This is a genomic window from Herminiimonas contaminans, from assembly GCF_015645465.1.
In the GTDB taxonomy this organism is placed as follows: Bacteria; Pseudomonadota; Gammaproteobacteria; order Burkholderiales; family Burkholderiaceae_D; genus Oxalicibacterium; species Oxalicibacterium contaminans.
In genome coordinates, this window is sequence record NZ_JADOEL010000016.1 from 1 (window position 1) to 56,740 (window position 56,740).

Sequence of the window (56,740 nt, forward strand, 5' to 3'; positions counted from 1 at the left end):
CTCGTTCTGTGACCTGTTTGACTGCTTCAATCTTGAATTCTTCTGTATATCGCTTTGCACTCATAACACCTCCGTTAACCTATAAATTTATAGGCTCAGATGTGTCTAGTAAAGCCGGGGCGATTCACACAATTGCAGACGGGCTCATTATCGCCGCAACATTGCTAAGCCCAGTTATTGCTGTGCAGGTAACACGTTTTCTCGATGATCGAAATGAAGTTCGAGGACGTAAACTGAGCATTTTCAAAACGCTTATGGCGACTAGGGCATACAACGTGTCTTGGGCTCATGTCGAAGCACTGAATCGTATTGATCTTGAATTTGAAAAACAAAAAAGAAAAGAAAAAGAGGTCATTGATGCTTGGAAGGCGTATCACGACTTGCTTAATAACGACCAATTGAGTGCAGATCAGTGGGCGACTCGGCGGGTTGATTTACTGGTGGAATTGCTTCATAAAATGGCAATCGTTCTTAAGTACGATTTTGACAAAACGCATATAAAAAATTCATCATATGCTCCTCGCATACACTCAGATATTGATGCTCAACAAGCTGAGATACGCAAAAAGACAATTGAACTATTAGCGGGGCAGCGTTCATTGCCAATAGAGGTAACGAGTCTTCGAGATAACAAGAATAGTTAGATTTTAGTTTCCATGCTCAAATGTGGACATGCGCTTCCTGAGGCAGCTTCTTTTATTTGTTTCCAGCCTGAGGCTTAACCCATTCAATCAGCCAGCCGCTGGGAGCAATCCAGTCCGGCAGACGCGCATCTTTGCTGGCGATGAGGCTGGCACGCAGTACGATTTTGAGTGTGTACATGTCGATGATTTCGCCCGTCGCCGGATTGCTGAGTGCGCTGACGAAGGTTTGGAATGTCTTTTGGCATTCATCGACTGACCCCATGGTCAGCAAGTCGCCGATACCGCCTTTTTGCTGACCGTTTTCCCACGCGAATAGTGCGTACATAGTGTGCTTTCTGTTTTAGCGCTGTTCACTGAATTGCGTTTGCATGATGATGGCGTCAGCGTCATGCGTTGCGATAGCAGCGAAGAAGTCTTTGAGGCGTGCGATTTCGGTGTAGCCGCTGTCCTGGTAGATCTTGTGCGCTCCTGTCCATTCGGCACTCAGTAGCAGGATGGAGCCGCGCAGTTGCGCCAGTTCCGTGCGCAACATGTGCACGGATTGCTGGAAGAATTTTTTGCCGAGTCCGCTGCCACGGTATTCGCGTGCAACTGTCATCGATGAAATGTAGAGCTGGCTGCCGTTGGACCTATGCGTGTCTTTGATGTCATGGCCCAGTGCGAAAGCTGATTCCTGCAAGCTACCGTCGCTGTCCCATAGTTCCGAGCACAGATAGCCGGTCGCTAGGTCACTGTCATTCACCAGTACCAGGAAGCCGGCAGGGAAGTGCTGCATGCGTTCCAGCATCACACTTTTGTCTTCCTGTATGCGTTGATGGAAACCGTCGTCTTCCAGTTCCATGATGCGGTCTATGTCGTCATGCCGCGCCGCGCGTATGTTCAGCTTATGCATCTGTAGTGTCGCTGGCCTGCAGCATGGTTATCAGGCCTTCCGGCCAGACTTGCTCTGTGGTTTGCTCCAGTTCTGCGCGTGACCACCAGTGATGTGCGGTCATGCACTCGACTTCTGTATCGGTCCAGCCGCTTTTTGATAATTGCGTGTCCGTGACGCGGATACGGAAGTAGCGCTCGTCTTCATTTACGTATTCGCCATTCGGCAGTTGCAGTATCAACTGACGTTGGGCAATCTGCGGTCCGACTTCCGTCACTTGTATTCCGGTCTCTTCCCATAGTTCCCGGATAGCTGCCGCTTCAAAGCTTTCGTCGCCTTCGACGCCACCTCCAGGCGTGGCCCAGTAACTTTGTCCGGCCAACGCGCCTTTCTTGTGTTCGAAGTAGAACAACAGGACGCGATCGTCAGGATCGGTAATCAGCAAGCGAGAGGCGGGGCGTAAACGCACGGTTACACGAGTAGTCAGAAATTAAAAACGGAATGCTGAGGGGAGTGTGCAGTGGCAGATGGCTGTGCGTGCTTGCAGGCGATGCAAGTTCCCCCGGCCGGACGCATATTGTATATGTGTCCGGCTTTGCAGGTATCAGGCTTCGCTGGCCAGTTCAGCGAGGGAGGCGATCAGGTCGCTGAAACGTTGACCCTGGATCATGATGTGCTGGCGCAGCAGTTCGGCTGCGAGTTCACCTTTGCCTTCGATGATGGCGTCGACTACCGCACCATGTTCGTCGAACGAAGCGGTGACGCGATTGCGCACACGCAATTGCAGGCGGCGGTAAGGACGTAGGCGACGTTGCAGCACGCGTGCCTGTTCCTCCAGGAAGGCATTCTTGCTGCCTATATAAATCTGCCGGTGGAATTCTTCATTCTTGTAAAAGTAGGCGTCGGAATCGGCTTCGTCCCTGGCTTCCTTGCAGGCCAGATGGGTCGCTTTCAAAACAGCGTGTTCCGCAGGGCTCATACGACGGGCGGCCAGGCGGGCGCACATGGCTTCCAGCTCCGCCATGACTTCAAACATTTCTATCAGTTGCTGCGGTCCGATCTCGGCCACGATGGCACCACGGCGCGGACGGATCACGATGATGCCCATGGAAGCCAGCTGGATCAGGGCTTCGCGTATAGGCGTGCGGGATACGCCGAATTTCTCGGCGAGCACGGTTTCGTCGAGATGCTGCCCGGGTTTGAGGGTCCCGACGGCAATCATTTCTTCGATTTGCTCACGCAAGGTTTCTGATCGCGTTTGAGTGGTGTCGGTCATGTTTTCTGTGTATCTCACAATCTAATCTTGTAGTTTTGAGTACAATTTTACGCTTGACAATGTATGCATATCGTACGATCTTGTATACAAGAATAAACCATAAAAACATTTAGTTGAAAAATATCTCCATTGTAACTACGGGAGAGACATGGCATCACATCACAGGTCCGTCTTTGTTGGGAGAAACGTAAATGCAAGGTAGTAAGCGCGAGTGGGATCATCGCCAGAAGAACCGCGATGCGCGACTGGCAAGAGCCGCCGGAAAACTGGGCGCCGCGCTCAGTGGCAAGCTGGTACCGGCCGAGCGCATGGTCGAGTTGCTGCATAGCGTGATCGAATCCGGTGACCGCGTCTGCCTCGAAGGCAATAACCAGAAGCAGGCTGATTTCCTCGCAGCTGCTTTGTGCCAGCTGGATCCGGCGCAGGTACATGACCTGCACATGTTGCAGTCGGTGCTGGCCTTACCCGAACATCTGGATCTGTTCGAGAAGGGCATCGCCTCCAAGCTGGACTTCTCTTTCTCCGGACCACAAGGCGCGCAACTCGCGCGTCTGGTAGCCGCCGGGAAAATCAATATCGGCGCGATCCATACTTATCTGGAATTGTTTGGTCGTTACTTCATCGACCTGACGCCGCGTGTGGCTTTGATCGCAGCACAGGCAGCGGATCGTCACGGGAATTTATATACCGGGCCGAATACCGAAGACACACCTGCCATCGTCGAAGCAACTGCGTTCAAGAACGGCATCGTGATTGCACAAGTCAATGAAATCGTTGATGTGTTACCACGCGTGGACGTACCTGCGGACTGGGTGGATTTCGTAGTGCAGGCACCGACACCGCATTACATCGAACCTTTGTTCACACGCGATCCTGCATTGATTTCTGAAGTGCAGGTTCTGATGGCGATGATGGCGATCAAGGGCATCTATGCCGAGTACGGTGTGGAGCGCATCAATCACGGCATCGGTTTCGATACTGCAGCGATCGAACTGATCCTGCCGACCTATGCCGAGTCGTTGGGATTGCGCGGCAAGATAGGGCGCAACTGGGCGTTGAATCCGCATCCGGCGCTGATCCCTGCAATCGAAGCGGGCTTTGTCGAATCAGTGCATTCCTTTGGTTCCGAGCTGGGCATGGAGCGTTATATCGAATCGCGTCCGGATGTGTTCTTTGTCGGACGTGACGGTTCCATGCGCAGCAATCGTGCGATGTGCCAGGTGGCCGGACACTATGCGTGCGATATGTTTATCGGTTCCACCTTGCAGATAGATTTGCAGGGTAATTCATCGACTGCGACGCTGGGACGCATCGCTGGTTTTGGTGGTGCGCCGAATATGGGTTCCGATGCGCGTGGCCGCCGTCATTCCAGCCCCGCGTGGCTGAAGGCTGGGCAGCAAGCGCAGCAAGGCAAGAAGAAAATGCCGCGCGGACAAAAGTTGGTGGTGCAAATGGTCGAGACCTTCCGCGAGCATATGCAACCGGCATTCGTCGAAGAACTCGATGCATGGCAACTGGCCGAACAAGCCAAGCTGGATATCCCGCCGGTCATGATTTACGGCGACGATGTCACGCACATCCTGACCGAAGAAGGCATCGCCAATCTGTTGTTGTGCCGGAGCGAAGAAGAACGCGAACAAGCCATACGTGGCGTCGCTGGCTATACCGCAGTCGGCATGGCGCGTGATCGCAAGATGGTGGAAAACCTGCGCGATCGTGGCGTCATCCTGCGTGCTGAAGATATGGGCATAGACAAGCGCATGGCGACCCGTGATTTGCTCGCGGCCAAGAATATGAAAGACCTGGTACGCGCATCCGGTGGTTTGTACGCGCCACCCAAGCGTTTCAGAAACTGGTAGGACTGGATATGGAAACTTTGAATTTTCGTTTTGAAAAAGGCCGCAAGCGCCTGACATCGCAAGCCAATATGGTGGGCGTTGTCAGCTCCGGCAATCTGGAAGTGTTGATCGAATCAGCGGACCTGAATGGTGGCTGTGAAGTTGAAATCAAAACGGCAGCGGTCGGTTTCGGTGCGATCTGGCAGGCGGTGATTTCCGACTTTGATGCGCGCTGGTCGCTGCAGGATGTACGCATACTGATCAACGATGCGGGCGCAACTCCGGCGGTGGTCAGCCTGCGTCTGGATCAGGCGGTGGAATCGGTAATGGGAGCGTCAGCATGATTAGTTATCTGGAAGCGAATGCACGTCAGCGCATACACACATTGCTGGATGCAGCATCGTTTGAAGAAATCCTGCCGCCCAGCTTGCACATCGTCAGTCCGCATCTGGCGCAGCTGGATACACCGGCCTCATTTGATGACGGCATCGTTATCGGTCGCGGTACTTTGCAGGGACGTAAAGTATTGGCCGCAGCGCAGGAAGGCGGCTTCATGGGCGGCGCAGTGGGCGAGGTGCATGGTGCAAAACTGGTGGGCTTGCTGAAGCGTGCTGTGGCTGAAGGTGTGGATGGCGTGATCCTGTTGCTGGAAACCGGTGGCGTACGTTTGCATGAAGCGAATGCCGGTCTGATTGCTGTCTCTGAAGTCATGCGTGCCGTACTGGATACGCGCGCCGCGAATATTCCGGTGATCGTACTGGTCGGGGGCGCCAACGGTTGTTTCGGCGGCATGGGCATTGTTGCTTGCTGTGCGAATGACATCCTGATGTCGGAAGAGGGCAGGCTGGCGATGTCGGGGCCGGAAGTGATAGAAACCACACACGGTGTTGAAGAGTTTGATTCACGTGATCGTGCTTTGGTATGGCGCACTACCGGCGGCAAGCATAGATATTTGCTGGGTGATTGCAGCGCGGTTTTGCCGGACGATATCGGCGCTTTCCGCCAGGCCGCATTGGATACCTTGCTGCGTTATCAAAAAACGTCGGCAGAATTAACTTTGGAAGACCTTGAAGCTGAACACAGTTTGCTGACTCATCGCTTGCAAGACTTTGGCAATTTCTCTGAGCCTATGGATATCTGGTCGCGCCTGGGGGTGACTGAGCCTGAGATCCTGCCCATGCTGGAAGCACCAGCCTTCATGCAGAAAGTTGCGGGCAAGCGCGCGGGAGAACAGCAATGAAATGGCAGACACTCGCATCACAACTCTTCCCGCAAGGGCATGACATCGTTGAGCGCGATTACTTCTTGCGCGGTACTGCCAAGGTAGGCGAACAGACTGTTGCTGTTATCGGTACGACCGGACATACACCTATCGGTGTTGAGATTGCTTTGGCTCAGGCGAATGCCATTCTCGACACCATGCGCAATTTCCCAGGACGGCCATTGGTGATCTTGGTGGATACCCAGGGCCAGCGCCTGCGTTATCGCGATGAGATGCTGGGCATCAATCGTTATATGGCGCATTTGGGCAAGTGTATAGACGTTGCACGCAGACGTGGCCACAAAGTAATAGGCCTGGTGTATGACCAGGCGCTGTCGGGTGGTTTCATCACCAGCGGCTTGATGGCGGATGCGTGCTATGCGCTGCCGGAAGCAGAGATACGCGTGATGGGACTGGCGGCGATGGCGCGTATTACCAAGGTGCCGCTGGAACGCCTGACCGAGCTGGCAGTAGCCAATCCGGTGTTTGCGCCGGGCGCAGAGAATTACCTGAACATGGGTGGGGTGGAAGCGATCTGGCAAGGTGATCTGGAGTCTTGCCTGGTGCGGGCACTACAGCAGGCCGACAGCATCGATCATCGCAGCGCGCGCGGTCTGGAACGGGGCGGACGCAAGATGTCATTAGCAGTCACCCAGTTCGTGCTGGGAGAGCGCGATGTTTTACCGACATAACCGGATCTGGTTGAGCAGCAAAGGCTGGCAGCACGCATGTGCTGCGGTGGATGCTGTGCATCTGTCCGACTTGCAACACTGGGCAGAAAATGATTGGCCGCTGGTCGTGCGTCGCAGTGACGTCGGGCATGAAGTTGAGACCATAGCCGTGGGTTTGGCACTGCCGCCGGCGGCACACGGCGGCAAGAAGATACGGATACCCTTGTCGGTACATCCGGCTGATATTGCGCGTCATGAAGCTCCCTTGCTGTTTGCAAATGCAGCCAGCGCCTTGCCTGTTGTATGGCTGCCAGCGTTCACAGCCTTGTCGCATGAGTTGATCACTGCGCAACTGGAGTTTCGTTTGTATGGTTCACTCGCTTTGCAGGCAATGACGGGTTTACCTTACCTGACGGCGACATCTGATATCGACGTCCTGTTCTATCCGTCTACCCATGCACAATTGCAGCAAGGTTTGCACCTGCTGACGAAGTACGCGCAAAGTCTGCCACTGGATGGTGAAATCGTTTTCCCGTCCGGACATGCGGTGGCGTGGAAGGAATGGGCAGCAGCGGTCAAGAGCCCCGATAAGGTGAAAGTCATGGTGAAGAGTATGCGTACCGTGAGTTTGCTGGATGTGTCAGCTTTGTTGTCCGGACTGGAAGAGCTATCGTGAAACGTTCAGCTTTACCAAGATCAAGTGTCTACGGCTCTGCCACGCAAATAGTCGAGTCCGTCAGCCCGTCGCTGCGCAATTTTTGCTGGCAGACGGCGATATGCGCGATACGCAGCCTGCATGCAGAACTGGTGCTGTATCCAAAACCGGGTCTGGTTTCGACTATAGACAATGGCAGCCATAGTGATATGGATGCGGACTTATTTATGCGCAGTCTGTTTTCCTTACGACATTACTTCAGGGACATGGCGCATGCGGGTAGTGAGGCAGTGACTTTTGACGGTTTGAAAGACTTGGGCTTGCAAGCGGAGCGTCGTATGCTGGCCGCGACCGGTGGCATCAATACGCATAGAGGTGCGATCTTTTCGCTCGGCATGCTATGTGCGGCAGCAGGATACTGCCATGCGCAGGCTGTCGTGCTGACACCTGAAAATTTGCGGTATGTGATCCGGCAGCAGTGGGGCGTGGCCTTGCATGATCATGCTAGTCCCTCGGTCGCCAAACTCTCCAATGGCATACGGGTGACTCACTTGTATGCAGTCAGTGGTGCACGCAGCGAGGGTGCGCAAGCCTTTCCTGCTGTCTTTGAAATCGGCTTGCCGCAATTGCTGCAATCATTGCGGCGGGGACGTGATGCATCGGATGCGCAAGTCGACGCCTTGTTCGCACTGATGGCGCAAATGACGGATACCAATATTTATCATCGCGGCGGCAGAGCGGGGGCCGCACTGGTTCGCCTGGCTGCACAGGACTTCATGCAATTGGGGGGCACTGGGCATCCGGACTGGCGCAGCACGGCACTGGCCTGTCATCGCTTATTCGTCGACCGGAATCTGTCACCCGGTGGCGCAGCGGATATGCTGGCTGCGAGCTGGCTGGTGTATCAACTCACGGATACGGTTGTATAGCGATAGCCGGGTTTGTATACTGGGTTCCCATGATGAATCGCGTCGCTATTTTGTGTTCCGGCCAGGCAGGCCAGCATGCCGGTATGTTCGATCTCGCGCGCGAAGATGTGCGTGTCGCGCAATTGCTGCAAGCATGGCCGCTGGAAGAGCTATGCTTGCATCCTTTGCAGGAAATCCTGGCGGATGAAAAACTTTTGTTCGCCAACCCGATCGCACAACCGCTGGTTGTCGCCTCCATTCTCGCTACCTGGGAAGCAGTCAAAAACATTATCCCCAAACCTGTCGTCGTCGCTGGCTACAGCATAGGCGAGTTGGCGTCTTGGGCAGTGGCCGGTGCGCTCAGCGCCGAAGAAGCGATCAGGCTGGCCGCCTTGCGTGCGAACTTGCTGCAGGGATGCATCGCTGCAGATCATCCGCAAGTCATGCTGGCAATCTCTCTCTCGCAATCTCTGGTACAAATGTCGGAGATCCAGCCTTTGCTGGACGCACACGGTTTTTACATGGCGATCGAGGTTGCTGACGATGCGGTAATTGCCGGTGGTTTGCTGAAACAGGCTGATGCGCTGGAAGCGGCGATTAGCAATGCAGGCGGCAAGGTCACGCGCCTGCCGATAGAGATCGCATCACATACTCCGTGGATGCAGGCTGCAGTGCAAGCATTTGAGACCGCAATTGCAAGTAGTGGCATCAAGGCTCCGTTGTTTCCGGTGCTGGCAGGCATTTCCGGTGCACGCTTGCTGGATAAAAATGCCGCGGCCGGTAATTTGTCGCGCCAGCTGGCTGAGCCTATACGCTGGCAGGCAGTGATGGATAGCCTGGAAGAAGCCGGAGTGACGATGGCTCTGGAACTGGGGCCGGGCGCTGCGTTGGCGCGTATGCTGAAGACACGTCATCCACATATTCAATGTCGTTCTGTCGCGGAGTTTCGTTCTTTGTCAGGGATCAGGAAATGGGTCGAGCAATATGCTGATGCATGAGTCGGCTTAATCACCCCAGGAATTTTCAAAACATATATCGGCGAGCGCCTTGCGCTTATCCCAGGCTTCGATTTCCAGCATAGGTGCCGGATAAAATTCCGCCGTGTGACCCAGGCACAAAATGGCGATAGGCTGACTGCCTTCCGGCATCTTGCACAATTGGCGCAATGTTTCCGGATCGAACAGCGATACCCAGCCCATGGCGATCCCTTCAGCTCGCGCTGCCAGCCACATATTCTGTATCGCGCAACTGGCAGAAGCCAGGTCCATCTCCGGCATGGTGCGGCGGCCAAAGATGTATTTCTCGCGATGATCGGTCAGGCCGACGACCAGCACTTCGGCGCAGGACAAAATGCCTTCCACTTTCAGGCGCATGAATTCATGTGAACGTTGTTCGAGCGCATCTGCCGTGGCCAGGCGTTCGGTTTCCACATGCTGCTGTATGGCGCGGCGTAATTCTGTGTCCGTGATGCGTATGAAACGCCAGGGTTGCATCAGGCCGACGCTGGGTGCCATGTGCGCCGCCTGGATGAAACGCTCCAGTTGTCCTGCTTCCAGCGGCGTCGGCAGGAAGTGACGCATGTCACGCCGTTCGCGTATCGCTTTGTAGACGGATGCAATCTCTGCATCGGAAAACTTGTTGGGATTCATATCTTCTCTGGAGTGCCGGGTCTGCCCTTAGCTTAACCGGGGATGGCCGCGCGGGGAATAAAAAAAGCCGCTTCATGGAAGCGGCTTTTCTGCGAAACATAAGATCGATTACTTGATCTTGGTTTCTTTGTATTCAACGTGCTTACGAACTTTTGGGTCGAACTTGATGATCGACATTTTTTCCGGAGTTGTACGCTTGTTTTTAGTCGTGGTGTAGAAGTGACCCGTGCCTGCGGTCGATTCCAGCTTGATTTTGTCGCGGCCTGATTTCGCCATGATAATTCCTTTATTCTGCTAGTTAGACTTTTTCGCCACGAGCGCGCATATCAGCCAAAACAGCATCGATGCCGATTTTGTCGATTACACGCAAACCGGCGTTGGACAGACGCAGGGAAACCCAGCGATTCTCGGACTCAACGAAAATACGGCGATTTTGCAAGTTAGGCAAAAAACGACGTTTCGTTTTGTTGTTTGCATGGGAAACATTGTTGCCGACCATCGGCCCCTTCCCAGTGACTTGGCAGACACGTGCCATATTTGTGCTCCTAAAGATTTCCGGAATTGGAAAAAACGAGAGTATAGCCAAAAATTCGCATTTATTCAATGACTTGCGTGAAATAATTGTGTCTTTGTGTATTCTCAATATTTAACAATTTGAGAGTGGGCAAGTAACAAGTCATGTCACCTCTGGGAAATGCGGGTTTACAGAGGGTCAGCGGGTTGTGGCGGGGAGGCTGTTTGGCTGCCTATGATGTTCAGTAGCCAGGTTTATAGCTGTCCATGTTCGGCAAAAGAGTAGATGTTTTTACCACCAATGACGAAATGATCGAGGACCCGTACGTCTATCAGGGCCAGCGCCTGTTTCAGGGCTTGCGTGAGGCTGTGGTCGGCAAGGCTGGGTTCGGGTGAGCCGGATGGATGGTTGTGCGCCAGCAGCACACTGGCGGCGTTATGCGTAAGCGCCTCTTTCACGATTTCGCGCGGATAGACACTGGTGTGGGTGAGGGTGCCACGGAATAATTCTTCGCAGGCGATCAGGCGATTCTTGACGTCGAGGAAGAGAACGACAAAGGCTTCATGTTTCTTGCTGCCCAGGAGGAGCTGCAGATATTTCTTCACGGATTGCGGCGAATTCAATGCAATGCCGATTTGCAATTCTTCACTCAGCGCACGACGGGTGAGTTCCAGTACTGCTTGCAACTGAGCGTACTTGGCCGGACCCAGCCCGTTTAGCTTGCAAAAGTCGGTCATGCTGGCGGAAAACAGTTCATGCAGCGAGCCGAAGTGCCAGAGCATGTCGCGTGCGAGATCGACGGCACTTTTACCGGCTACGCCTAGTCGCAGGAAGATCGCCAAAAGCTCTGCGTCCGATAAGATAGCCGCGCCGTGCCTGATCAGGCGCTCCCTTGGTCGGTCTTGCTCAGGCCAGTCTGTAATTGCCAAAATTGCCTCCATCTGGAAAGGAATATGGGATTTCAATTATCAGAGGGTCGGAATGCGCAAGGTGGCTTAAAATAGCGCTAGTCGCGTAACCCGGATTTTTCCCATGTCTAAGCAATCACAGCCTGTCGTTACGGAAACTGCATACCTGACTTTGCACTACCGCCTTGCTTCCAGCGAGGGGGAGGATATCGTCAGTACCTTTGCAGAAAACCCGGCGACCTTGCAATTGGGGCAGGGACAACTGGCACCGTTCCTCGAAGCCTGCCTGCTGGGTTTGCCGGAAGGCACCCACCAGACATTTGATTTGCCGCCGGAACGTGCTTTTGGCCCGCGCAATCCGGAATTGCTGCAGCGCCTGTCGCGCAACGTGCTGGATAAGAATTCCTTGCCGGGTGACGATTATGTGATCGGCGACTTGGTTGAGTTTGCAGCGCCCAGCGGTGGCAAGTTTGCCGGGGTCTTGCGTGATATCGATGAAGAAACCGCCTTGTTCGATTTCAATCATCCGCTGGCAGGACAAACGCTGCAGTTTGAAGTGAAGATCATAGGCATACTATAAAGTGAGTCGTTAAGTCCGATATGGGCATGCGATTATTAACCGGTCCTTGCAGGTGCAAAGACCGGGGCATCAAAGGATAAAGATGGATACCGAAATTTTACTGGCTCAGCCCCGCGGTTTTTGCGCAGGTGTTGATCGTGCGATTGAAATCGTGGAGCGTGCACTGACTGAGTTCGGTGCGCCGATTTATGTGCGCCACGAGATTGTGCATAACGCTTATGTGGTGACCGATCTGCGCAACAAGGGCGCGATCTTTATTGAAGAGCTGGATGATGTGCCAGCTGGCAATACCGTCGTTTTTTCCGCGCATGGCGTATCCAAGGCAGTGCAGGCAGAAGCCGAGAAGCGCGGCCTGCGCGTATTCGATGCGACTTGCCCGCTGGTGACCAAGGTTCATATAGAAGTGGAAAAAATGCGTCGTGATGGTCGCGAAATCATCATGATTGGCCACGACGGTCATCCTGAAGTCGAAGGCACCATGGGCCAGATCGAAGACGGTATGCATCTGGTGGAAACTGTTGAAGATGTAGAAAAGTTGCAGGTGCGCAATCCGGACATGATCTCCTATGTCACGCAAACCACCTTGTCGATAGACGATACGGCTGATGTGATTGCTGCATTGAAGGAGCGTTTCCCGAACATCTCGGAACCGAAGAAGGCAGACATTTGCTATGCCACCACCAACCGTCAGGAAGCCGTGAAGTTCATGGCGCCGCAGGTGGACATGGTGCTGGTGGTCGGTAGCCCGAACAGCTCCAACTCCAACCGTCTGCGTGAAGTCGCCGAGAAGCGCGGCGTCCCGGCTTACATGGTCGACAATGCATCGCAAATCGATCCGGACTGGGTACGTGGCAAGCGCCGCATTGGCCTGACCGCCGGTGCTTCGGCGCCGGAAGTACTGGTGCAGGCTGTGATTGACCGCCTGAAAGAGTGTGGCGCGCAAAGCGTGCGTACACTGGAAGGCGTGGAAGAAAACGTGACCTTCCCGTTGCCCAAGGGCTTGAAGCGTTAATTACTGATTTGTCTTTAGCATCTGCGGATAAATTGGATGATGGCGGCCGGGCATTCGGTATAATCGCCGCCAGCTTCTTCATCGTTTGCAGCCAGCTGCAAACGTTTATCCAGAGACGAACCGGAGACAATAAGATGATGATTCCTGCCCTAATTTCACCGATCATGACGATCATCATTCGTCCTTCCGAATAAACAGCTGTATACCGCGCGGCACCTTCGATTTGAATCAGGGTGCCGTTTTTGTTTTATCTGGAATGATTTTTGCGACGGCTATTTGGTTAGAGCGGGCTGGCACAGTGTCCGGTAGTCGCAAACGATGGAACACCATCCTTTAAGAGAGTAGTCAAAACATGGATATTTTCATCCAGCAAATTATTAATGGCCTGGTGCTGGGCAGCATGTATGCGCTGGTCGCACTCGGCTACACGATGGTGTATGGCGTACTCAACCTGATCAATTTTGCGCATGGTGATGTGCTGATGGTCGGTGCGATGGCAGGACTGACCATCCTGAAGATGCTCAATACCGTGGCACCGGACCTGCCCGGTATCGTCAAACTGATTATCGCCATCCTCGGTGCAATCCCGGTTTGTGTCGCGGTGAATGTGTTGATCGAACGCGTTGCTTACAGACGTTTGCGTAATGCGCCACGTCTGGCGCCGCTGATTACCGCGATCGGTGTCTCCATCCTGCTGCAGACGCTGGCCATGATGATCTGGGGACGTAGCCCGATTCCATTCCCGCAGGAAATGCCGACCGAGCCGTTGCATATCATGGGCGCGCTGATTTCGCCGACCCAGGTCATGTTGCTGATCCTGGCGGCGGTGGCGATGGGCTTGCTGGTCTTATTGATCGAAAAAACCAAGATGGGCCGGGCCATGCGTGCGACTTCTGAAAACCCGCGCGTTGCTGGCTTGATGGGCGTGGATTCCAATCGCGTGATTGTGATGACCTTTGCGATAGGCGCCGTGCTGGCGGCGATCGCTGGCGTGATGTGGGCCGCCAACTATTCATCGGCGCAATTCGCGATGGGTTTTGTGCCGGGCTTGAAAGCATTCTCGGCAGCGGTACTGGGCGGCATCGGCAATATCTATGGTGCGATGCTGGGCGGCATCCTGCTCGGCCTGATAGAAAGCCTGGGCGCTGGTTATATTGGCGACCTGACTGGTGGCTTCCTCGGCAGCCACTATCAGGATATCTTTGCCTTCGTGGTTCTGATTATCGTGCTTACGCTGCGACCGTCCGGCATCATGGGCGAACGTGTGCCTGACCGCGCGTAAGGAGGGCATATGGCAAATTATTTCGATACCAAAAACAATCCGCGCAAAGCCTATACCGGTTTGCTGGTAATACTCGCGATTGCGCTAATCTTCCCCTTCATTGCGCAGAACTTCGGTAACTCGTGGGTACGCATCATGGACTTTGCGCTGCTCTACATCATGCTGGCGCTGGGTCTGAACGTTGTTGTCGGCTTTGCCGGTCTGCTCGATCTGGGCTATATCGCTTTCTATGCGATCGGTGCTTACCTGACTGCGTTGCTGGCGTCGCCGCAGTTCGCGGTCGTGCTCGAATCCTTCGTTAATCAATACCCGCCGATAGGTGAAGCCTTGCTGTGGGTATTCGGCCCCGAGATTGCGCAGAACGGTATCCATCTGTCACTGTGGGCGATCGTGCCGCTGGCGGCGCTGGTTGCTGGTTTCTTTGGTGCCTTGCTGGGTGCGCCTACGCTGAAGCTGCGTGGTGACTATCTCGCGATCGTGACGCTGGGCTTCGGTGAAATCATCCGTATCTTCATGAATAACCTGAACGGTCCGGTGAATATCACCAATGGTCCGCAAGGGATCAACATGATCGACCCGATTCGCATCTTCGGCGTCTCGCTCAATGGCGAAGCAGGTTCGCGTGCGACGGTGATGATAGGCGATTACGCGATGCCTTCGGTGAATGCCTATTACTTTCTGTTTCTATTCCTGTGTATCGCGATTATTTTCATCTCGGTGCGTCTGCAGAATTCACGCCTGGGTCGCGCCTTCGTGGCGATCCGCGAAGATGAAATCGCCGCCAAGGCGATGGGCATCAATACGCGTAACGTGAAGTTGCTGGCCTTTGCGATGGGGGCATCGTTTGGTGGTGTGGCTGGTGCAATGTTCGCAGCCTTCCAGGGCTTTGTTTCGCCTGAGTCCTTCTCTCTGACAGAATCGATAGCGGTACTGGCGATGGTGGTGTTGGGCGGCATGGGACATATTCCGGGCGTGGTATTGGGCGGCATCATCCTCGCCGCTTTGCCTGAAGTTCTGCGCCATGTGGTCGAACCGCTGCAGAAGAGCTTGTTCGGTGAGGTGCTGATCGATGCCGAAGTCTTGCGCCAGTTGTTGTATGGCCTGGCGATGGTTTTGATCATGCTGTATCGTCCTGCCGGTTTGTGGCCTTCTCCCAAGAGCGAAGATAGGCCTACCGCGGATAACGATACCGCGAAGAAATCCACCGATGTCGTGGCGGTTTAAAGAGGGTGCCATGAACGAACAAATTATTTTAAATATCGCTGGTGTCAGCAAACGCTTCGGTGGTTTGCAGGCATTGTCAGACGTCAACATCAAGATCCTGCAAGGCCAGATCTATGGTTTGATCGGGCCTAACGGTGCCGGTAAAACCACTTTCTTTAACGTGATCACTGGCCTGTATCAGGCCGACACTGGCAGCTTCGAACTGGCGGGCAAACCGTACTCACCGTCCGCGCCACACAAGGTTGCCAAGGCCGGTATCGCCCGTACCTTTCAAAACATACGCCTGTTTGGTGAAATGACCGCGCTTGAAAACGTCATGATAGGACGCCATGTGCGCACACATCAGGGCTTGTTCGGTGCCGTGTTTCATCACAAGGCGGCGCGTCGTGAAGAAGCGGAGATACGGCAGCGTGCGATGGAGTTGCTGGAGTTTGTCGGCATCGGGCAATTCGCTGAACGCACGGCGCGCAATTTATCGTATGGCGACCAGCGTCGTCTCGAAATTGCACGTGCGCTGGCGACCGATCCGCAATTGCTGGCGCTGGATGAACCTGCTGCAGGCATGAATGCAACCGAGAAGCTGGGCTTGCGTGATTTGCTGGTCAAGATCAAGGCCGAAGGTAAAACCATTTTGCTGATCGAACATGACGTCAAACTGATGATGGGTTTGTGCGACCGCATCACGGTGCTGGATTATGGCAAGCCGATTGCAGAGGGTGTACCGGCTGAGGTGCAAAAAAATCCGGCCGTGATTGAAGCATATCTGGGAGGTTCGCACTGATGGCGGATACCGTACTGAAAATTAGCGGACTCAAGGTTGCCTATGGCGGCATCGAAGCCGTCAAAGGCGTAGACCTCGAAGTTCGTAAAGGTGAGATGATCACGCTGATCGGTGCAAACGGCGCGGGCAAGACCACGACGCTGAAGGCCATCACCGGCACCTTGCCGAACTGCCGCGTGGAAGGGCATATCGAATACGCCGGTCATCCGATCAAGGGTTTGCATTCGTTTGAACTGGTACGCAAACGACTGGCGATGGTGCCGGAAGGACGTGGTGTATTCACGCGCATGTCTATCCAGGAAAACCTGCTGATGGGTGCGTTCACGCGTGATGACAAGGATGGCATAGCAGCGGATATAGAGCGCTGGTACGGCGTATTCCCGCGCCTGAAGGAGCGTGCCACGCAAATGGCCGGTACCTTGTCCGGTGGCGAGCAGCAAATGCTGGCGATGGCGCGTGCCTTGATGAGCCATCCGGAGCTGCTATTGCTGGATGAACCGTCTATGGGTTTGTCACCGATCATGGTCGAGAAGATCTTTGAAGTCATCCGTACCGTATCCGCACAAGGCATCACCATTCTTCTGGTCGAGCAAAACGCCAAGCTGGCCTTGCAGGCAGCGAATCGTGCGTATGTGATGGAATCTGGTCTGGTGACCATGCAGGGCGATGCACAGCAAATGCTCAACGACCCCAAGGTCAAGGCCGCGTATCTGGGCGAAGCCTGATTTCGGCCTTACGCTTTTCAGTTTTTCTTCCTAATATAAGGCACAGCCAGTGCGTATTAACGCATGCTAACTGTGCCTGCGCAGTGGCTGTCCGGCTACAAAAATCACAATTGCTTAGAAATCGAAATCCGTAAACATGTTTAAATTTCCTGCTGAGATATCGATGATCTGATCAGGCAAAAACCTGGCTAAAAGCAGCCGTACTGATCTCATCATCCTGCTTCATTATTTTGATTAGGGAGTCGTCATGAAACGATACGGTGCGGAGTTCTTCGGAACCTTTTGGCTGGTATTGGGTGGTTGCGGTAGTGCGGTACTGGCCGCAGCCTTTCCCCATGTCGGTATAGGCTTGCTGGGCGTAGCCGCCGCCTTTGGCCTGACTGTGCTGACCATGGCTTTTGCGATCGGCCATATCTCTGGCTGTCATCTGAATCCGGCAGTTTCCATCGGCCTGTGGGCAGGCGGACGCTTCCCGGCCAATCAACTGCTTCCCTATATCGTTGCGCAAGTGCTGGGTGGCATCGTCGCGGGTGGTGTGCTCTACGTGATTGCCAGTGGCGCTGCCGGTTTTGACGTCGCGCAGGGCTTTGCTTCCAATGGCTACGGCGAGCATTCACCGGGCAAGTACTCGTTGCTGGCAGCACTGGTGTGCGAAGTGGTGATGACGATGTTCTTCCTGCTGGTGATCCTGGGCGCGACGGACAAGCGTGCGCCAACAGGTTTCGCTCCGATTCCTATCGGCCTCGCACTTACCCTGATCCACCTGATTTCAATCCCGGTTACCAATACTTCGGTTAATCCGGCGCGCAGTACCGGTGTTGCACTCTACGTGGGTGACTGGGCGCTCGGTCAGCTCTGGTTGTTCTGGGTTGCTCCCATCATAGGTGCTGTGTTGGGCGCGCTGATCTATCGCTGGATAGGTGACGAGCAGCCTGCCTGAAGATAATCCGGCCGTTTGCATCTGGTCGGTATCGAATTAAACCAGCATCCCTCTTTGGGGTGTACAGATTGCCATTTAGGAGCGCTTCGGCTTAGAAGCGCTCTTTTTTTGTGCATTTGCTTTGCGTGCCACGGATGGGCGCACGGAAAAGATGCGTCCTGGCAATGGCAGGCAGGTTACGTCTTCCAAATTGTTGCCTATCTTATTTGTTGCAAGTGACATGGCACTCATCGGTTACTGCATCTTTCTGCATATTTTTGATAACTGGCACCAAGATTGCTTAAAGGGGAATGATCAGTAAATTTATGCAGGTTCGCTGCTAAGCAGTTTGATCGTTATTTTTCAACCCTTGACAAATGTTTTTATGGGGCTTACCTTACGCCTGAATCTGACATGTCAGTGATAGACATGCGAATTTGAAGGGCCAAGAAGTTCTATAACTACATCGGAGATATTTATGAATCGCATCAGCACAACCAGCTCGAGTTTGTCGAGCAGCACCAGGTGGTGGCAGCTTTGTTTTGGCGTAGTCGCCATGATGGCCATCTCGAGTCCGCAGTATGTATGGGCTTTGTTTACGACCGAGTTGACGACTTTGCTCAATGCGTCGTTGACTGAAGTGCAGGTCACTTTCGCGATCCTGATCGTGGCGCAGACCTTCCTGTCGCCGTTCCAGGGTTTTCTGATCGACAAGTTCGGTCCGCGTATGTTGCTGTCGGCTGGCGCGATTCTGACGGCTTTGAGCTGGGTGCTGGCTGCTTCGGCGACCAGCGTCTGGGGTTTGTACTTTAGCTATGGCCTGTTGGGCGGCGTCGGTACCGGCATTATTTATGTCGGCGTCATCGGCCTGATGGTGCAGTGGTTCCCTGAGAAACGCGGCTTTGCGGTTGGTATGGTGGCAGCGGGTTATGGCTTTGGCGCGATCATGACGACCTTTGCGATTTCCAGCAGCATCAAGAGCTCCGGTGTTTCCAGCACCCTGATGACCTTTGGTCTGATCATCGGTGTGGTGGGCTTCCTGGCGGCGCAAGGTATGCGTCGTCCGAAAGCAGATGAAGTTGTGGAGCTGGCCGTGCGTCACAAAGCCAGCGATGCGAACAAGGAATCCAAGTACAGCTATAAATCGAGCCAGATGTTGAAGAAACCAGTGTTCTGGCTGATGTTCATCATGATGACCATGATGTCGACTTCGGGCTTGATGGTGATCTCGCAAATGGGTGCGTTTGCCAAAGACTTCGGTGTGCACGACGCGATGGTATTCGGTATGGCTGCCTTGCCGCTGGCGTTGACGATCGACCGTTTTGCGAATGGCTTGACCCGTCCGTTCTTCGGTTGGGTATCGGATCGCATCGGTCGTGAAAACACCATGTTTATCGCCTTCGGTATGGAAGGTGTGGCGATGACCTTGTGGTTGATGACTACGGATAATCCGGTGTTGTTTGTGTTGCTGTCGGGTGTTGTATTTTTTGGCTGGGGTGAAATTTTCTCGCTGTTCCCGTCTATCCTGACGGACACATTTGGCACCAAACATGCGACCACCAACTATGGTTTCCTGTATATGGCGCAAGGTGTGGGTTCGGTGCTGGGCGGCCCGCTGGCTGCGATGATGCATGAAGCAACCGGTTCGTGGACACCAGTGTTTATGACGGTGATCGGTATGGATTTCATGACAGCTTTCCTGGCCTTGATCATCCTCAAGCCTATGCGTCGCAAGTTCCTGGCCAATACGCCACAGGAAATGGAAATGAATAGCGCAGCTGCTCCTGCGACTGCGTTGAAGTAATACCGGTTTTCCGGAACCAGGGTGGTATCGGTTCCGGAAAAACGTTTAGGGATTGCCCGGAGTTCGCCGGGCAATGCTGTTTTTATTTATCGATTCAGAAGGTTTTTATGCTCAATACTACCCACGCAACACGTGGCATGGCAGTTGCGCCGCACTCATTGGCTGCACAGGCAGCACTATCAGTCTTGCAGGATGGCGGTAACGCCATTGAAGCGATGGTCGCGGCAGCGTCGACGATTGCAGTTGTTTATCCCCACATGAACGGCATAGGCGGTGACGGTTTCTGGGTGGTGTCGGAACCGGGCAAACCGGTGGTAGCGATTGAGGCTTGCGGCGTAGTTGGCGCGGGCGTCTCGCTGGATTATTACAAAGAACGCAAGCTGGACACGATTCCTATGCGTGGCCCGGTAGCAGCAAATACCATGGCAGGCACAGTCGGTGGCTGGCAGGAAGCATTGAACATCAGCGCAGGCTGGGGCGGTAAACTGGCTTTGAACCGCTTGCTGGGTGATGCGATTCATTACGCAGAACAAGGCATTCCGGTCACGCCATCGCAATATGCGAGCACTTCCGTCAAGCTGCCGGAACTGGTGAATCAGCCCGGCTTTGCCGATACCTTCCTGGTCGATGGCAAGGCACCTGCAGCAGGCAGCCGCTTCGTGCAAAAACGCATGGGCAAAACCTTGCGTACGCTGGCGGAACAAGGCCTGGATAGTTTCTATCGTGGCGAGCTGGCAAAAGAAATCGCAGCTGATCTGGCAGAAGTAGGTTGCCCGATCACCTTGCAGGATTTGAATAGCTATCACGCACGCACCGGCGTGCCTATGCATCTCAAGCATAGCCTCGGCGATGTCTACAATACCGCGCCGCCTACACAAGGTGTGATCTCACTGGCGATCATCGGTATCCTCGACCGCCTGAATATCGGCCAGTACAAGGAAGACAGCCTGGAATACATCCACCTGGTGGTGGAAGCGACCAAGCAGGCGTTTGCCATCCGTGACCGTTATGTGATTGATCCGGCGTACATGACCATTGATCCGCAAAGCATCTTGACCGATGAATTCCTCGCACCTTACGTTGCCAAGGTTCGCCTCGATAGAGCCTTGCCATGGGGCCAGGGTAAAGGGCCAGGCGATACAATCTGGATGGGTGTGATTGATGGCGAAGGACGTGCGGTTTCCTTCATCCAGAGTATCTATCACGAGTTCGGCAGCGGTGTGGTTCTGCCTCGTACCGGTATCAACTGGCAAAACCGTGGTTGCTCATTCTCGCTGGATCCGCAGCACCTGAACGTACTGGCACCGGGCAAGAAGCCTTTCCATACGCTCAATCCTGCACTAGCACGTTTGAAGGATGGTCGCACCATGGTGTACGGCACCATGGGTGGCGATGGACAGCCGCAAACACAGGCAGCGGTATTCACCCGTTACGCAGTGTTCGGGCAGGCAGTGCAGCAGGCGATTACCGCACCGCGCTGGTTGCTGGGCCGGACCTGGGGCCAGAGCTCGGATTCACTCAAGCTGGAAAGCCGCTTCGCACCGGAAATCATCGATGGCTTGCGCAAGCTCGGCCATGAAGTCGATGTGATCGGCGAGTTCGATGAAATGGTAGGTCACGCTGCTGCCATCGTGCGTGACGCAGACGGCATCTTTGCCGGTGGTTTCGATCCACGCAGCAATGGTACTGCTGCCGGTTTCTAAGCTGACTGTCATGTAAAAAAGCGCAGGCTGATTGCTCAGCCTGCGCTTTTTTTATGGGCGTTGCGCTTACAGCCCACCCATAAATTGCAGGGTTTTACGTGTGTACTCTTCGACGTAATCGATCAGCTTGTCCGACGCATCACGCGCGCCAGCTTCATCGTTGGCAGCAATCGCACGCGCGATACCCGCGTGTAATTGCGATACGCGTTGCAGGTCGCCGAAGCGTTTGAAGTGCAAATACCAGAAGCGGCGCGTTTGCGCTTCTATCGGGCCTATCGCATACGATACGTATTTGTTTTGCGCAGTCTCTATGCAAAGCGAATTGAATTCACGGTCTGTTTCGATAAAGACATTGCCGTCATTTTGCCGGGCCGCACGGTCGAATTCGTCCGCCAGTTTCAGGAAGACTTCGCGCTGGTCTTCCATCGCCAGACGTGCTGCGCGTCCCGCGATGATTTTTTCCAGTTCGCGCCGCACTTCTATCATGTTCAACTGATCGGACAGGTCGATATCGGAAACGATGACGCCGGAACGTGGCAGGATCTTTACGTTGCCTTCGATGGCGAGGCGCTGCAAGGCTTCGCGCAAGGGCGTGCGGCCAAAACCGAGCGAGCGGTTCAGCGCTTTTTCGGAAATCTTGCTGCCCGGCGGCAGCTTCAGCGTCACGATCATCTCTTCCAGGATGCGGTAGGCCATTTGCGCCTGGTTCTCCCCGTTCCCCTCCATCTCGGACTGTAAGGCTTTTACTTGTTCTTCCGTGATCATTGCTCAACCTTTGAAATAGCGAATATTCGAAGTAAATCAGTATTCTAAAGCGCGCCGCAAAGGCTTATTCCATGCCGCGCTTACGCGGGGATTGAAGCATTTTGCATGCCGGGTTGTGCGAATTATACGATTCGTCCTGCCAGTAATTCCAATTTTCTTTGTTTGCCCCGGAAGAGCATTCCTGGCACTGCACTGCGAAAATGGTCCGGCCATACAAAAAGCCCGCTTCATTTGCATGAAACGGGCTTTTTCCTTGGGAAGGAGGTGCTTAGTAGCGGTAAATCTGGTTGTTTTCGATATGGACGCGTTCGCCGACTTGCAGGCCATTCGGATTTTGCAGGTTGAAGGTCTGGAAACCGCCGTTATCAAGACGGACATTTACCTGGAAATACTGCTGTGCTGGTGTGCTATTACGTTCTATCTGGTTACCCAGCAGGGCGCCGCCTATCAGGCCCGCCGCAGTTGCCACTGCGCGACCACCTCCTTTGCCGACCTGGTTACCCAGGACGCCGCCGATGGCACCACCGGCCAGCGCACCGCCGCCGCTGCCTTCACTGCGGACTTGCATAGGCTGGATCGAGTCGACGATGCCAGTGCCTTTGTAATAGCCCTGGTTGTAGCCCTGATTCGGATATTGTTGTTGCGGATAGCTTGCAGCCGGGTAACCCTGCGCCGGGTAAGTCGCTTGCGGATAAGCCGGATATTGGCGCACGTTATCGTTAGGGTAGTAGGTCGTACAGCCGCCGAGCACGGTGGTGGCAAGGATGGCGAGGACGATGGCTGTTTTATTTGTTTTCATGATGACTCCAAGGGTAATTCTGTACTAAAGGACAATATTAGTCGGGAATTAAATATGGCGCTGGCCCTTTGTTGAATTACCTTACGCGCTGCGTCCTACCTGTAAATCCCGATTGCTTCAGTAGACCTCATTCCGGGGTGAAAGTGCTACTGAAACTGTGTAAATGGATGCGCTTATTTGTAACAAATAATGTATGGCTGCTGCCTGTAGACGCTTGTCATCATTTCATTCAAGTCGTGTCATCGCACCAAATCACCGCAGCGAAATTCTCATAATCAAGCGCGTTTTTATTCGTTTGTCGCGTATTTGCTTTCTTATATTCTGATTGCACGAATTCAGATACGGCCATCAATGATGGCTGTAAGCAGTCAAGCAAAGGAAAACGAAATGAGTGTATCGCTCCAATCTGCAGCCGCAGCCCACACATATGAAAAAGAGGATGGTTTAGCACCGGTTTCCGAACTGTTGTCTAAAGACGGCGTGTCGCCGCAACTCGCATGGCAGCTTTTTTCCAGCGGCAAAGCCGTGCTGGTAGATGTGCGTACCGCGGAAGAACGTGCCTTTGTCGGTTATGTGCCTGACAGCGTCCACGTGGCATGGGCCACCGGTACCAGCCTGACACGCAACCCGCGCTTCGTGCGCGAACTCGAAGCCAAAACCGGCAAGGATAAAACCGTACTGTTGCTGTGCCGCAGCGGCAAACGTTCAGCGCTGGCAGCAGAAGCTGCACAGAAAGCAGGCTTCACCCAGGTCTTCAATGTGCTCGAAGGTTTTGAAGGTGAGCTGGATGAGCAGCAGCATCGTGGTGGCAGTGATGGCTGGCGCTATCACCAGCTACCGTGGGTACAAGCTTGATTGCCTGACTCGGTACACGATGAGCAAGTTGTGTGTGTCATTGGGTCTGGCGGTGCGGCAATTGCGTGAAGCCCATGGCTGGTCGCAGGAAGCGCTGGCAGAAAAAGCGCAATTGAATCGTTCCTATGTCGGTGAAGTCGAGCGCGGCAAAACAATACCATCACTGATCACGCTGGACAAACTGGCCAGTGCGCTCGGCCTGAAAGTATCCGATTTGCTGCTGCATTGCGAACGCATCAGCGGCTTGCAGGCGGTCTACAAACTCAACTTGGCGGCTATAGCATGTTGAGGCCAGGTCGAATCCCGCCGACACTCAGCGCCTGAGTCGTGCGGTTTCACTGTTACGTCTAACTCTTACTTTTGCATCACTCCTTATTCATCTCTAATTATCGGAAATTCTCATGGCAGATACTTCTTCATCACAAGTGGCGTTGGGCGACAATGCAGCGCGCCAGTTAGCGAATGCAACCAAAACCGTTCCGCAGTTATCGATCATCTCGCCACGCTGGCTGACGCATTTGCTGCAATGGGTGCCGGTTGAAGCAGGTATCTATCGTGTGAACCAGGTTAAAAATCCTGAGTCGATCAAAGTAACCTGCACCTCGCGTGAAGAAGAAAACCAGTTGCCGCGTACCTTCGTCGATTACGAAGAGGCACCTCGCGAACATTATCTGAATGCCGTCAGCACCATCCTCGACGTGCATACCCGTGTCTCCGATCTGTACAGCAGTCCGCACGACCAGATCAAGGAACAACTGCGCCTGACCATAGAAACCATCAAGGAAAATCAGGAAAGCGAACTCATCAACAATCCAGACTACGGCCTGCTGGCGCAAGTAACGGATGAGCAGCGCATCTTCCCGTTGACTGGCGCACCGACGCCGGATGACCTGGATGAATTGCTGACCAAAGTCTGGAAAGAGCCTGCATTTTTCCTTGCGCATCCATTGACGATTGCCGCCTTTGGTCGCGAAGCGACGCGTCGCGGCACACCTCCACCGACAGTCAGCCTGTTCGGTTCACAATTCATCACATGGCGCGGCGTCCCGCTGATCCCCTCGGACAAAGTGCCGGTCGCGGATGGCAAGAGCAAAATTATCCTGCTGCGCGTAGGCGATAAACGCCAGGGCGTGGTTGGTTTGTTCCAGCCTGGTTTGCCGGGCGAACAAAGCCCGGGCTTGTCGGTACGCTTCATGGGTATCAACGGCCAGGCCATCGCTTCTTACCTGATCTCCTTGTACTGCTCTCTGGCGGTGTTGACACCTGATGCGCTGGCCGTATTGGATGATGTGGAAATTAATAAATACCACGACTATCCGGACACCTACCGCTAAGTCGCGACCATGAGTAACACATCCCTTCCTGCGCAACTTCCGCCTGGCGGTGAAGCGCCTATAGATCCGGCCGTGCTGGCGCGGATGGCGAGCGCCTTCTTTTCGGCTTTGCCGAATCAGGGTACGCCACCCCTGCCTGGTGTACAGGCCCCGCTCAATCTCGCACCGCCAGGTTCGCCACTCGCCAGTCCGGCAGGCCTGGGGCCGTCGGTGCCGGGTACGCCTATCCCGCAAGGGCAGATCCCGGGCACTAACTTGTTGCCTGCTTCGCCTGCGCAATTGCCATCATTGGCTAATCGCGCGCCTGCATTATTGCCACATGCGAGCGCACCTAACGGTGTGCCGGATACGGTGATCAGCACCTTGCCAGCGTATGAACCACGTCTGGGCGGAGCGGTACTCGGGGTGCCGCAAGCGGCACCTGATGACAGCGCAGCACCGTACTACTTCCTGCAGCAAGGACAAGCTGTGGCAGGCGAACGCGATAACGGTACTGGGTCAGTAGACATCCTTGATCAGCTGGCGCAGCAGCCTTTTGCTGCGCCAGTCGTCAGTGACATACCGAAATCGCAAGCTGCTGTGCCAGTCACTCAGCCTTCAACCGAGCCTAAGTACTACTTCGTTGATTCAGTCGTCTTACCTAGTGGTTACGTCACGCCAGCGAAAGCACATCCACATGGTGGTACGCAAGCGATAGGCATTCCGCAAGCAGATCAGAGTCTTCATCCTGCATTTGATGTACATGCAGTGCGCCGGGACTTTCCGATCTTGCAGGAACGTGTCAACGGTAGACAACTAGTCTGGTTTGACAATGCCGCGACCACGCACAAACCGCAATCTGTCATAGACCGTATCGCTTACTTCTACGAACACGAAAATTCAAATATTCATCGTGCCGCACATGAGCTGGCAGCGCGCGCCACCGATGCCTATGAAGGTGCACGACAACGTGTGAAACACTTCATCAATGCGCCGGATGTGAATGAAGTCATTTTCGTGCGTGGAACGACGGAAGCAATCAACCTGGTAGCGAAAAGCTGGGGTGGGCAACATGTGGGTGAGGGCGATGAAATCATCGTCAGTAATCTCGAGCACCACGCCAACATCGTACCGTGGCAACAACTCGCTGCGGCCAAAGGCGCGAAGCTGCGCGTCATCCCGGTCGATGATAACGGTCAGGTCATTCTGTCCGAATATCAAAAGCTGCTGAACGACAGAACCAAAATTGTCGCCGTCACGCAAGTATCGAACGCATTGGGTACCGTGGTCCCGGTGAAAGAGATCGTCGCACTGGCACACCGTGCCGGAGCCAAGGCTCTGGTCGATGGCGCGCAATCGATTTCGCACATGCGAGTAGATGTGCAGGACATCGGAGCTGACTTCTTTGTATTCTCCGGACACAAGGTATTTGGTCCGACCGGCATAGGTGTGGTCTGGGGCAAACGGGAAATATTGGAAGACATGCCACCATGGCAGGGTGGCGGCAACATGATTGCCGATGTCACCTTTGAAAAAACCGTATTCCAGCCTATACCCAACAAGTTTGAAGCGGGTACCGGCAACATCGCGGATGCGGTTGGGCTGGGCGCGGCGATCGATTACGTCAACAAAATTGGTATTGAAAACATTGCGCGCTACGAACACGAGTTACTGGTCTACGGCATGCAAAAACTGGGAGCCATCCCCGGCGTGCGCCTGATAGGTACGGCAGCGGACAAAGCCAGCGTCATGTCCTTTGTGTTGCAGGGCTACACCACTGAAGAAGTCGGTCATGCGCTGAACGATGAAGGTATCGCAGTACGTACCGGACATCATTGCGCACAACCGATCCTGCGTCGCTTCGGGGTGGAAACGACAGTGCGACCATCACTGGCTTTCTACAATACCTATGATGAAATCGACAGGTTAGTCGCAGTGGTAACGCGACTGGCATCGCAGCGCACACTGGTGACCAGATAGTTTCCAGCTTCAGTGCTGAATGGCAGTTGGGTTATCGGCAGATAGCGTTTTATCTCGTCGATGGTTCAGCTGCCTTTTTTTATTGGTCGCTGACCTCCAGAGACGGTACATCGCGGCTTTCCCTGATTTTCGTTATCATCTGTCCATAGCTCGTTGATATTTAGCGACGCAGCGTCAGGCATTTTCTCCCATCACAGCGATATCTTCAGGAGCCTATCCTTGGACGGATCAAGCAAAGCACATCAGATTTCAGACCTCGCAGAACTGGAGCGTATATACGGCCAGCCTATGGCTGCTTCGATACGCAAAGAAATCGACTACATCCATCCGCATTACCAGGCCTTCATCGAAGCTGCGCCATTTGCGGTGCTGGCAACCAGCGGCCCGGATGGGCTGGATGCATCGCCGCGCGGTGACCCGGCTGGGTTCATCCATGTACAGGATGAGAAAACATTGTTGCTACCGGATCGTCGCGGTAACAATCGCATAGACAGCCTGCGCAACATCATCAGCGACCCACGTGTGGCAATCATCTTCCTGATCCCGGGCATAGGCGAAACAGTCAGGGTCAATGGTCGCGCCAGCATCCACAACGATCCTGCTTTGCTTGAACGCTTTGCGATAGAGGGCAAGGTGCCGCACACGGTCTTAAAAATAGCAGTCGAAGCCGTCTTCTTCCAATGCTCACGCGCGATCTTGCGTTCTGGTTTGTGGAAAGCGGAGCAACAGATAGAGCGTAGTTCTTTGCCTAGCCTCGGTACTATCTTGAGCGATCTGAGTGGATCAGAGATAGACGGTGAGAAGTACGATGCGGACTTGCCGCAGCGTTTGAAGACGTCGATTTACTGATGAATACTAAGAATGAAGTGGTTTGTGCTCGTATCAGGCTCAAACCGGATAGCCTGCCACTGGTGCGTGAGTGGGCTGCATACATCGCAGCACATAGGGAAGAAGCTTTGCGGACGCTGGAGGCAGAGGGTGTCGTGATCGAATCGGTTTTTCTGGATACGGTTGAGGGCGTTGACTACTTGGTCTACTACATGCGTGCGCCGTCTTTGAAAAAGGCGGAGGTAGTCGCAGTCAAATCATTGGCTGACGTTGATCTATATCATCAGAATTTTAAAAAGACGACATGGGAAAAAGTCTCCCGATTGGAATTGCTGGTTGATCTTGATCGTAGCAATACATAATATTTCTCGTGCTTTTACGAGTTGTGCCTTGCGAATGCACATTCAGTCGGTTCATCGCTTGCATGGTCATGTAACGGATATTTTTTTTCGTAGCCGCGTTATAAGGAAGAAACATATCAGGAGCAGCGTCAGTGGACCTAGTGGGACAAAAAGAGCCATTAAGTGATTTCGAAGGTCCAAGACAGAAAAGACAGAATCAATCAACAAGTAGATGGATAGCATTGCGCCAGCGATTATCCCGATACGCACATGCAAAGGAATTCCAAACGCTGCATATCGTTCTATCCAGAACACCATTAAACCAAGAGTGGTTAAGCCATAGCCACCTCCGACAACAATGGCCCAAAACGGAATGCCTAGTAAGATAGAAGGGTTGCGCAGTAAGGTTTGGATAGCAATAGACGAAAAAATGCCCCAGAGCAGTATCTGAAATGCACAAAGGACAACTGCTGCTGTAATCAGAGCGCCTTTTTGAAGTCCAGAATATCTGTAGTAAGCCATGTCCTGTCAGATCACATTTAGTTAATTAAATACCGCGTATCAATCACCTTCACGCGAGGATAGCAGGATAGAGGTCAGCCACAGAAGATAGCCTTAGCATCTTGCATCGCAGATGCTGGTTTGTCGGTGCCCGTTGAGTTGAAGTGTGAATTCAACATCTCATTTATGTGCTAGCGCTTCGACCTTCTTGGTAGCAATCAGGATGTCTGTAGTACGCGACTTACCCTAGTGAACTTCTTTCTGTAGGTCTCTTGCGGGGTCGTGGGAACGCGTTTAGTGAACTGGTAGACGCCGTCACTGCGTGACAGATGTTTGATCATAATTGTTAGTGATTTTCCAAGTTGAAGTTGCACGATGTAGCCCTATTCGGAATTCGTGTATCACAACTTGTTTCACAGTTTCATGATCAATCTGCATGTATGTCTTTGATTAACAAAGAATCTTCGTCGGTGTTATGGTCCCGCCGACAGGAATCGAACCTGTATCTAGCGCTTAGGAGGCACTCGTTCTATCCATTGAACTACGGCGAGACGCTTGAAAGTGAGCAACACTTTGCCACTTCCGACCGCGATTATAGCTGACGATATGGCAAAGAATAGCGGGAATGCTGCCGCTATCGGTACAATGCGGTCTTCATTCTTTTAATTGGTCGCCCGCAATCGCGCGGCAGACCTTATACCTTCAGGCATTTATGGCAGTCATTTCACTCTCGAACGCGCAGCTCGCGTTCGGTCACGTCCCTTTGCTCGATCACGCGGAGTTTTCCCTTGAAACCACGGAACGCGTAGGTTTGATCGGTCGCAACGGCACCGGTAAGTCCTCACTGCTGAAAATCATCGCTGGTCGTTCCAAGCTGGACGATGGCTTGTTTGTCATGCAACAAGGGATCAAGATTGCCTACGTTGAGCAGGAGCCGCATTTCTCGCCTGAGATGTCGGTGTTCGATGCGGTGGCGTCGGGCATGGGCGATATGCAGGCTTTGCTGGCGGAGTACGATGCGCTGACCGGCCAATTCGGTGGTGATAACGATGATGCGCTGATGGAGCGCATGCATGAGATCCAGCTGAAGCTGGACGCAGCGGACGCCTGGAACCTGACGAATAAGGTCGAAGCGACGCTGGACCGCCTGAATCTGGTGAAAGATGCGTTGATGGGTACGTTGTCCGGCGGTATGCAAAAGCGCGTGGCGCTGGCTTGTGCGCTGGTGAGCGTGCCTGACGTGCTGCTGCTGGATGAGCCGACCAACCATCTGGATTTCACTTCCATCATGTGGCTGGAAGGTTTGCTGCGCGATTTCAAAGGCAGTGTCTTGTTCATCACCCATGATCGTAGTTTCCTGGATAACGTGGCGACCCGCATCATCGAACTGGATCGCGGTCGCTTGCTGTCGTTCCCGGGTAACTTCAGTGCCTATCAGGTGCGTAAAGCAGAGCAACTGGAAATCGAAGAAGTTGAAAACGCCAAGTTCGATAAATTCCTGGCGCAGGAAGAGGTCTGGATACGTAAAGGCGTGCAAGCCCGTCGTACCCGCGATGAAGGTCGCGTGCGTCGTCTGGAAGCTTTGCGTCTGGTGCGCAGTGCGCGTCGTGAACAGCAAGGGCAAGTCAAGCTGGACGTGTCGTCCGGTGATCGTTCAGGCAAGATCGTCGCCGAGCTGGAAAATATCAACAAGAGCTACGGTGACAAAGTCATCGTGCGCGACTTCAGTGCGACTTTGCTGCGTGGTGACAAGATAGGCCTGATCGGTTTGAACGGTGCAGGCAAGACTACCTTGCTGAAAATGATTTTGGGTGAGGAAGAGCCGGACTCGGGTACCGTCAAACAAGGTACCAAGCTGCAGATTGCATACTTCGATCAGATGCGCGCGCAATTGAATGAAGACGCCAGCCTGGCCGATACGATCGCGCCGGGTAGTGATTGGGTGGAGATCAATGGTCAGCGTAAACACGTGATGACTTACCTCAACGACTTCCTGTTTGCACCTGAACGTGCGCGTTCGCCGGTCAAGTCTTTGTCGGGCGGTGAGCGTAACCGCTTGCTGCTGGCGCGTTTGTTCGCCAAACCAGCCAATGTGCTGGTGCTGGATGAACCGACCAACGATCTGGATATCGATACGCTGGAGTTGCTGGAAGAATTATTGGAAGACTACAAAGGCACTGTGTTCCTGGTCAGCCACGATAGAACCTTCCTAGATAACGTCGTGACTGAGGTCATCGTCGCGGAAGGCAATGGCTTGTGGCGCGAATATATCGGTGGCTATAGCGACTGGGAACGTGTGCGTCCGGCTGCTATTCCGGCCGGTGCACCGAAGCCGGTGGCCAAGGCTGAAGTTAAAGTGGAAGCAGCGCCGGTCGCCGCGCCTGCTGCCAAGCAAAAGAAACTGAGCTACAAGGAACAGCGCGAGATGGAAGCGTTACCAGCTTTGATCGCGAAACTCGAAGAAGAACAAAAAGCGATTACCGAGAAACTGGCCGACGCCAGCCTGTACACGCAGCAACCGGATGAAGTGAAACGGCTGAATCAGCGTTTTACTGAAATTGATGGCTTGTTGCTGGAAGCGCTGGAGAAGTGGGAAGCCATCGAAGCGCGTAGCTAATGAGGCTCAGCTGCCTGTTGTCCGCGCGATGGGCAACAGGCAGTAGCAGTGTTGTGATGTTTTAATTCAGGCGACTGATGTCGTCACGCAGTTTCGGGAATTGCGCTCGCAGTTCCGCCGTATCCATCGCGTAAGGCCGGTGTTTGACATAGGCTTCCAGGTCCTGCAAGGCTGCTAGCGGACATTCCAGATGCAAGTAGGCTATGCCTCTGTCACGTCGCTCGGCAATTTCATGCGGCAATAAAATCAACAGTCTTTCCTGTACTTCCAGCAAACGTTGCCAGCGTTCCTGCTGCATGAAGAGCGTCTTCAGGTTGCGCAACATGCGTACCAGGATGTCACGCGGGCTGGCGGCATCGAGGTAGGCGGTGAGCTGGAAATCATCAGGGAAATCTTGCTGCATGATGTAAGGCTCGACCCGTTCCTCCAATTCTTCGCGCGACAGGCTGGCACCGTTGAATGGGTCCAGTACAACCTGGCCGGATTGCACTGCCAGTTTCATCAGGAAGTGACCGGGAAAGGAAATGCCTTGTACATCCAGATCGATTTGCTGCGCCAGTTCCATATACAGAACGGCGAGTGAGATCGGAATGCCGCGTCGCGTATCGATTACGCGGTGCAGATAACTGTTGTCGGGGTTGTAGTAATCGTTGACATTGCCGCTGAAGCCCAGCTCATTATAAAAATAATGATTCAGCATACGCAGTTTTTGCAGTGTCGATGCGTCGTCCGGCAAACGTTGTTTCAGTTTGACAGCAAGCGTATCGACTTCCGCTTGCGATGCGGCCAAATCAAGATTCGGCTCGGCATCCTGTGCAATGGCGAGTGCAGCTTCGAACAAGGGAATGCTGTCGTCCTGCTGCACCAGCGTGGAGAAATACTCTAGAGATTGGATCGTCATATGCCTCCATCATAGCGATGATGCCGTGATTGTGCAGACCTTCGTTCCGACTCTGGCGATGAGTGTGGATTAACGCGCGATGCGCTTGAAATCCCGAAAGCGAAATCCCATGGCTAATAATGCGCCGAAATAGCTGATTCCGCACGCTGCCATGACAATTAATAATGCGCCTATCCGTATAAATGGTGTGGCATGCAGGGCTACCCAGTCGAACTGACCGGCGGTCCAGAGCGCCACGCCAGCCATCAGGAAGAGTGCACCGCTGAGGCGGATAAAGAAAGTACGCCAGCCGGGCAGGGCGTTGTAAATGCCGCGGCGTTTCAGGCCCCAGTACAGGAAGCCTGCGTTCAGGCAAGCACCCAGTCCGATCGACAGCGCCAGGCCGGCATGGGCGATCCATGGCACGAAGATCATGTTCATCAATTGCGTCGCAATCAGTACGCCGATGGCAATCTTGACCGGGGTTTTGATATTTTGCTGTGCGTAAAAGCCAGGCGCCAGGATTTTCACCAGGATCAGGCCGATCAGGCCGACACCGTAAGCGACCAGTGCGCGCGATGTCATCTCGACCGACAGTTCATTGAATTTGCCGTAATGGAAGAGTGTCGCTGTCAGCGGTTCCGAGATGGTGGCCAGGCCGACCGCGCATGGCAGCGCCAGCAGGAAAGTCAGGCGCAGGCCCCAGTCCAACAAGGATGAGTATTCTTCGGTATTGCCTTCGAAGTTGGCTTTCGACAGGCTAGGCAACAGGATGGTACCCAGTGCTACACCCAGCAGTGCCGTCGGGAATTCCATCAGGCGATCTGCATAGGAGAGCCAGGACACGCTGCCGCTTTCGAGGCGCGATGCGATATTGGTATTAATCATCAGGCTGATCTGCGCGGCCGAAACGGCAAATACGGCGGGACCCATTTTGCTCAGCACCTTGCGCACACCGGCATCACCGAGACTGGCGAAAGGATTGCGCGAAATGCGCGGTAGCATGCCTATCTTCAGCAGAGCAGGGATCTGGATCGCCATCTGCAACACGCCACCGACGATGACGGCGATCGCCATTGCATAGATAGGCTGTTCCAGATGTGGTGCGAGGAACAGAGTCGCCACGATGAAGGACAGATTCAGCAAAACAGGTGTAAACGCGGGTATCTTGAATTCGCGCCAGGTATTCAGGATGCCGCCACTGAGCGCGACAAAGGCCATGAAGCCGATGTATGGGAACATCACGCGCGTCATCCAGACCGATGCGTCGAAGATCTCGGACTTGGCTTTCAGCCCGGTCGCGATCAGGTAAACAATAAATGGTGAGGCGATGACGCCTATCAGGCAGGTTAGCAGCATGGTCCAGATCAGGACTGTTGCTACATGGTCAACCAGGCTTTTGGTTGCTTCTTCACCTTTCTGGCTTTTGTATTCCGCCAGGATGGGGACGAAGGCCTGCGAAAACGCACCTTCAGCGAATAAGCGACGCAGCAGGTTGGGGATGCGGAATGCGATATTGAACGCATCGGTATAGGCGGATGCGCCAAATGCACGGGCAAACAGGATCTCGCGGATCAGTCCTGTCACACGAGAAACCATCGTCATGCCGGAGACCGCCGCAAGCGTTTTGTGCAAGTTCATGGAGCGGAATTATATCTGTTCAAGGTGAAACGATGGTGCATAGGAGGCCTGCATATAAGAGATAGCGCTTAGTACGTGCCGGCATGGGATAATTCCGTGCACGGCGATATTTATTAATATTCCTGCATCCCAGCCAGCACGTTTAAAAATGTTGTTAAATAAACACATTTTCGCGATTGCAGTCAGCTTGCAACAATCTTGCAAGGGAGTCAGCATCTATTTGCCTGATTAGGAAAATACGGCTATAATCTGCAGCTTCACAGAATTCTGTCTCACTAACATGCGTGTTTGCGAATGCGCGTAGACCTGTTTTTAGGAAATAATATTCATGGCAAATACCGCACAAGCACGCAAACGCGCTCGTCAAGCAGTTAAGCAAAACGCTCACAATTCCAGCCAGCGTTCCACGCTGCGTACAGCTGTTAAAGCTGTTCGTAAGGCAATTGAAGCGGGCGACAAAGCTGCTGCAGCGCAAGTTTTCCTGGCTTCCGTGTCGACCATCGACCGTATCGCTGACAAGAAAATCATCCACAAAAACAAAGCAGCACGTCATAAAAGCCGCCTCGCAGCTGCTTTGAAAGCGCTGGCTTAATCGTTTTTGTCGGCTGCGCCCCGGCGCAGCACTGAGCAAGACATTAAAAACCCCGCACGATTCAGGTCGTGCGGGGTTTTTGCTTGTCTGCTTGATTAGTGCAGTTTAGGCAGGCCTTCTATGACGCTGCCCGGTTTCAGGTTCTTGTGCTTGAACCAGCCTTCATTCATTTCCAGTGCATACGGCACTGGTTTTTTCGAGCAGTGCGAATCCAGGGTTTGCGGCTTCATATCTTCAATATTCACGATCTTGCCGTCGGCATCAATAAAGGCGACGGACAAGGGGATCAGGGTATTTTTCATCCACATGCAGACGCCGGCCGGTGCGCCGAACAGGAACACCATGCCTTCATTTGGTCCCATGCTGGCGCGGTTCATCAAACCTTGCTGACGTTCGGCTTCATTCGATGCGACCTCGGCTTTGATGATATTCATCCCTGCGGTTAATGAAATGACTGGGAATTTTTTGTCTTGCTGCGCGTAGCTAACGCTTGCGGCGAGGGTGGTCGCGCACGCAATGGCGATCGCGCAAGTGCTGAGGAATTTATTCATGGGGCGGATTGAGTAAGTAATAAAGCTAAGAGGTGATGTGGGGCAGTGTAAATGAAAAAGAGAAAAGCGCGTGCCATGTCTGCTACGAGAACTCTGCTTGGATGATTTAGCCCAGGCCTAGTTCCTTGACTGAAATCTCGCGCCATTCACCCGGCCATAATGGATGGCTCTCCAGCGATACCGGTCCGATGGCAATGCGCACCAGGCGCAAAGTCGGATAACCGACCGCACCTGTCATACGCCGTACTTGCCGGTTTTTACCTTCTGACAGTGTGATGGTCAGCCAACTGGTGGGTGCGTTGGCGCGCTCACGTATCGGCGGATTGCGTGGCCACAACCAATCGGGTTCTGCTACGCGTTTGACTACACATGCGCGCGTGACGAAATCGCCGAGATCGAGTGGTGCGCGCAAGCGCTCCAGTGCATCGTTATCGGGTATGCCTTCAACCTGTACCAGATAAGTTTTGGTGTGCTCTCTATCCGGGTGGCTGATCGCGTGTTGCAGCTTGCCGTCGTCAGTCAGTAGCAACAAGCCTTCGCTGTCAGCATCCAGTCGTCCGGCAGGATAAATGTCCGGTATGTCGATGTGGTCGGCCAGTGATTTGCGCGTAGGGTGCGGCGAAAACTGGCACATGGTCTGGAAGGGCTTGTTAAACAGAATCAGGGGCATGATGAAGTTGCGGTGACGTGGTGACGACTGAATTGCGATGGTAAAGAGATTTTGTCGAACGCGATATCAAAGTATTGCAAAAATATCGCAACGAAATAAGGTGCAGAAATATTTTCGGAGTGTTGCAAATTTGTCGCGCGGCGTGAAACCGGCGCTGCAACTGTATCCCATATATATGGGAGAAATGATTTTGCGTGCGAAAGTCGCTACGCAGTTATATGCGAGATAAAGCGCTTGCGATTAAGTTAAAACGTCGTAAAGATCGTCATAAAAAGACAATAAAAAACCCCGCCGAAGCGGGGTTTTTCGCAAGTCCTTAAGAATTAAGGAGCTTGAATGTTGGAAGCTTGCTTGCCTTTAGGGCCTTGCGTGACTTCGAACTGAACTTTCTGACCTTCTTTGAGGGTCTTGAAGCCGTTCATTTGGATTGCGGAAAAGTGTGCAAACAAATCCTCACCGCCGTCGTCCGGGGTGATAAAGCCGAAGCCTTTGGAGTCGTTGAACCACTTGACGGTACCTGTTGCCATAAAAAGCGTCTTTCTAATATAGACTTAATCACACGAGCCGCAAAAGAAAGAAGCCTCGTTTACGTTGCCCCTCCTAAAACCTGCTCACTTCGTATTGACAAGCCATTGTTGTCAAGCATGTCAATAAGATTCATTCTTTACGCAAAAAATACAAAAGTCAAGCGCTTTTCGTGAGGCCTGGAAAACTTTATTTTCAGGGGGAAAGTGGGTGACTCTTGAATTCTTACGTTTGATCGTCATCTGCGTATTCAGAAGAAAACGCGTAATATTAAATTAATTTGTTTCTCTGTTCTTCTGGGCATTGTGCACACGGTCGAACGTATTAGAATAGACCTATGGCAATTAAGCATGACGATGGTACGGTCCTTATGCGGCAAGAGCAAAAACTCAAGCCGCCGTCTATGTATCAGGTGTTATTGCTGAATGATGACTACACGCCGATGGAATTCGTCGTGATGATTCTTCAGGAATACTTTAGTAAAGATCGTGAGACAGCAACGCAAATCATGCTCATGGTTCACCGCGACGGAAAAGGTATTTGTGGCGTGTATCCGAAAGATATCGCGTCTACGAAAGTTGAGCTGGTTTTGAACCACGCCCGAAAAGCGGGGCATCCCCTGCAGTGCGTGATGGAGGAAGTATGATTGCGCAGGAATTAGAAGTCAGTTTGCATATGGCGTTTGTCGAAGCAAGACAGGCGCGTCATGAGTTTATTACCGTCGAGCATTTGCTCCTTGCACTGCTGGATAATCCATCAGCTGCCGAGGTTCTGCGTGCTTGTGCGGTCAATATTGAAGACCTGCGTAAAACGTTGACCAATTTTATTGGCGACAATACGCCTACGGTGCCTGGCGCCGCTGAGGTCGATACCCAACCTACACTTGGTTTCCAACGCGTGATTCAACGCGCGATCATGCATGTCCAGTCTGCTTCCAACGGCAAGAAGGAAGTGACAGGCGCAAACGTGCTGGTTGCCATCTTTGGCGAAAAAGATTCACACGCTGTTTATTACTTGCACCAGCAAGGTGTGACACGTCTCGACGTAGTCAATTTCATTTCGCACGGCGTGCGCAAGGATCAACAAAGCGATGCGCAAAAAGCACCTGAAGGTGCCGAGGATGCGCCGTCGGCTGAAGGACAGCAAAAAGAAAGTGCGCTGGATCAGTTCACGCAAAATCTGAACAAGATGGCGAGCGAAGGCAAGATCGATCCGCTGATCGGCCGCGAAGGCGAGGTCGAGCGCGTGATCCAAACCTTGTGCCGTCGTCGCAAAAACAATCCGCTGCTGGTAGGTGAAGCTGGTGTCGGCAAAACCGCAATTGCGGAAGGCTTGGCATGGCGCATCACGCAAGGCGATGTCCCTGAAGTCTTGCAGAACGCTGTCGTCTATTCACTGGACATGGGCGCTTTGCTGGCTGGTACCAAATATCGCGGTGACTTCGAGCAACGCCTGAAAGCAGTGCTCAAGCAACTGAAAGATAACCCTAACGGCATCCTGTTCATCGACGAAATCCACACCATCATCGGTGCGGGTTCGGCTTCGGGCGGCACGCTGGACGCATCTAACTTGCTGAAACCGGCTTTGTCGAATGGTCAGTTGAAATGCATAGGCGCGACTACCTTTACCGAATTCCGCGGTGTCTTTGAAAAAGACCATGCCTTGTCACGTCGTTTCCAAAAGATCGATGTGAACGAGCCTACCGTCGAACAAACCATACAGATTCTGCGTGGCTTGAAATCGCGTTTCGAAGAACATCATGGCGTGAAGTATTCGGCCTCGGCGCTGACTTCAGCAGCTGAGTTGGCAGCACGCTTTATTAACGACCGTCACTTGCCGGACAAGGCAATCGACGTGATCGATGAGGCGGGTGCAGCACAACGCATCCTGCCGAAGTCCAAGCAAAAGAAAACCATCGGCAAATCCGAGATCGAGGACATCATTTCCAAGATCGCGCGTATTCCTGCGCAAACGGTCAATCAGGATGATCGATCCAAGTTGCAGACCATAGAGCGCGATCTGAAGAATGTCGTGTTTGGTCAGGATCCTGCGTTGGAAGCGTTGGGTTCGGCGATCAAGGTCGCACGCGCTGGCCTGGGTAAAGCAGACAAGCCTATCGGCTCCTTCCTGTTCTCCGGTCCTACCGGTGTCGGTAAAACCGAAGCAGCGAAACAGCTGGCTTTCCTGATGGGCATAGACCTGATTCGTTTCGATATGTCCGAGTATATGGAACGTCATGCGGTCAGCCGCCTGATCGGTGCGCCGCCGGGTTATGTCGGTTTCGATCAGGGTGGTTTGCTGACCGAAGCGATTACCAAGAAGCCGCATGCAGTCTTGCTGCTGGATGAAATCGAAAAGGCACATCCGGATATTTTCAATATCCTGTTGCAAGTGATGGATCACGGCACTCTGACTGATAACAATGGTCGTAAAGCGGATTTCCGCAATGTGATCATCATCATGACGACGAATGCTGGTGCTGAAAGCCTGCAGAAACGTACTATCGGTTTCACCGAGAAGAAAGAAACCGGCGACGAGATGGCGGATATCAAGCGCATGTTTACGCCTGAATTCCGCAATCGCCTGGATGCCATCATCAGCTTCCGTGCACTGGATGAAGAAATCATCCTGCGTGTGGTTGATAAATTCCTGATGCAGCTGGAAGAGCAACTGCACGAGAAGAAAGTAGAAGCCATCTTCACCGAGAAGCTGCGTACTTTCCTCGCGAAGAAAGGATTTGATCCGCTGATGGGTGCACGTCCGATGTCGCGTCTGATCCAGGACATGATACGCAAAGCACTGGCTGATGAGTTGCTGTTCGGTCGCCTGGTCACTGGTGGCAAGGTCACGGTTGATCTGGACGATAACGATCAGATCAAGCTGGACTTCAGTGAAGGTGATACGGCTCCTCCGGCGGCAACACCGGAAACAGTCGAAGTCGAATAAGCACTGCTTGCACGATAAAAAAGCCCGAACCACTCAGTGGTTCGGGCTTTTTAATTTTGTGCGCGAGGATGCGCTGATTTAAATCAGGCGATCTGTCCTCAGGCGTGCAAGGCAGCGGCGCATTCCTTGACCAGCGCCGGGCCACGATAAATCAGGCCGGTATACAGTTGAACCAAGGAAGCGCCCGCGGCAACCTTTGCTTGCGCATCGCTTCCTGACAGGATGCCGCCTACGCCTATGATAGGCAGCGCATCACCGAGCTCGCTCTTGAGTGCACGTATGACTTTATTTGACGCTTCGAATACTGGCGCGCCGGACAAGCCACCGGTTTCCTGGGCATGTTTCAGATTCTTGACCGCGTCGCGGCTGACGGTTGTATTCGTCGCGATAACGCCATCCATCTTGTGACGCAACAAGGCTTGCGCGATCGTCTGGATTTGTTCCAGCTCCATATCAGGTGCGATTTTCAAGGCAATCGGGACGTAGCGCTTGTGTTGGTCGGACAGGCGTTGCTGTGCTTCTTTCAGTTGCGATAGCAAGGCGTCCAGTTCGGATGCTCCTTGCAACTGACGCAGGTTTTTGGTGTTGGGCGATGAGATGTTGACCGTCACGTAGCTGGCGTATGGGTACACCTTCTCCAGGCAGATCAGGTAATCATCGACTGCGCGCTCGATCGGTGTATCGGCGTTCTTGCCGATGTTCAGGCCAAGTACACCTTCCTTGTTTTGATAAAACTTCGAAGCCCTGACGTTGGCAACGAAAGCATCTGCGCCGCCATTGTTGAAGCCCATGCGGTTGATGATGGCGTTTGCCTGCGGCAGGCGGAACATGCGTGGCATCGCGTTGCCAGGTTGTGCGCGTGGAGTGACGGTGCCGACTTCGATCGAACCGAATCCCAGCGTCGCCAGGCCATCGATATAGGTGCCGTCCTTGTCCAGGCCAGCAGCCAGGCCGACTGGATTCGGAAAAGTGATGCCCATTACGGTACGTGGATCGTGCGCTGGTTTGACGATGGACGAAGTCAGGCCCAGTGCAGCGGCGCGGCGCAGTGCTGGCAGGGTCAGGTTGTGGGCGGCTTCCGGATCGATGGCGAACAGGAAAGGGCGCGCGAGGGCGTAGAGAAGTTTGTCGGACACGGTAAGGATCAGGTTGGTAGATCAAAGGGCTGGTCAACTGGGCGCAGGCATGCGAGCAGCTGATTTGCGAACCCTGTATTTTACCGCGTGGACGAGGGATCGACGAGCGGAAGCGGGACCCATTCGCCTTGTTGCAAGGCTTCCAGCGGCTGGAAATTGGTTTTATAGGACATTTTCGGGCTTTCCTTGATCCAGTAGCCCAGATAGATGTAGGGCATCTGCAGCGCCTGCGCCTGGGCGATTTGCCACAGGATGTTGTAGGTGCCGTAGGAAGCGTTTTGTGGTGCCGGATCGTAGAAGGTGTAGACCGACGACAAACCGTCGTCCAGCACGTCGATGATGCTGACCATGCGTAGCGTGCCGTCGTCTTCGCGGAATTCCACCAGGCGTGTGTTGACTTTGCTTTGCAACAGGAACTGCGCGTATTGCTCGCGGCTGTCCTGGTCCATGCCGCCACCAGCATGCCGTGCGGTCTGATAGCGCAGATACAGGTCGTAGTGTTCGGCCAGATAGGTCAGCTTGGTGACGGACGTTTGCAAATCACTATGTTTGGTCTGCGCGCGGCGTTGGCTGCGGTTCGGTACGAATTCCGCGACTTTGATGCGCACTGGGGTGCAAGCCTGGCAGCCGTCACAGTAGGGGCGATAGGTGAAGATGCCGCTACGACGGAAACCGTTCTTGACCAGTTCGGAATAAACGTCAGCGTTGATCAGGTGGGAAGGAGTGGCGACTTGTGAGCGCGCCTGCCGTCCATCCAGATAGCTGCACGGGTAGGGTGCAGTTGCGTAGAACTGGAGCGTGGAGAACGGTAATTCCTTAGGGTGCGTCATGATTGCGTACTTAGTTAAGTTCCGAATTCGCGCGTTCCGAATTCGTAAGTTCCGAGTTCGCGACTTCGTCGGCTAAATCAATATCAGACAGCTGTTCTAACAATAATACTTCAGGAGTTCGGAAACAATGCAATTGGCTGCCAATCTTTTATTTGCGGGCCGCCTGCAACCTGGCGCAAGCGTGAAATAAATTCCGTACGTGCGATCGGTGCTGCACCCAACGAGGCCAAATGCGCGGTCTCTTGCTGGCAGTCTATCATCGAAACCCCATGCTTACCCAGGAAGTGTACGAGGTAGCTCAATGCAATCTTGGATGCATCGGGTACCCGTGCAAACATGGACTCGCCATAGAACATATGTCCTATGCTGACGCCGTAAGCGCCACCGACCAGTTTCCCTTCCAGCCACAGTTCGGATGAATGTGCATAACCCAGCTTATGCAGACCGACATAACCGGCAACGATTTCATCAGAGATCCAGGTGCCGCCTTCGCCATCACGTGGCTCCGCGCAAGCACGCATGACTTCTTCAAATGCGTGATCGAAGCGGATTTCCCAACGGCCATCGTGACTGTTGATGCTGCGCTGGATTTGTTTGAGTTTCTTTTTAAGGCTGTGTGAGATCTTGAAGTCTTTGACGAACAAGACCATGCGCGGGTCTGTGCTCCACCAAAGTATGGGCTGGCCTTCCGAGAACCACGGGAAAATCCCGTTGCGATAAGCCTCCAGCAAACGCCCCGGGGACAGGTCGGCACCCGCCGCCAGTAAGCCAGCTGCGCCATCTGCTTCCGTTAAGGCGCTGGAAACATTCGGGAACGGATCATCCGCTTCCAGCCATGGAATCATGCGGCTTCCCTGTTTTGGCTCATTGCTTCGTTCATTTTTGGTGCGTTATCCGTGTTTCTTTGGGGTAAGTAAATATTATCTTTAAAAATCAATGCTTTATAAAAATCACCAAAATGGAACGATTTTTGCTTTTATGGTGCGTTCGATTATCCGCTACGCACACATATTGGGAGATTTTTGCATGGATGCACTCAAACACGGCACAGACGCATTATTCATCATGCTCGGTGCTGTCATGGTCCTGGCTATGCACGCCGGTTTTGCTTTTCTTGAGCTGGGGACAGTGCGCAAGAAAAACCAGGTCAATGCTTTGGTCAAAATATTAGTCGATTTTGCTGTTTCGACCATCGCCTATTTTTTTGTTGGTTACAGCATTGCGTATGGCGTGAGCTTTTTTGGCAGTGCCGAAGTGCTGACTGAGCGTAACGGATATGAACTGGTCAAATTCTTTTTCTTGCTGACGTTTGCCGCTGCGATCCCGGCGATTATTTCGGGCGGCATTGCTGAGCGTGCGCGCTTCCATCCACAGTTATTGGCGACCGCTTTAATCGTTGGTGTGGTGTATCCATTTTTTGAAGGCATCGCATGGAATCAGCACTTCGGCATACAAGCCTGGCTGAACAGTACTTTCGGTGCCAACTTCCATGATTTCGCCGGTTCCATCGTGGTGCATGCGGTGGGTGGCTGGATCGCTTTGCCTGCAGTGCTACTGCTGGGTGCGCGTCGCGGACGTTATACCAAGGAAGGCACGATCGCTGCGCATCCACCGTCCAGCATTCCTTTCCTCGCGCTGGGCGCATGGATACTGACAGTGGGCTGGTTTGGTTTCAATGTGATGAGTGCGCAGACCATGGAGCAGATGAATGGCCTGGTTGCAGTGAACTCATTAATGGCGATGGTGGGCGGTACGTTGGCTGCATTCCTGGCTGGTAAAAACGATCCGGGCTATGTGCACAACGGACCATTGGCGGGTCTGGTCGCTGTATGCGCAGGTTCTAACGTGATGCATCCGCTGGGTGCCTTGATAACAGGCGCTATCGCTGGTTTTATTTTTGTCTGGGCTTTTGCGCTGACACAAAATAAATGGAAGATCGATGATGTGTTGGGTGTCTGGCCTTTGCATGGCTTGTGCGGCGCATGGGGTGGTCTGGCAGCTGGTATCTTTGGTTTGAAATCACTGGGCGGCCTGGGTGGCGTTTCCTTCATGTCGCAACTGATCGGAACCGGCCTGGGTATTTCGATTGCACTGGCTGGTGGCTTCCTGATTTATGGCGCGTTGAAAATGACGGTAGGCATACGCCTTGATCCGGAGCAGGAATTCAATGGTGCTGATTTGTCGATACATAATGTCAGTGCGACACCGGAGCGCGAAACGTATTGGTGATGAAGCAGGGAATAAAAATCATCGTTAAGAAAATGGCGACTCATTTAGTGTGAGTCGCCATTTTTGTTTGCGCGCGAAATCAATCATGTATGAGTAAATGCTTCCGGACTCAACATGGGTTTCAGTATGTCCATCGTGTGGAAACCATAAGAGCCGCCATTCTTACGGTTGGCATAATCCTGCAGGAAAAATTGCAGGGTGTGGTGCACGGTAGGGAAGGCGATGTCTTCCCATGGGATATCTTCCGGCGCGAATAATTTGACTTCCAGGCTTTCAATTCCCGCTTCGAAATTCAGGTCGAGCAGCGTGGCGCGGTAAAACATATGCACCTGATGTACATGCGGCACATTCAATAAAGAAAACAATTCATGCAGGTGGATATTTGCGCCAGCTTCCTCTGTGGTTTCGCGGATTGCAGCGTTGCTGGTGGTTTCATTGTTTTCCATGAAGCCGGCCGGGAGCGTCCAGTAACCGAGGCGTGGTTCGATCGCGCGCTTGCATAACAGTATGCGCATGTCACCGTCTTCATCCCAGACCGGGATGGAGCCTAATACCATCTTGGGGTTCTGGTAATGGATGGTGCCGCAACTGCTGCATACATAACGTGGACGGTTGTCACCCTCGGGAATCAATAAGGTTACTGGGTGCGCGCACTCGGAACAAAATTTCATAAGGATTACAAATCGTTGAAAAGCCTGGTTATCCGGATCATTGCAGACATGATTACAAGGTGAGCAGTGTATCACTGCATAAAGAAGCTGCAATTAAGATTGCTTTGCTCGGCGATACCCTATATAATTCATATCTTCAGACGCGGGGTGGAGCAGTCTGGCAGCTCGTCGGGCTCATAACCCGAAGGTCGTAGGTTCAAATCCTGCCCCCGCAACCAAAGTCTTACAAGTCTTATCAAATCCCGCCCATCATTACATCTCCTCTAAAACGGGCGTCGGATAGCAGTATCAACTGGTTCTCTAACCGGACAATCGATTCCAAAGATGATTGTCGTTGAATATAATTTCTGCACATTGCAACTAAACAGTCGTAAATATCGTAAATGAATATTGCTGAGGCGAAGAAGGTCCTCGAAACAGCGCTACTTTGCGCTCACGAGCCCCTGTCCATAAACGACATGAAGAAGCTTTTTGTCGAAACGGGCGAGACTGACGGACAGATAGGCACAGATGAAATCAAGCAAATGCTTGAAGAGTTGCGTGACGACTGGATAGATAAGGGCATCGAAGTAGTCAGTCTGTCGACTGGCTGGCGCTTCCAGAGCCGTCCGGAGATGAAGATCTATCTGGAGCGTCTGAATCCTGAAAAGCCGCCGAAGTATTCGCGTGCGACACTGGAGACGTTGGCCATCATTACCTATCGCCAGCCGGTTACGCGCGGCGATATTGAAGAAATCCGTGGTGTCACGGTCAATTCGCAAACCATCAAGATGCTGGAAGACCGTGGCTGGATAGAATCCATCGGTCATCGCGACGTACCTGGTCGCCCGGCCTTGTTTGCGACAACCAAACATTTCCTTGATGATCTCGGCCTGACTTCGCTGGATCAATTGCCGCCTCTGCAGCAAGTAGAGAAGGGCGATATGCAAGGTAGTGCCTTGCTCGAGATGCAAGGGCTGGAAGCAGAATTGCAAGAACATCTGGATCAGACCGCGATCGATTTCGCTGGTGCTGATGCCGCCAACGCTGAAGTCGCTACAGAAGTGACAGCGGAAGCCGTCGCGACCGAGGTCGTGGCTGAGGCTGATATAGATACAGCAGAGATTGAATCAGTTGCTACTGAAACAGTCGAAGCTGAAGTAACCGATGCTGAAGAAGTCGAAACTGTCGCCGCAGAGCAGGCAGAAGGCGCTGAGGAAGCGGTAACAGAACCAACAGAATTGAATCCTTCGGAATCCGAAGCAGTTATTCCTACCGACGCAGCAGCGCCTGACTTGACGGTCGTTGACGACCCGAGTGAGCACAACCAAGAATTGAATAATGAATCGCCCAACGAAAAATAATACTTCTGATGCATCTGGTCATGATGCGTCTCCATCTGAGCATGCCGGTGAGCAGGCTCCTGCTGCGGCAGAAGGCAGTGGTACGAAACCCGTAAAACGTGGTTTGCGCGGCCCGCGTACATTGCGTCGCGCCCGTAATACGCCGCGTGAAACCAATGAGTCAACAGGCGTAAAAGCAGATGGCGTCGAAGTTGCACAAAATGCAGAGCAAGGCGCAGCGCCAGTTTCTGATGAGGCGCGTAAAGAACGTCCTGCTAATCGCCGTGGCGAGCGCCCACATGGTGCAAAAGGTGGTGCCAAGCAGCAAGGTCGCGGCAAGTCCGCTGGCGCACAACGTGGCGGCAAGCCACATGGCAAGGCAGATAATGCCGACGACGTATTTTCCTTTGTTACTTCGGATGATTTTGACTCGCTGGCGTCGGAAGACAGTGCTGGTGGCAAACGTCGCCATGAACAAAAAACCGTACGCCGCGATTTGACCGCGGACGACGATGCACCGAAATTGCATAAAGTACTGGCAGAAGCCGGTCTCGGTTCGCGTCGTGATATGGAAGAATTGATTATTGCCGGTCGTGTCTCGGTCAATGGCGAGCCTGCCCATATCGGTCAGCGTATCTTGCCGACCGACCAGGTGCGTATTAATGGCAAGCTGATCCAGCGCAAAGTAAGCAAGAAACCGCCGCGCGTACTGGTGTATCACAAGCCTGCCGGTGAAATCGTCAGCATGAACGATCCGGAAGGTCGCCCATCCGTATTTGATCGTCTGCCTTCGATGAAGGCGGCAAAATGGCTGGCCGTTGGTCGTCTCGATTTCAATACCGAAGGTTTGCTGCTGTTTACTACTTCCGGTGATCTGGCGAACCGCCTGATGCATCCACGTTACGGCATCGATCGTGAATACGCAGTGCGTACGCTGGGTGAGCTGGAAGAAGGCATGCGTCAGAAATTGCTGGCTGGCGTTGAGCTGGAAGATGGCATGGCGCAATTCTCCAAAATCGCTGATGGCGGTGGTGAAGGCGTCAATAAATGGTACCGCGTGACCATCGGTGAAGGCCGTAACCGCGAAGTGCGTCGTATGTTTGAAGCGATCGGCCTGACCGTATCGCGTCTGATCCGCACTCGCTATGGTTTGCTGACCTTGCCGAAAAACCTCAAGCGCGGTCGCTGGGAAGAAATGGAAGAGCACGCAGTGCGCGGTTTGCTCGCACTCAGTGGTCTCGACAAGAATGCAGGTGAAGCAGGCTCATCCAATAAAGGGCGCTCCGGCAATAGCGGTGAGCGCGTAAACGGTAACCGTGCGCCGCGCAACGAAGCCGGACTCGGTCAGTCACGTGGCCCAGGTCAGTGGCAGGGTGCCGGACAGAACGCAGGGCAGGGCCGTACACAAGGACAAAATCCAGGCAAGCCTAACCGCCAGGGGCAGCAACGTAGCCGCCAGCCAGATCCATTACAAACATCGTTGGGTTTTCCAGGCATGGGCCAGCCGCGTCGTGGCAACGGACCGCATCGTGGTCCGGGCGGTGGTAACGGTCCCGGCCGTGGTGGCAATGGCCCACAAGGCGGCCAGCGTCGTCGCTCCAAAGTGTAATTAATTTACTTTTTGTCTCGTTCCATGGCACGTCGTTTGACGAGCCGGATTTAAAAAAGACTGATTTGTTAGCTGTCCGATGGGGCGCCGCGGGGATTCCAACATTGCGGTGCACCAGCTAATCGACTATAATTCGGCAGTTAACGAAGGTCGCCAGCCAAAAAATTATGTTTTTGGCATTGAATTCGGTGGTCAGAATGATAAAAAAGATGGGCAGATGCCCATTTTTTTTTTGTTAAACAGTTTGCATTGTTGTATTCAATTTCGACCTGGTCGTGATTGACGTTATTCGGAGAATTCTTTTGCAGTTGTCGGCACTCATTGAAAAAACCGTGGTTGGCATGGGCTATGAACTGGTCAATTTTGAACAGGCAGCCCGCGGTCTGGTGCGCGTGTTTATCGACTTTACCCCGGAAGATGCGGATAAAGGCTCGATCACGGTAGAGGACTGCGAAAAGGTAACGCACCAGTTGTTGCATGTATTGACGGTTGAAAACGCCAATTATGAGCGCCTGGAAGTGTCGTCACCCGGTCTCGACAGGCCGCTGAAGAAGTTGTCGGATTATGTGCGTTTTGCCGGTGCTGAAGCACTCGTCAAATTGCGTATGCCGATGCCGAATGCGGCGAATCGCAAATCGTTCCAGGGCATTTTGCAGGAACCGGTAGGCGAGACACTCGCGTTGGAATTTGAAGGAAACGATGGGCCGGCGAAGCTCGAATTTACGCTCGCTGATGTAGACAAGGCACATTTAGTGCCACAAGTGAATTTTAGGAGTCGCAAAGCATGAGTCGCGAAATTTTATTGTTGGTTGATGCGCTAGCGCGCGAAAAAAACGTCGATAAGGATATCGTTTTCGGAGCCTTGGAACACGCGCTCGCGCAAGCGACCAAGAAGCGCTATGAAGGCGATGTCGACATCCGTGTATCCATCGATCGCGAAAGCGGCGAATTCGAATCCTTCCGTCGCTGGCACGTCGTGCCTGATGAAGCGGGTCTGCAATTGCCTGATCAGGAAATCCTGCATTTCGAAGCCAAAGAACAAATCGGCGATATCGAAGTGGATGACTATATTGAAGAGCCGATTGAATCGGTCGAATTCGGTCGTCGTTTCGCGCAAGATACCAAACAAGTGGTATTGCAACGCATCCGTGATGCAGAGCGCGAACAAATCCTGGCAGACTTCCTGGAGCGTGGTGATTCGCTGGTTACCGGCACCATCAAGCGTATGGAACGCGGCGACGCGATCGTTGAATCCGGTCGTATCGAAGCACGTCTGCCACGTGACCAAACGATTCCTAAAGAGAACCTGCGTATCGGTGATCGCGTCCGTGCCTACATCCTGCGCATAGATCGCAATGCACGTGGTCCACAAGTGATCCTGTCGCGCACCGCGCCGGAATTCATCATGAAATTGTTCGAACTGGAAGTTCCGGAAATCGAACAAGGCCTGCTGGAAATCAAATCGGCTGCACGTGATGCAGGTGTCCGCGCCAAGATTGCAGTATTCACCAATGACAAGCGTATCGACCCTATCGGTACCTGCGTTGGTATGCGCGGTTCCCGTGTTCAGGCTGTCACCGGTGAACTCGGCGGCGAACGTGTAGATATCGTCTTGTGGTCGGAAGATCCGGCGCAGTTCGTCATTGGTGCGCTGGCTCCGGCCAACGTTTCGTCCATCGTTGTGGATGAAGAAAAGCACGCAATGGACGTCGTGGTCGACGAAGAAAACCTGGCGATCGCTATCGGTCGCGGCGGTCAAAACGTACGCCTGGCTTCGGAATTGACCGGCTGGCAAATCAACATCATGACAGCGGAAGAATCGGCTGATAAATCGCAACTGGAAACAGCTGCGATTCGTGCGCTGTTCATGGAAAAACTGGACGTTGATCAGGAAGTTGCTGACATCCTGGTGGATGAAGGTTTTGCGAGCCTGGAAGAAATTGCTTACGTACCTATCAGCGAAATGCTGGACATCGAATCGTTCGACGAAGATACCGTCAACGAACTGCGCAACCGCGCACGTGATGCACTGGTAACAGAAGCGATTGCTTCCGAAGAGGGTCTGGAAGGCATGGAAGATGCGCTGGCGAATCTGGAAGGTATGGATCGCGTGATGGCAGGCAAACTTGGTTTGGCTGGTGTCAAAACGCTGGCAGCATTCTCGGCCCTGGCCTATGACGAATTTGGCGCGATTCTGGCATTACCGACAGACCGTGCGCGTCAACTGATTGAAGATGAATTTAAAGATGTAACTGACGAAGAGATGAAGCTCATCGATGCTAAATACGATGACCACGCCAAGGCGCTGCAAGCCAAGGTATGGAGCCTCGCGGAAGCGAAGTAATCCCCGAAGCTTGAATTTCATCTAACGCGTTACATAGAAAAGAGGACTGAATGGCGAGTAACAATGTAGCCCAATTTGCCACCGAGCTGAAGATGCCAGCAGACGTATTGCTCACGCAACTGCGGGATGCTGGCGTCGAGAAAAGCTCAACGTCCGACGAATTATCCAAGGCCGACAAGGACAAGCTCCTTGACCACCTGCGCCGCGCGCATGGTGTTGCACCAGACGGTGAGAAGAAAAAAATCACACTGACCCGTAAAGAAACGACTGAAATCAAGCAAGCGGATGCCACCGGCAAATCGCGCACGATCCAGGTCGAAGTGCGTAAAAAACGGACTTTCGTAAAACGTGACGAATCCACGCCTGAAGAAGCACCAGTTAAAGCCGCTGCACCTGTCATCGATGAAGCTGAAGTTGAACGTCGTGCTGAAGAAGCGCGTCGCCAGGCGGAGCTGATTGCGCGTCAGGAAGCAGACCTGCGCGAAAAACAAGAGCGCCTGGCCAAGCTGGAAGCGGAAAAAGAAGCCCAGGCGCAAGCGTTGAAACAAGCTGAACAAGCTGAAGCAGAAGCACGCAAGGCAGACGCAGCCAAACCACCGGTAGAAGCGAAAGCGGACGAATCGGCACAGGAAGAGAAAAAACGCGTCGCGGCTGAAGAGAGCAAAAAGAAAGCAGCACAGGCAGCAAAAGATGCAGCCAAGGAAGCGAACGAAAAAGCCGTAGCGACCGAAGCTGCGCGTAAAGCAGTGGCCGATGAAGTAGCGCAGATCAAAGCCATGATGAATGCGCCACGTCGCGCCATCAAAGCGCCTGAGCCTTCAGCACCGGCCGCAGCGAAACCTGCTGAAGGTACTTTGCACAAACCTGCTGATAAAAAAGCCGGTGAGAAAAAAGACGAGAAAAAACCAGCGGTAGCGGCAGACAAGAAGTCGATCAAATCGGCGAATGTCTCGTCCACCTGGCAAGATGACGCGAAAAAACGCGGTGCTGGTATCAAAACCCGTGGCAATACAGCGGGTGGCCGTGATGGCTGGCGTGCAGGCCCTAAAGGTCGCCGTCCTTCGCATCACGAAGAGCGCGAAAGCAATTTCCAGGCTCCAACCGAAGCGATCGTAAAAGACGTGCACGTACCGGAAACGATTACCGTTGCCGAACTCGCGCACAAAATGTCGGTCAAGGCATCCGAAGTCATCAAGCATTTGATGAAACTCGGTCAGATGTGCACCATCAACCAGGTTCTCGATCAGGAAACAGCAATGATTCTGGTCGAAGAAATGGGCCACACCGCGCACGCTGCCAAGCTGGATGATCCGGAAGCATTGCTGGAACAAGGCGCTGAACAGGTGAATGCCGAAGCCTTGCCACGCGCCCCGGTTGTGACCGTTATGGGTCACGTCGATCACGGTAAAACATCGTTGCTGGACTACATCCGTCGTGCTAAGGTTGCATCCGGCGAAGCGGGCGGCATTACCCAGCACATCGGTGCATACCACGTGGAAACACCGCGCGGCATGATTACCTTCCTCGATACACCGGGCCATGAAGCATTTACGGCAATGCGTGCACGCGGTGCGAAAGCAACCGATATCGTGATTCTGGTGGTAGCAGCTGACGACGGCGTGATGCCGCAAACCAAGGAAGCGATTGCGCATGCGAAAGCAGCGGGCGTGCCTTTGGTGGTTGCTATCAACAAAATTGATAAACCGGCTGCCAATGCAGATCGCGTTACTCAAGAACTGATCGCAGAACAAGTTGTGCCGGAAGAATACGGTGGCGATTCGCCTTTCGTTCCTGTCTCGGCAAAAACCGGCCAGGGCATAGATGCCTTGCTCGAACAAGTATTGCTGCAAGCTGAAGTGCTGGAATTGACAGCACCAGTAGACGCACCTGCACGTGGTCTGGTGGTTGAAGCCAAACTCGATAAAGGTCGTGGTCCGGTCGCTACTATCCTGGTGCAGTCCGGTACCTTGAAGCGTGGCGATGTCGTGCTGGCAGGTTCGGCCTACGGTCGCGTGCGTGCGATGCTGGATGAAAACGGCAAGAGCATTACCGAAGCAGGTCCTTCGATTCCTGTAGAGATCCAGGGTCTGACCGAAGTACCGAACGCCGGTGAAGAAGTCATGGTTATGGCTGACGAACGCAAAGCGCGTGAAATCGGTCTGTTCCGTCAAGGTAAATTCCGCGACGTGAAACTGGCGAAACAGCAGGCAGCGAAACTGGAAAACATGTTCGAGAACATGGGCGAAGGCGAAGTCAAAAACCTGCCTATGATTATCAAAACCGACGTACAAGGTTCGCAGGAAGCACTGGTTGGTTCCTTGCAGAAACTGTCGACCAGCGAAGTGCGTGTGCAGGTTGTGCATGCAGCGGTGGGTGGTATTTCCGAATCCGACGTCAACCTCGCGGTTGCCTCGAAAGCGGTCATCATCGGCTTTAATACCCGTGCAGATGCACAGGCACGCAAACTGGCAGAGGCCAACGGCGTTGACATTCGTTACTACAACATCATTTACGATGCCGTAGACGAAATCAAAGCGGCGATGTCGGGCATGCTGGCACCAGAGAAGCGCGAACAGTCCCTGGGTCTGGTCGAGATTCGTCAGGTTATCCTGGTCAGCAAAGTCGGCGCGATTGCCGGTTGCTACGTACTCGAAGGCCTGGTGCGACGCGGTTCGTCGGTACGCTTGCTGCGCGACAACGTTGTGGTCTGGACAGGCGAACTGGATTCGTTGAAACGCTTCAAGGACGATGCAAAAGAAGTCAAAGCTGGCTTCGAATGTGGTCTGACCCTGAAAAACTTCAACGACATCAAAGAAGGCGATCAACTCGAAGTCTTCGAAGTCCAGGAAATCGCGCGTACACTGTAAAGTACCTGCCGGGAGGGGATATTTCCCTTCCATGTATCACTTGATCGCATCGGCTGGCTTTGTTGCTAGCCGATGCGAAATTATTTTTGCAGCACCGTTTTATCGTTAGAATAGTTTATGGCCAAACACAGTAAATCCATCCCCGGACGCGGCTTGCGCGTCGCAGACCAGATCCAGCGCGATCTGTCTGAAATCATCGCGTTCGAGTTGAAAGACCCGCGCGTAGGGATGGTCACGATTACCGAAGTCCAGGTCACACCGGATTACGCCCATGCAAAAGTGTTCTTCACCATGCTGAGCGACAAGAAGGATGACATCAAGAACACGGTGTCGGGTTTGACTGCCGCCTCCGGTTTCATCCGTGGCCAGCTCGGTCGTCGCCTGACCATACATACTTTGCCGGAACTGCATTTCGTGCACGATACCTCGACTTCACGCGGGATAGAAATGTCCAAGCTGATCGATGAAGCCAATGCCAGCCGTGCCAAGGATGCGGAAGACTGATCTTCTGCTCCTGACTGTCCGTGTACATGCATAGGGCAGTCTCTCTTTTCATATTCTGTGGTCCGTTCCGGCGCGATGCCTGTAGCGGCCCTGACTTAGCTAAACGCATACCTGCTGATCCATCATGGCGACAAATCACATCAAGAAAAAGCGTGTGCCGGTTCACGGCGTACTGCTGCTCGATAAACAAGTTGGTGTCTCCAGCAATGATGCATTGATCAAGGCGAAGTGGCTGTTGAGCGCGCTGAAAGCAGGGCATACCGGTACGCTGGATCCGTTTGCAACTGGACTGTTGCCTTTGTGTTTTGGCGAGGCCACCAAGTTTGCGCAAGACTTGCTGGATGCCGACAAGACTTACGAAACCGTAGTCCATCTCGGCATCACCACCAATACCGGTGACACTGAAGGTGAAGTACTCGAAACCAAACCGGTTGATATCACGCGTGAACAAATTGACGCGGTGCTGGCGCAATTCCGTGGCGACATCATGCAAGTGCCGCCTATGTACTCTGCGCTCAAACGCGACGGCAAGCCTTTGTACGAATATGCGCGCGCCGGGATTACGCTGGAACGTGAAGCGCGTCCGGTGACCATTCATTTACTGGAATTCGTAACTTACCAGGCACCTTTCCTGACCTTGCGCGTGCAGTGCAGCAAGGGTACTTACATCCGTGCATTGGGCGAAGACATAGGTGCAGCTTTGGGTTGTGGCGCGCACCTGAATGCCTTGCGGCGGATACAGGTAGGCGATCTATTTATCGATAGAGCAATAACGATAGAACAACTGATCGCAACCGAAGAGGGCGCGCGTAGCGCATTGCTGGCTCCGGTTGATGCCTTGCTGACATCTTTCCCTGCGCTGTATCTGTCGGAAGAACTGGCGCGCCGTTTCCTGCATGGCCAGCGCCTGGCGCTGGGTAAGGAAAATGTTGTTATCCCGGCGCAGGAGGGACGGGTACGTGTCTATCGTGACGCGGATAAGGCCTTGCTCGGCACCGGCCTGTTGCAGGAATACAGCATATTGGCACCTGAAAGATTGATCTCTACCAATCAAAACGTCCCGGCCTGACGCGGATTTTCAGCCGATTCCGGGCGATCTGTTTCTATTTTCTTAACGTGGCAGCGTCATCAATCTGTCACATAAAACGCAGCAAGCCATTGAAATATCAAGGGTTTCCCGGAATCGAACGGGGCTTGCTGTGCTATAATCTGCGGCTTTCCAAATTCAGCACCACCCAACCGTAAAAAACGACTATGTCAAACTCAAAACGCGCTATTCGTAACATTGCCATCATCGCTCACGTTGATCACGGCAAAACCACGCTTGTTGACCAATTATTGCGTCAGTCAGGCACTTTCCGTGACAACCAGCAGGTTGATGCACGCGTGATGGACTCGAACGACATCGAAAAAGAACGTGGTATCACGATTCTGTCGAAGAACTGCGCGGTTGAGTACAAAGGCACACACATCAACATCGTTGATACCCCAGGCCACGCCGACTTCGGTGGTGAAGTGGAACGTGTACTGTCGATGGTAGACAGCGTATTGCTGCTGGTGGATGCGCAAGAAGGCCCGATGCCACAAACGCGTTTCGTTACGCGTAAAGCACTGGCACTCGGCCTGAAACCTATCGTTGTGTTGAACAAAATTGACCGTCCGGGCGCACGCGCTGAATGGGCGATCAACGCAACCTTCGAATTGTTTGACAAACTGGGCGCAACCGAAGAACAACTCGATTTCCCTATCGTTTATGCATCCGGCCTGAACGGCTATGCTGGCCTGACCCCGGACGTACGCGGTGGCGACATGGAACCATTGTTCGACGCGATCCTGGAACACGTTCCAGCGCGTGAAGATGATCCTGATGCACCTCTGCAACTGCAAATCACCTCGCTCGAATACTCGTCCTACGTCGGTAAAATCGGCGTTGGCCGTATCCTGGCTGGCCGTATCAAAGGCGGTCAAGACGTAGTCTGGATGAATGGTCCTGAAGACAAACCAACCAAAGCACGTATCAACCAGGTTCTGACTTTCAAAGGTCTGGATCGCGTACTGGTAGACGAAGCACTGGCAGGCGACATCGTCCTGATCAACGGTATCGAAGAAATCGGCATCGGTTCCACCATCTCGTCGCAAGACAACCCGGTTGGCTTGCCTATGTTGAAGGTCGACGAACCAACCCTGACCATGAACTTCATGGTTAACAGCTCGCCATTGGCTGGTCGCGAAGGTAAATTCGTGACCACACGTCAAATCCGCGATCGCCTGGAAAAAGAATTGAAAGCCAACATGGCGCTGCGCGTCGTGCAATCGGAAAACGATGATTCGACCTACGAAGTGTCGGGTCGCGGCGAATTGCATCTGACCATCCTGATCGAAAACATGCGTCGCGAAGGCTTCGAGCTGGCAGTATCGCGTCCACGCGTAGTGTTCAAAATGGTAGACGGCGTACGTCACGAGCCATATGAAAATCTGACCGTTGACGTCGAAGAAACCCATCAAGGTGGTGTGATGGAAGAACTCGGTCGTCGTCGTGGTGACCTGCAAAACATGGAACCGGACGGCAAAGGTCGTGTACGTCTGGAATACCATATTCCTGCACGCGGCCTGATCGGCTTCCAGGGCGAATTCATGACATTGACACGCGGTACCGGCTTGATGAGCCACGTGTTTGATGACTACGCACCAGTTGACGCTTCCAAAGGCGACCTGGGTGGCCGTCGCAACGGTGTGCTGATCTCGCAGGATGACGGCGCAGCAGTTGCATACGCAATCTGGAAACTGCAAGATCGCGGCCGTATGTTTGTGAACCACAACGATCCGGTCTACGAAGGCATGATCATCGGTATCCACTCGCGTGATAACGATCTGGTCGTCAATCCGATCAAAGGTAAGCAACTGACCAACGTTCGTTCGTCCGGTACAGATGAAGCGGTACGCCTGGTACCACCTATCGAAATGTCGCTCGAATACGCTGTTGAATTCATCGACGACGACGAATTGGTTGAAGTCACACCGAAGAGCATTCGTCTGCGCAAACGCTTCCTGAAAGAGCACGAGCGTAAAAAAGCAGGCCGTGACGCTGCGTAATAACTGAGTACGCGTTTCGTCACCGAAGCGCTGCCCAGAAAAGCCCGCTGATTCCCTGGATCAGCGGGCTTTTTTTCGCCTGTCATTCGCAAGGCGGATGAGGGGGTTGTTGTATGGATTCCATAAATTACGAGGATGCTTGCAACAACTTCGATCGTTCAAATATAATTGAGAATAATTCCCATTTATATTTGGAGTGCTTCGCAGCAGCTCACCGCATGTCAACAGCCGATAACCCTGTGCCGACTATTGAAGTCCTCTACAGCGATCATCACGGATGGCTGCAGGGTTGGTTGCGTCGCAAGCTGGGTGACTCCTTTGCTGCGGCTGATTTGGCGCAGGATACTTTCGTCAGTGTGATTACGACCGGCACCGCTGCTGACATCCGTGAACCACGTCCTTTCCTGACTACTATCGCGCGTCGCCTGATGGCACATCGCCATCGTCGCCAGTTGCTGGAAGAAAGCTATCTGCAGGCGCTGGCTGCAATGCCGGAAGAGTTGCAGCCTTCACCAGAAACACAGTTGCTGGCGCTGGAGGCAGTCAAGCAGATAGACGACGCGCTTGATGGTCTGGCAGCCAAGGTCAGGGAAGCCTTCCTGCTGGCGCATCTGGAAGAGCTGAGCTACGCGCAGATCGCGGAACGTCTGAAAGTTTCTGCCAGCTCGGTTAAACAATATCTGTCGCTGGCCAATCGCCAGTGCCTGTTTGCGATTGCGGCCTGACCCCATGACGTCCGTCAACATTGCCGTCAATACGTGCAAGACGCCGCCACTGGCCCATGGCCGGGCGATCAGCGAGGATACGGCGAATGCCGCCGCTGATTGGATCACCTTGCTGATGTCGGGTGAGGCAACGGAAGATGATAGGCGTCGCTGGCTGCAATGGCGCAAGGACCAACCGGATCATGAATTGGCGTGGCAACACATAGAAGCAGTCACCGGTCGTTTCAAATCATTGCCGACGCAGGCCGCCTATCAAAGCTTATCTCCGCTCGCGCAATCAGCACTTGCAGCACCGAAGCGCCGTAAAGCCATCCGTACCTTGTTGTGGTTTGGTGCAGTTGGCATGACGGGCACACTCGCTACCCGCACGCAAACCTGGCA

General features: G+C 53.4%; 58 protein-coding genes and 2 tRNA genes (1 of these 60 cut by a window edge). 39 read left to right on the forward strand and 21 right to left on the reverse strand.

Annotated elements, in window-relative coordinates; genetic code table 11:
- Window positions 1-644, forward strand: a 644-nt coding sequence (locus IXC47_RS15915) for a DUF6680 family protein (RefSeq protein WP_326838421.1), incomplete at its 5' end; no start/stop codon positions are given.
- Window positions 645-696: 52 nt separating this feature from the next.
- On the opposite strand, the gene IXC47_RS15920 is transcribed toward IXC47_RS15915, so the two are convergent.
- The 4 genes from IXC47_RS15920 to IXC47_RS15935 form a co-directional block, all read right to left on the reverse strand.
- Window positions 697-969, reverse strand: a complete 273-nt coding sequence (locus IXC47_RS15920; protein ID WP_195876289.1) for a hypothetical protein — start codon at window positions 967-969, stop codon at window positions 697-699.
- Window positions 970-984: 15 nt separating this feature from the next.
- Window positions 985-1,536 (reverse strand): GNAT family N-acetyltransferase, encoded by a 552-nt coding sequence (locus IXC47_RS15925; protein ID WP_195876290.1) that lies wholly within the window; start codon window positions 1,534-1,536, stop codon window positions 985-987.
- Window positions 1,529-1,984: an NUDIX hydrolase gene (locus tag IXC47_RS15930; protein WP_195876291.1), complete on the reverse strand. Its 456-nt coding sequence runs from the start codon at window positions 1,982-1,984 to the stop codon at window positions 1,529-1,531. Before IXC47_RS15930 ends, IXC47_RS15925 begins: the two co-directional genes overlap by 8 nt.
- Window positions 1,985-2,119: 135 nt before the next feature.
- Window positions 2,120-2,791, reverse strand: a complete 672-nt coding sequence (locus IXC47_RS15935; protein WP_195876292.1) for a GntR family transcriptional regulator — start codon at window positions 2,789-2,791, stop codon at window positions 2,120-2,122.
- 191 nt (window positions 2,792-2,982) lie between these two features.
- Between IXC47_RS15935 and mdcA the strand changes: the two genes are divergently transcribed.
- From mdcA to IXC47_RS15970, 7 genes are read left to right on the forward strand one after another with little or no spacing between them, the layout of a single operon-like run.
- Window positions 2,983-4,650, forward strand: coding sequence for a malonate decarboxylase subunit alpha (mdcA, locus tag IXC47_RS15940; RefSeq protein WP_195876293.1), 1,668 nt, complete (start codon window positions 2,983-2,985; stop codon window positions 4,648-4,650).
- 8 nt (window positions 4,651-4,658) lie between these two features.
- Window positions 4,659-4,973, forward strand: a complete 315-nt coding sequence (gene mdcC / locus IXC47_RS15945) for a malonate decarboxylase acyl carrier protein (protein ID WP_175626320.1) — start codon at window positions 4,659-4,661, stop codon at window positions 4,971-4,973.
- On the forward strand, window positions 4,970-5,869 hold the full coding sequence (locus tag IXC47_RS15950) for a biotin-independent malonate decarboxylase subunit beta (RefSeq protein WP_195876294.1): 900 nt from the start codon (window positions 4,970-4,972) through the stop codon (window positions 5,867-5,869). The genes mdcC and IXC47_RS15950 overlap by 4 nt, the downstream gene beginning before the upstream one ends.
- Window positions 5,866-6,582 carry a biotin-independent malonate decarboxylase subunit gamma gene (locus IXC47_RS15955; protein ID WP_195876295.1) on the forward strand — a complete coding sequence of 239 codons (717 nt, stop codon included), beginning with the start codon at window positions 5,866-5,868 and terminating at the stop codon, window positions 6,580-6,582. The genes IXC47_RS15950 and IXC47_RS15955 overlap by 4 nt, the downstream gene beginning before the upstream one ends.
- On the forward strand, window positions 6,566-7,237 hold the full coding sequence (gene mdcG / locus IXC47_RS15960; RefSeq protein ID WP_195876296.1) for a malonate decarboxylase holo-[acyl-carrier-protein] synthase: 672 nt from the start codon (window positions 6,566-6,568) through the stop codon (window positions 7,235-7,237). Before IXC47_RS15955 ends, mdcG begins: the two co-directional genes overlap by 17 nt.
- Window positions 7,234-8,145 (forward strand): triphosphoribosyl-dephospho-CoA synthase MdcB, encoded by a 912-nt coding sequence (mdcB, locus tag IXC47_RS15965; RefSeq protein WP_195876297.1) that lies wholly within the window; start codon window positions 7,234-7,236, stop codon window positions 8,143-8,145. Before mdcG ends, mdcB begins: the two co-directional genes overlap by 4 nt.
- Window positions 8,146-8,174: 29 nt before the next feature.
- Entirely contained in the window at window positions 8,175-9,122 is a 948-nt protein-coding gene (locus IXC47_RS15970; RefSeq protein ID WP_195876298.1) for an ACP S-malonyltransferase, read from the forward strand.
- A 6-nt stretch (window positions 9,123-9,128) separates the two neighbouring features.
- Here the strand turns inward: IXC47_RS15970 and bluB are convergent, their stop codons facing one another.
- The 4 genes from bluB to radC form a co-directional block, all read right to left on the reverse strand.
- A complete protein-coding gene (gene bluB / locus IXC47_RS15975) occupies window positions 9,129-9,773 on the reverse strand; it encodes a 5,6-dimethylbenzimidazole synthase (protein WP_195876299.1) in 645 nt (214 codons plus the stop codon).
- Window positions 9,774-9,881: 108 nt separating this feature from the next.
- On the reverse strand, window positions 9,882-10,049 hold the full coding sequence (gene rpmG, locus IXC47_RS15980; protein ID WP_011871858.1) for a 50S ribosomal protein L33: 168 nt from the start codon (window positions 10,047-10,049) through the stop codon (window positions 9,882-9,884).
- Between the two features lie 22 nt (window positions 10,050-10,071).
- Window positions 10,072-10,308: a 50S ribosomal protein L28 gene (rpmB, locus tag IXC47_RS15985; protein ID WP_041296590.1), complete on the reverse strand. Its 237-nt coding sequence runs from the start codon at window positions 10,306-10,308 to the stop codon at window positions 10,072-10,074.
- Window positions 10,309-10,541: 233 nt separating this feature from the next.
- Window positions 10,542-11,216 carry a RadC family protein gene (gene radC / locus IXC47_RS15990; RefSeq protein WP_195876300.1) on the reverse strand — a complete coding sequence of 225 codons (675 nt, stop codon included), beginning with the start codon at window positions 11,214-11,216 and terminating at the stop codon, window positions 10,542-10,544.
- A 103-nt stretch (window positions 11,217-11,319) separates the two neighbouring features.
- On the opposite strand from radC, the gene IXC47_RS15995 reads away from it, so the two are divergent.
- From IXC47_RS15995 to IXC47_RS16035, 9 genes are all read left to right on the forward strand, one after another.
- The gene (locus tag IXC47_RS15995) at window positions 11,320-11,775 is read left to right on the forward strand and encodes an FKBP-type peptidyl-prolyl cis-trans isomerase (protein ID WP_175626328.1); all 456 of its coding nucleotides are present in this window, start codon (window positions 11,320-11,322) and stop codon (window positions 11,773-11,775) included.
- Window positions 11,776-11,857: 82 nt separating this feature from the next.
- Window positions 11,858-12,787 (forward strand): 4-hydroxy-3-methylbut-2-enyl diphosphate reductase, encoded by a 930-nt coding sequence (gene ispH, locus IXC47_RS16000; RefSeq protein ID WP_175626329.1) that lies wholly within the window; start codon window positions 11,858-11,860, stop codon window positions 12,785-12,787.
- A gap of 352 nt (window positions 12,788-13,139) precedes the next feature.
- On the forward strand, window positions 13,140-14,069 hold the full coding sequence (locus IXC47_RS16005; RefSeq protein ID WP_175626330.1) for a branched-chain amino acid ABC transporter permease: 930 nt from the start codon (window positions 13,140-13,142) through the stop codon (window positions 14,067-14,069).
- A 9-nt stretch (window positions 14,070-14,078) separates the two neighbouring features.
- Window positions 14,079-15,293, forward strand: a complete 1,215-nt coding sequence (locus IXC47_RS16010) for an ABC transporter permease subunit (protein WP_175626331.1) — start codon at window positions 14,079-14,081, stop codon at window positions 15,291-15,293.
- Window positions 15,294-15,303: 10 nt separating this feature from the next.
- A complete protein-coding gene (locus tag IXC47_RS16015) occupies window positions 15,304-16,074 on the forward strand; it encodes an ABC transporter ATP-binding protein (RefSeq protein WP_195876301.1) in 771 nt (256 codons plus the stop codon).
- The gene (locus tag IXC47_RS16020) at window positions 16,074-16,799 is read left to right on the forward strand and encodes an ABC transporter ATP-binding protein (protein WP_195876302.1); all 726 of its coding nucleotides are present in this window, start codon (window positions 16,074-16,076) and stop codon (window positions 16,797-16,799) included. The genes IXC47_RS16015 and IXC47_RS16020 overlap by 1 nt, the downstream gene beginning before the upstream one ends.
- 247 nt (window positions 16,800-17,046) lie before the next feature.
- Window positions 17,047-17,739 carry an aquaporin Z gene (aqpZ, locus tag IXC47_RS16025; protein WP_195876303.1) on the forward strand — a complete coding sequence of 231 codons (693 nt, stop codon included), beginning with the start codon at window positions 17,047-17,049 and terminating at the stop codon, window positions 17,737-17,739.
- A gap of 457 nt (window positions 17,740-18,196) precedes the next feature.
- The gene (gene oxlT, locus IXC47_RS16030; RefSeq protein ID WP_195876304.1) at window positions 18,197-19,522 is read left to right on the forward strand and encodes an oxalate/formate MFS antiporter; all 1,326 of its coding nucleotides are present in this window, start codon (window positions 18,197-18,199) and stop codon (window positions 19,520-19,522) included.
- A gap of 107 nt (window positions 19,523-19,629) precedes the next feature.
- Complete coding sequence (locus IXC47_RS16035) at window positions 19,630-21,225, forward strand: gamma-glutamyltransferase family protein (protein ID WP_195876305.1); 1,596 nt, start codon at window positions 19,630-19,632, stop codon at window positions 21,223-21,225.
- Between the two features lie 66 nt (window positions 21,226-21,291).
- On the opposite strand, the gene IXC47_RS16040 is transcribed toward IXC47_RS16035, so the two are convergent.
- Both IXC47_RS16040 and IXC47_RS16045 read right to left on the reverse strand, forming a co-directional pair.
- A complete protein-coding gene (locus IXC47_RS16040) occupies window positions 21,292-21,990 on the reverse strand; it encodes a GntR family transcriptional regulator (RefSeq protein ID WP_175626337.1) in 699 nt (232 codons plus the stop codon).
- Between the two features lie 268 nt (window positions 21,991-22,258).
- Window positions 22,259-22,789 (reverse strand): outer membrane lipoprotein, encoded by a 531-nt coding sequence (locus tag IXC47_RS16045; RefSeq protein ID WP_195876306.1) that lies wholly within the window; start codon window positions 22,787-22,789, stop codon window positions 22,259-22,261.
- A gap of 387 nt (window positions 22,790-23,176) precedes the next feature.
- Between IXC47_RS16045 and IXC47_RS16050 the strand changes: the two genes are divergently transcribed.
- From IXC47_RS16050 to IXC47_RS16075, 6 genes are all read left to right on the forward strand, one after another.
- Window positions 23,177-23,644, forward strand: coding sequence for a rhodanese-like domain-containing protein (locus IXC47_RS16050; protein WP_195876307.1), 468 nt, complete (start codon window positions 23,177-23,179; stop codon window positions 23,642-23,644).
- Between the two features lie 19 nt (window positions 23,645-23,663).
- A complete protein-coding gene (locus tag IXC47_RS16055) occupies window positions 23,664-23,933 on the forward strand; it encodes a helix-turn-helix domain-containing protein (protein ID WP_175626340.1) in 270 nt (89 codons plus the stop codon).
- Window positions 23,934-24,045: 112 nt separating this feature from the next.
- Window positions 24,046-24,978 (forward strand): family 2A encapsulin nanocompartment shell protein, encoded by a 933-nt coding sequence (locus tag IXC47_RS16060; protein WP_175626341.1) that lies wholly within the window; start codon window positions 24,046-24,048, stop codon window positions 24,976-24,978.
- A gap of 9 nt (window positions 24,979-24,987) precedes the next feature.
- The gene (locus tag IXC47_RS16065; RefSeq protein WP_195876308.1) at window positions 24,988-26,937 is read left to right on the forward strand and encodes a family 2A encapsulin nanocompartment cargo protein cysteine desulfurase; all 1,950 of its coding nucleotides are present in this window, start codon (window positions 24,988-24,990) and stop codon (window positions 26,935-26,937) included.
- 219 nt (window positions 26,938-27,156) lie between these two features.
- The gene (locus IXC47_RS16070) at window positions 27,157-27,786 is read left to right on the forward strand and encodes a pyridoxamine 5'-phosphate oxidase family protein (protein ID WP_195876309.1); all 630 of its coding nucleotides are present in this window, start codon (window positions 27,157-27,159) and stop codon (window positions 27,784-27,786) included.
- A complete protein-coding gene (locus IXC47_RS16075) occupies window positions 27,786-28,127 on the forward strand; it encodes a DUF6176 family protein (protein ID WP_195876310.1) in 342 nt (113 codons plus the stop codon). The genes IXC47_RS16070 and IXC47_RS16075 overlap by 1 nt, the downstream gene beginning before the upstream one ends.
- A gap of 66 nt (window positions 28,128-28,193) precedes the next feature.
- On the opposite strand, the gene IXC47_RS16080 is transcribed toward IXC47_RS16075, so the two are convergent.
- Together IXC47_RS16080 and IXC47_RS16085 are read right to left on the reverse strand one after the other, a co-directional pair.
- Window positions 28,194-28,628, reverse strand: coding sequence for a hypothetical protein (locus IXC47_RS16080; protein WP_175626344.1), 435 nt, complete (start codon window positions 28,626-28,628; stop codon window positions 28,194-28,196).
- Between the two features lie 455 nt (window positions 28,629-29,083).
- Window positions 29,084-29,158 (reverse strand) — tRNA-Arg (locus IXC47_RS16085).
- Between the two features lie 161 nt (window positions 29,159-29,319).
- On the opposite strand from IXC47_RS16085, the gene IXC47_RS16090 reads away from it, so the two are divergent.
- On the forward strand, window positions 29,320-31,224 hold the full coding sequence (locus IXC47_RS16090) for an ATP-binding cassette domain-containing protein (protein ID WP_195876311.1): 1,905 nt from the start codon (window positions 29,320-29,322) through the stop codon (window positions 31,222-31,224).
- 61 nt (window positions 31,225-31,285) lie between these two features.
- Here the strand turns inward: IXC47_RS16090 and IXC47_RS16095 are convergent, their stop codons facing one another.
- Entirely contained in the window at window positions 31,286-32,125 is an 840-nt protein-coding gene (locus IXC47_RS16095; RefSeq protein ID WP_175626346.1) for a SirB1 family protein, read from the reverse strand.
- 69 nt (window positions 32,126-32,194) lie between these two features.
- On the reverse strand, window positions 32,195-33,745 hold the full coding sequence (gene murJ, locus IXC47_RS16100) for a murein biosynthesis integral membrane protein MurJ (RefSeq protein WP_195876312.1): 1,551 nt from the start codon (window positions 33,743-33,745) through the stop codon (window positions 32,195-32,197).
- A 328-nt stretch (window positions 33,746-34,073) separates the two neighbouring features.
- Between murJ and rpsT the strand changes: the two genes are divergently transcribed.
- On the forward strand, window positions 34,074-34,337 hold the full coding sequence (gene rpsT, locus IXC47_RS16105; RefSeq protein WP_012080371.1) for a 30S ribosomal protein S20: 264 nt from the start codon (window positions 34,074-34,076) through the stop codon (window positions 34,335-34,337).
- A 95-nt stretch (window positions 34,338-34,432) separates the two neighbouring features.
- On the opposite strand, the gene IXC47_RS16110 is transcribed toward rpsT, so the two are convergent.
- From IXC47_RS16110 to cspE, 3 genes are all read right to left on the reverse strand, one after another.
- Window positions 34,433-34,888 (reverse strand): DUF192 domain-containing protein, encoded by a 456-nt coding sequence (locus tag IXC47_RS16110; RefSeq protein WP_175626348.1) that lies wholly within the window; start codon window positions 34,886-34,888, stop codon window positions 34,433-34,435.
- A gap of 106 nt (window positions 34,889-34,994) precedes the next feature.
- Window positions 34,995-35,558 carry a pseudouridine synthase gene (locus tag IXC47_RS16115; protein ID WP_195876313.1) on the reverse strand — a complete coding sequence of 188 codons (564 nt, stop codon included), beginning with the start codon at window positions 35,556-35,558 and terminating at the stop codon, window positions 34,995-34,997.
- Between the two features lie 323 nt (window positions 35,559-35,881).
- Window positions 35,882-36,085 carry a transcription antiterminator/RNA stability regulator CspE gene (gene cspE, locus IXC47_RS16120; RefSeq protein ID WP_009665919.1) on the reverse strand — a complete coding sequence of 68 codons (204 nt, stop codon included), beginning with the start codon at window positions 36,083-36,085 and terminating at the stop codon, window positions 35,882-35,884.
- 335 nt (window positions 36,086-36,420) lie between these two features.
- Here cspE and clpS point away from each other — a divergent pair, with 335 nt between their 5' ends.
- Together clpS and clpA are read left to right on the forward strand one after the other, a co-directional pair.
- Window positions 36,421-36,729: an ATP-dependent Clp protease adapter ClpS gene (gene clpS / locus IXC47_RS16125; protein ID WP_011871837.1), complete on the forward strand. Its 309-nt coding sequence runs from the start codon at window positions 36,421-36,423 to the stop codon at window positions 36,727-36,729.
- Complete coding sequence (gene clpA, locus IXC47_RS16130; protein ID WP_175626350.1) at window positions 36,726-39,029, forward strand: ATP-dependent Clp protease ATP-binding subunit ClpA; 2,304 nt, start codon at window positions 36,726-36,728, stop codon at window positions 39,027-39,029. The genes clpS and clpA overlap by 4 nt, the downstream gene beginning before the upstream one ends.
- Before the next feature lie 98 nt (window positions 39,030-39,127).
- On the opposite strand, the gene IXC47_RS16135 is transcribed toward clpA, so the two are convergent.
- From IXC47_RS16135 to aat, 3 genes are all read right to left on the reverse strand, one after another.
- Window positions 39,128-40,165 carry a quinone-dependent dihydroorotate dehydrogenase gene (locus tag IXC47_RS16135; protein ID WP_195876314.1) on the reverse strand — a complete coding sequence of 346 codons (1,038 nt, stop codon included), beginning with the start codon at window positions 40,163-40,165 and terminating at the stop codon, window positions 39,128-39,130.
- 80 nt (window positions 40,166-40,245) lie between these two features.
- Complete coding sequence (locus IXC47_RS16140) at window positions 40,246-40,995, reverse strand: arginyltransferase (RefSeq protein WP_195876315.1); 750 nt, start codon at window positions 40,993-40,995, stop codon at window positions 40,246-40,248.
- Window positions 40,996-41,105: 110 nt separating this feature from the next.
- Entirely contained in the window at window positions 41,106-41,840 is a 735-nt protein-coding gene (aat, locus tag IXC47_RS16145; RefSeq protein ID WP_195876316.1) for a leucyl/phenylalanyl-tRNA--protein transferase, read from the reverse strand.
- Window positions 41,841-42,021: 181 nt separating this feature from the next.
- Between aat and IXC47_RS16150 the strand changes: the two genes are divergently transcribed.
- On the forward strand, window positions 42,022-43,224 hold the full coding sequence (locus tag IXC47_RS16150) for an ammonium transporter (protein WP_195876317.1): 1,203 nt from the start codon (window positions 42,022-42,024) through the stop codon (window positions 43,222-43,224).
- Between the two features lie 83 nt (window positions 43,225-43,307).
- On the opposite strand, the gene IXC47_RS16155 is transcribed toward IXC47_RS16150, so the two are convergent.
- Window positions 43,308-43,895 (reverse strand): NUDIX hydrolase, encoded by a 588-nt coding sequence (locus IXC47_RS16155; RefSeq protein WP_195876318.1) that lies wholly within the window; start codon window positions 43,893-43,895, stop codon window positions 43,308-43,310.
- Between the two features lie 141 nt (window positions 43,896-44,036).
- Between IXC47_RS16155 and IXC47_RS16160 the strand changes: the two genes are divergently transcribed.
- The 11 genes from IXC47_RS16160 to IXC47_RS16210 form a co-directional block, all read left to right on the forward strand.
- A tRNA-Met gene (locus IXC47_RS16160) sits at window positions 44,037-44,113 on the forward strand.
- Window positions 44,114-44,278: 165 nt separating this feature from the next.
- On the forward strand, window positions 44,279-45,238 hold the full coding sequence (scpB, locus tag IXC47_RS16165; protein ID WP_195876319.1) for an SMC-Scp complex subunit ScpB: 960 nt from the start codon (window positions 44,279-44,281) through the stop codon (window positions 45,236-45,238).
- Complete coding sequence (rluB, locus tag IXC47_RS16170) at window positions 45,216-46,826, forward strand: 23S rRNA pseudouridine(2605) synthase RluB (RefSeq protein WP_195876320.1); 1,611 nt, start codon at window positions 45,216-45,218, stop codon at window positions 46,824-46,826. The genes scpB and rluB overlap by 23 nt, the downstream gene beginning before the upstream one ends.
- A gap of 302 nt (window positions 46,827-47,128) precedes the next feature.
- Window positions 47,129-47,614, forward strand: a complete 486-nt coding sequence (gene rimP, locus IXC47_RS16175) for a ribosome maturation factor RimP (protein ID WP_124575364.1) — start codon at window positions 47,129-47,131, stop codon at window positions 47,612-47,614.
- A complete protein-coding gene (gene nusA, locus IXC47_RS16180; protein ID WP_175626358.1) occupies window positions 47,611-49,170 on the forward strand; it encodes a transcription termination factor NusA in 1,560 nt (519 codons plus the stop codon). The genes rimP and nusA overlap by 4 nt, the downstream gene beginning before the upstream one ends.
- Before the next feature lie 50 nt (window positions 49,171-49,220).
- The gene (infB, locus tag IXC47_RS16185; RefSeq protein WP_195876321.1) at window positions 49,221-52,037 is read left to right on the forward strand and encodes a translation initiation factor IF-2; all 2,817 of its coding nucleotides are present in this window, start codon (window positions 49,221-49,223) and stop codon (window positions 52,035-52,037) included.
- 117 nt (window positions 52,038-52,154) lie between these two features.
- Window positions 52,155-52,541 (forward strand): 30S ribosome-binding factor RbfA, encoded by a 387-nt coding sequence (gene rbfA, locus IXC47_RS16190; RefSeq protein WP_175626360.1) that lies wholly within the window; start codon window positions 52,155-52,157, stop codon window positions 52,539-52,541.
- Window positions 52,542-52,665: 124 nt separating this feature from the next.
- Entirely contained in the window at window positions 52,666-53,610 is a 945-nt protein-coding gene (gene truB / locus IXC47_RS16195) for a tRNA pseudouridine(55) synthase TruB (protein WP_195876322.1), read from the forward strand.
- Between the two features lie 185 nt (window positions 53,611-53,795).
- Window positions 53,796-55,634: a translational GTPase TypA gene (typA, locus tag IXC47_RS16200; RefSeq protein WP_195876323.1), complete on the forward strand. Its 1,839-nt coding sequence runs from the start codon at window positions 53,796-53,798 to the stop codon at window positions 55,632-55,634.
- A gap of 218 nt (window positions 55,635-55,852) precedes the next feature.
- Window positions 55,853-56,359 carry a sigma-70 family RNA polymerase sigma factor gene (locus IXC47_RS16205; RefSeq protein ID WP_195876324.1) on the forward strand — a complete coding sequence of 169 codons (507 nt, stop codon included), beginning with the start codon at window positions 55,853-55,855 and terminating at the stop codon, window positions 56,357-56,359.
- 4 nt (window positions 56,360-56,363) lie between these two features.
- On the forward strand, window positions 56,364-56,740 hold the start of the coding sequence (locus tag IXC47_RS16210; protein ID WP_195876325.1) for a FecR domain-containing protein. The gene runs 640 nt beyond the window's last position; 377 of the gene's 1,017 nt are visible here — the first part of the coding sequence; its start codon is at window positions 56,364-56,366; its stop codon lies beyond the right edge, outside the window.

Coding starts and splice junctions, on each gene's coding strand:
- IXC47_RS16110 (WP_175626348.1), bottom strand. CDS start 34,888: ATGAATAAATTCCTCAGCACTTGCGCGATCGCCATTGCGTGCGCGACC.
- IXC47_RS16055 (WP_175626340.1), top strand. CDS start 23,664: ATGAGCAAGTTGTGTGTGTCATTGGGTCTGGCGGTGCGGCAATTGCGT.
- IXC47_RS15955 (WP_195876295.1), top strand. CDS start 5,866: ATGAAATGGCAGACACTCGCATCACAACTCTTCCCGCAAGGGCATGAC.
- aqpZ (WP_195876303.1), top strand. CDS start 17,047: ATGAAACGATACGGTGCGGAGTTCTTCGGAACCTTTTGGCTGGTATTG.
- IXC47_RS16015 (WP_195876301.1), top strand. CDS start 15,304: ATGAACGAACAAATTATTTTAAATATCGCTGGTGTCAGCAAACGCTTC.
- IXC47_RS15925 (WP_195876290.1), bottom strand. CDS start 1,536: ATGCATAAGCTGAACATACGCGCGGCGCGGCATGACGACATAGACCGC.
- infB (WP_195876321.1), top strand. CDS start 49,221: ATGGCGAGTAACAATGTAGCCCAATTTGCCACCGAGCTGAAGATGCCA.
- IXC47_RS16005 (WP_175626330.1), top strand. CDS start 13,140: ATGGATATTTTCATCCAGCAAATTATTAATGGCCTGGTGCTGGGCAGC.
- IXC47_RS16040 (WP_175626337.1), bottom strand. CDS start 21,990: ATGATCACGGAAGAACAAGTAAAAGCCTTACAGTCCGAGATGGAGGGG.
- nusA (WP_175626358.1), top strand. CDS start 47,611: ATGAGTCGCGAAATTTTATTGTTGGTTGATGCGCTAGCGCGCGAAAAA.
- typA (WP_195876323.1), top strand. CDS start 53,796: ATGTCAAACTCAAAACGCGCTATTCGTAACATTGCCATCATCGCTCAC.
- IXC47_RS16035 (WP_195876305.1), top strand. CDS start 19,630: ATGCTCAATACTACCCACGCAACACGTGGCATGGCAGTTGCGCCGCAC.
- IXC47_RS15935 (WP_195876292.1), bottom strand. CDS start 2,791: ATGACCGACACCACTCAAACGCGATCAGAAACCTTGCGTGAGCAAATC.
- IXC47_RS16095 (WP_175626346.1), bottom strand. CDS start 32,125: ATGACGATCCAATCTCTAGAGTATTTCTCCACGCTGGTGCAGCAGGAC.
- IXC47_RS16065 (WP_195876308.1), top strand. CDS start 24,988: ATGAGTAACACATCCCTTCCTGCGCAACTTCCGCCTGGCGGTGAAGCG.
- ispH (WP_175626329.1), top strand. CDS start 11,858: ATGGATACCGAAATTTTACTGGCTCAGCCCCGCGGTTTTTGCGCAGGT.
- IXC47_RS16045 (WP_195876306.1), bottom strand. CDS start 22,789: ATGAAAACAAATAAAACAGCCATCGTCCTCGCCATCCTTGCCACCACC.
- IXC47_RS16080 (WP_175626344.1), bottom strand. CDS start 28,628: ATGGCTTACTACAGATATTCTGGACTTCAAAAAGGCGCTCTGATTACA.
- rluB (WP_195876320.1), top strand. CDS start 45,216: ATGAATCGCCCAACGAAAAATAATACTTCTGATGCATCTGGTCATGAT.
- aat (WP_195876316.1), bottom strand. CDS start 41,840: ATGATTCCATGGCTGGAAGCGGATGATCCGTTCCCGAATGTTTCCAGC.
- IXC47_RS16140 (WP_195876315.1), bottom strand. CDS start 40,995: ATGACGCACCCTAAGGAATTACCGTTCTCCACGCTCCAGTTCTACGCA.
- IXC47_RS16060 (WP_175626341.1), top strand. CDS start 24,046: ATGGCAGATACTTCTTCATCACAAGTGGCGTTGGGCGACAATGCAGCG.
- IXC47_RS16075 (WP_195876310.1), top strand. CDS start 27,786: ATGAATACTAAGAATGAAGTGGTTTGTGCTCGTATCAGGCTCAAACCG.
- IXC47_RS16050 (WP_195876307.1), top strand. CDS start 23,177: ATGAGTGTATCGCTCCAATCTGCAGCCGCAGCCCACACATATGAAAAA.
- truB (WP_195876322.1), top strand. CDS start 52,666: ATGGCGACAAATCACATCAAGAAAAAGCGTGTGCCGGTTCACGGCGTA.
- mdcA (WP_195876293.1), top strand. CDS start 2,983: ATGCAAGGTAGTAAGCGCGAGTGGGATCATCGCCAGAAGAACCGCGAT.
- IXC47_RS16090 (WP_195876311.1), top strand. CDS start 29,320: ATGGCAGTCATTTCACTCTCGAACGCGCAGCTCGCGTTCGGTCACGTC.
- IXC47_RS15920 (WP_195876289.1), bottom strand. CDS start 969: ATGTACGCACTATTCGCGTGGGAAAACGGTCAGCAAAAAGGCGGTATC.
- bluB (WP_195876299.1), bottom strand. CDS start 9,773: ATGAATCCCAACAAGTTTTCCGATGCAGAGATTGCATCCGTCTACAAA.
- IXC47_RS15950 (WP_195876294.1), top strand. CDS start 4,970: ATGATTAGTTATCTGGAAGCGAATGCACGTCAGCGCATACACACATTG.
- mdcC (WP_175626320.1), top strand. CDS start 4,659: ATGGAAACTTTGAATTTTCGTTTTGAAAAAGGCCGCAAGCGCCTGACA.
- oxlT (WP_195876304.1), top strand. CDS start 18,197: ATGAATCGCATCAGCACAACCAGCTCGAGTTTGTCGAGCAGCACCAGG.
- IXC47_RS16155 (WP_195876318.1), bottom strand. CDS start 43,895: ATGAAATTTTGTTCCGAGTGCGCGCACCCAGTAACCTTATTGATTCCC.
- IXC47_RS15970 (WP_195876298.1), top strand. CDS start 8,175: ATGATGAATCGCGTCGCTATTTTGTGTTCCGGCCAGGCAGGCCAGCAT.
- scpB (WP_195876319.1), top strand. CDS start 44,279: ATGAATATTGCTGAGGCGAAGAAGGTCCTCGAAACAGCGCTACTTTGC.
- mdcG (WP_195876296.1), top strand. CDS start 6,566: ATGTTTTACCGACATAACCGGATCTGGTTGAGCAGCAAAGGCTGGCAG.
- clpS (WP_011871837.1), top strand. CDS start 36,421: ATGGCAATTAAGCATGACGATGGTACGGTCCTTATGCGGCAAGAGCAA.
- clpA (WP_175626350.1), top strand. CDS start 36,726: ATGATTGCGCAGGAATTAGAAGTCAGTTTGCATATGGCGTTTGTCGAA.
- rpmB (WP_041296590.1), bottom strand. CDS start 10,308: ATGGCACGTGTCTGCCAAGTCACTGGGAAGGGGCCGATGGTCGGCAAC.
- rpmG (WP_011871858.1), bottom strand. CDS start 10,049: ATGGCGAAATCAGGCCGCGACAAAATCAAGCTGGAATCGACCGCAGGC.
- murJ (WP_195876312.1), bottom strand. CDS start 33,745: ATGAACTTGCACAAAACGCTTGCGGCGGTCTCCGGCATGACGATGGTT.
- IXC47_RS16205 (WP_195876324.1), top strand. CDS start 55,853: ATGTCAACAGCCGATAACCCTGTGCCGACTATTGAAGTCCTCTACAGC.
- IXC47_RS16150 (WP_195876317.1), top strand. CDS start 42,022: ATGGATGCACTCAAACACGGCACAGACGCATTATTCATCATGCTCGGT.
- cspE (WP_009665919.1), bottom strand. CDS start 36,085: ATGGCAACAGGTACCGTCAAGTGGTTCAACGACTCCAAAGGCTTCGGC.
- IXC47_RS16115 (WP_195876313.1), bottom strand. CDS start 35,558: ATGCCCCTGATTCTGTTTAACAAGCCCTTCCAGACCATGTGCCAGTTT.
- IXC47_RS16020 (WP_195876302.1), top strand. CDS start 16,074: ATGGCGGATACCGTACTGAAAATTAGCGGACTCAAGGTTGCCTATGGC.
- IXC47_RS16010 (WP_175626331.1), top strand. CDS start 14,079: ATGGCAAATTATTTCGATACCAAAAACAATCCGCGCAAAGCCTATACC.
- rbfA (WP_175626360.1), top strand. CDS start 52,155: ATGGCCAAACACAGTAAATCCATCCCCGGACGCGGCTTGCGCGTCGCA.
- IXC47_RS15995 (WP_175626328.1), top strand. CDS start 11,320: ATGTCTAAGCAATCACAGCCTGTCGTTACGGAAACTGCATACCTGACT.
- rpsT (WP_012080371.1), top strand. CDS start 34,074: ATGGCAAATACCGCACAAGCACGCAAACGCGCTCGTCAAGCAGTTAAG.